At 68.1% G+C, this 56,294-nt stretch carries 53 protein-coding genes (2 of these 53 cut by a window edge); 35 read left to right on the top strand and 18 right to left on the bottom strand.

Annotated features, from left to right (window positions below; translation table 11 throughout):
- The 6 genes in view from AC3ENO_RS03945 to AC3ENO_RS03920 are tightly spaced (at most 7 nt apart) and all read right to left on the bottom strand, a layout consistent with a single transcriptional unit that may run on beyond the window.
- A protein-coding gene (locus AC3ENO_RS03945; protein ID WP_434969306.1) for a hypothetical protein crosses the window boundary here: on the bottom strand, nucleotides 1–611 show its 5' portion. Its footprint begins 61 nt before the window's first position; 611 of the gene's 672 nt are visible here — the first part of the coding sequence; its start codon is at nucleotides 609–611; its stop codon lies beyond the left edge, outside the window.
- Nucleotides 611–1,600 carry a ParB N-terminal domain-containing protein gene (locus AC3ENO_RS03940; protein WP_434969305.1) on the bottom strand — a complete coding sequence of 330 codons (990 nt, stop codon included), beginning with the start codon at nucleotides 1,598–1,600 and terminating at the stop codon, nucleotides 611–613. The genes AC3ENO_RS03945 and AC3ENO_RS03940 overlap by 1 nt, the downstream gene beginning before the upstream one ends.
- Before the next feature lie 4 nt (nucleotides 1,601–1,604).
- Nucleotides 1,605–2,435, bottom strand: coding sequence for a hypothetical protein (locus tag AC3ENO_RS03935; RefSeq protein ID WP_434969304.1), 831 nt, complete (start codon nucleotides 2,433–2,435; stop codon nucleotides 1,605–1,607).
- A gap of 7 nt (nucleotides 2,436–2,442) precedes the next feature.
- The gene (locus AC3ENO_RS03930) at nucleotides 2,443–2,883 is read right to left on the bottom strand and encodes a hypothetical protein (RefSeq protein WP_434969303.1); all 441 of its coding nucleotides are present in this window, start codon (nucleotides 2,881–2,883) and stop codon (nucleotides 2,443–2,445) included.
- On the bottom strand, nucleotides 2,880–3,521 hold the full coding sequence (locus AC3ENO_RS03925) for a DUF2637 domain-containing protein (RefSeq protein WP_434969302.1): 642 nt from the start codon (nucleotides 3,519–3,521) through the stop codon (nucleotides 2,880–2,882). Before AC3ENO_RS03925 ends, AC3ENO_RS03930 begins: the two co-directional genes overlap by 4 nt.
- The gene (locus AC3ENO_RS03920; protein WP_434969301.1) at nucleotides 3,518–4,453 is read right to left on the bottom strand and encodes a bifunctional DNA primase/polymerase; all 936 of its coding nucleotides are present in this window, start codon (nucleotides 4,451–4,453) and stop codon (nucleotides 3,518–3,520) included. The genes AC3ENO_RS03925 and AC3ENO_RS03920 overlap by 4 nt, the downstream gene beginning before the upstream one ends.
- Before the next feature lie 328 nt (nucleotides 4,454–4,781).
- Here AC3ENO_RS03920 and AC3ENO_RS03915 point away from each other — a divergent pair, with 328 nt between their 5' ends.
- The 21 genes from AC3ENO_RS03915 (at nucleotide 4,782) to AC3ENO_RS03815 (ending at nucleotide 23,495) form a co-directional block, all read left to right on the top strand.
- On the top strand, nucleotides 4,782–5,213 hold the full coding sequence (locus AC3ENO_RS03915; RefSeq protein ID WP_434969300.1) for a hypothetical protein: 432 nt from the start codon (nucleotides 4,782–4,784) through the stop codon (nucleotides 5,211–5,213).
- A 58-nt stretch (nucleotides 5,214–5,271) separates the two neighbouring features.
- The gene (locus AC3ENO_RS03910) at nucleotides 5,272–5,736 is read left to right on the top strand and encodes a hypothetical protein (protein ID WP_125131942.1); all 465 of its coding nucleotides are present in this window, start codon (nucleotides 5,272–5,274) and stop codon (nucleotides 5,734–5,736) included.
- Nucleotides 5,733–6,752 carry a DUF6545 domain-containing protein gene (locus AC3ENO_RS03905; RefSeq protein WP_434969299.1) on the top strand — a complete coding sequence of 340 codons (1,020 nt, stop codon included), beginning with the start codon at nucleotides 5,733–5,735 and terminating at the stop codon, nucleotides 6,750–6,752. The genes AC3ENO_RS03910 and AC3ENO_RS03905 overlap by 4 nt, the downstream gene beginning before the upstream one ends.
- Nucleotides 6,752–7,888, top strand: coding sequence for an alpha/beta hydrolase (locus tag AC3ENO_RS03900; RefSeq protein ID WP_434969413.1), 1,137 nt, complete (start codon nucleotides 6,752–6,754; stop codon nucleotides 7,886–7,888). The genes AC3ENO_RS03905 and AC3ENO_RS03900 overlap by 1 nt, the downstream gene beginning before the upstream one ends.
- 68 nt (nucleotides 7,889–7,956) lie before the next feature.
- A complete protein-coding gene (locus AC3ENO_RS03895) occupies nucleotides 7,957–8,403 on the top strand; it encodes a hypothetical protein (RefSeq protein WP_434969298.1) in 447 nt (148 codons plus the stop codon).
- 87 nt (nucleotides 8,404–8,490) lie between these two features.
- The gene (locus AC3ENO_RS03890) at nucleotides 8,491–9,159 is read left to right on the top strand and encodes a DsbA family protein (protein ID WP_434969297.1); all 669 of its coding nucleotides are present in this window, start codon (nucleotides 8,491–8,493) and stop codon (nucleotides 9,157–9,159) included.
- Nucleotides 9,159–10,178: a flavin-containing monooxygenase gene (locus tag AC3ENO_RS03885; RefSeq protein ID WP_488185760.1), complete on the top strand. Its 1,020-nt coding sequence runs from the start codon at nucleotides 9,159–9,161 to the stop codon at nucleotides 10,176–10,178. Before AC3ENO_RS03890 ends, AC3ENO_RS03885 begins: the two co-directional genes overlap by 1 nt.
- A gap of 13 nt (nucleotides 10,179–10,191) precedes the next feature.
- Nucleotides 10,192–10,914: a copper resistance CopC family protein gene (locus AC3ENO_RS03880; protein WP_434969295.1), complete on the top strand. Its 723-nt coding sequence runs from the start codon at nucleotides 10,192–10,194 to the stop codon at nucleotides 10,912–10,914.
- Between the two features lie 45 nt (nucleotides 10,915–10,959).
- On the top strand, nucleotides 10,960–11,235 hold the full coding sequence (locus tag AC3ENO_RS03875) for a TFIIB-type zinc ribbon-containing protein (RefSeq protein ID WP_434969294.1): 276 nt from the start codon (nucleotides 10,960–10,962) through the stop codon (nucleotides 11,233–11,235).
- Nucleotides 11,216–11,782: a signal peptidase II gene (locus tag AC3ENO_RS03870; protein ID WP_434969293.1), complete on the top strand. Its 567-nt coding sequence runs from the start codon at nucleotides 11,216–11,218 to the stop codon at nucleotides 11,780–11,782. The genes AC3ENO_RS03875 and AC3ENO_RS03870 overlap by 20 nt, the downstream gene beginning before the upstream one ends.
- Nucleotides 11,782–12,114 (top strand): DUF6804 family protein, encoded by a 333-nt coding sequence (locus AC3ENO_RS03865; protein ID WP_434969292.1) that lies wholly within the window; start codon nucleotides 11,782–11,784, stop codon nucleotides 12,112–12,114. Before AC3ENO_RS03870 ends, AC3ENO_RS03865 begins: the two co-directional genes overlap by 1 nt.
- A complete protein-coding gene (locus tag AC3ENO_RS03860) occupies nucleotides 12,111–12,707 on the top strand; it encodes a TlpA family protein disulfide reductase (protein WP_434969291.1) in 597 nt (198 codons plus the stop codon). Before AC3ENO_RS03865 ends, AC3ENO_RS03860 begins: the two co-directional genes overlap by 4 nt.
- Nucleotides 12,704–13,477, top strand: a complete 774-nt coding sequence (locus AC3ENO_RS03855) for a cytochrome c biogenesis CcdA family protein (protein WP_434969290.1) — start codon at nucleotides 12,704–12,706, stop codon at nucleotides 13,475–13,477. The genes AC3ENO_RS03860 and AC3ENO_RS03855 overlap by 4 nt, the downstream gene beginning before the upstream one ends.
- Entirely contained in the window at nucleotides 13,458–15,140 is a 1,683-nt protein-coding gene (gene resB / locus AC3ENO_RS03850; RefSeq protein ID WP_434969289.1) for a cytochrome c biogenesis protein ResB, read from the top strand. Before AC3ENO_RS03855 ends, resB begins: the two co-directional genes overlap by 20 nt.
- Nucleotides 15,137–16,075, top strand: coding sequence for a cytochrome c oxidase assembly protein (locus AC3ENO_RS03845; protein WP_434969288.1), 939 nt, complete (start codon nucleotides 15,137–15,139; stop codon nucleotides 16,073–16,075). The genes resB and AC3ENO_RS03845 overlap by 4 nt, the downstream gene beginning before the upstream one ends.
- Before the next feature lie 3 nt (nucleotides 16,076–16,078).
- Nucleotides 16,079–17,737 carry an apolipoprotein N-acyltransferase gene (lnt, locus tag AC3ENO_RS03840; protein WP_434969287.1) on the top strand — a complete coding sequence of 553 codons (1,659 nt, stop codon included), beginning with the start codon at nucleotides 16,079–16,081 and terminating at the stop codon, nucleotides 17,735–17,737.
- Between the two features lie 94 nt (nucleotides 17,738–17,831).
- Nucleotides 17,832–19,082 (top strand): M23 family metallopeptidase, encoded by a 1,251-nt coding sequence (locus tag AC3ENO_RS03835; RefSeq protein ID WP_434969286.1) that lies wholly within the window; start codon nucleotides 17,832–17,834, stop codon nucleotides 19,080–19,082.
- Between the two features lie 21 nt (nucleotides 19,083–19,103).
- Entirely contained in the window at nucleotides 19,104–19,973 is an 870-nt protein-coding gene (locus AC3ENO_RS03830; protein ID WP_434969285.1) for a M23 family metallopeptidase, read from the top strand.
- A gap of 37 nt (nucleotides 19,974–20,010) precedes the next feature.
- Nucleotides 20,011–21,030, top strand: coding sequence for a c-type cytochrome biogenesis protein CcsB (gene ccsB, locus AC3ENO_RS03825; RefSeq protein WP_434969284.1), 1,020 nt, complete (start codon nucleotides 20,011–20,013; stop codon nucleotides 21,028–21,030).
- 46 nt (nucleotides 21,031–21,076) lie between these two features.
- Nucleotides 21,077–23,065, top strand: a complete 1,989-nt coding sequence (locus AC3ENO_RS03820; RefSeq protein ID WP_434969412.1) for a bifunctional copper resistance protein CopD/cytochrome c oxidase assembly protein — start codon at nucleotides 21,077–21,079, stop codon at nucleotides 23,063–23,065.
- A 34-nt stretch (nucleotides 23,066–23,099) separates the two neighbouring features.
- A complete protein-coding gene (locus AC3ENO_RS03815; RefSeq protein ID WP_434969283.1) occupies nucleotides 23,100–23,495 on the top strand; it encodes a DUF4307 domain-containing protein in 396 nt (131 codons plus the stop codon).
- Nucleotides 23,496–23,565: 70 nt separating this feature from the next.
- On the opposite strand, the gene AC3ENO_RS03810 is transcribed toward AC3ENO_RS03815, so the two are convergent.
- Nucleotides 23,566–25,599 carry a heavy metal translocating P-type ATPase gene (locus AC3ENO_RS03810; protein WP_434969282.1) on the bottom strand — a complete coding sequence of 678 codons (2,034 nt, stop codon included), beginning with the start codon at nucleotides 25,597–25,599 and terminating at the stop codon, nucleotides 23,566–23,568.
- 77 nt (nucleotides 25,600–25,676) lie between these two features.
- Between AC3ENO_RS03810 and AC3ENO_RS03805 the strand changes: the two genes are divergently transcribed.
- Complete coding sequence (locus tag AC3ENO_RS03805) at nucleotides 25,677–26,000, top strand: ArsR/SmtB family transcription factor (protein ID WP_434969281.1); 324 nt, start codon at nucleotides 25,677–25,679, stop codon at nucleotides 25,998–26,000.
- Here the strand turns inward: AC3ENO_RS03805 and AC3ENO_RS03800 are convergent.
- Nucleotides 25,919–26,443 (bottom strand): MFS transporter, encoded by a 525-nt coding sequence (locus AC3ENO_RS03800; RefSeq protein ID WP_434969280.1) that lies wholly within the window; start codon nucleotides 26,441–26,443, stop codon nucleotides 25,919–25,921. The genes AC3ENO_RS03805 and AC3ENO_RS03800 overlap by 82 nt on opposite strands.
- Nucleotides 26,444–26,684: 241 nt before the next feature.
- Here AC3ENO_RS03800 and mobF point away from each other — a divergent pair, with 241 nt between their 5' ends.
- The 3 genes from mobF to AC3ENO_RS03785 all read left to right on the top strand — a co-directional run bounded on the left by mobF (nucleotide 26,685) and on the right by AC3ENO_RS03785 (nucleotide 33,671).
- The gene (gene mobF, locus AC3ENO_RS03795; RefSeq protein ID WP_434969279.1) at nucleotides 26,685–30,230 is read left to right on the top strand and encodes a MobF family relaxase; all 3,546 of its coding nucleotides are present in this window, start codon (nucleotides 26,685–26,687) and stop codon (nucleotides 30,228–30,230) included.
- 149 nt (nucleotides 30,231–30,379) lie between these two features.
- Nucleotides 30,380–30,763, top strand: coding sequence for a sulfate permease (locus tag AC3ENO_RS03790; RefSeq protein ID WP_434969278.1), 384 nt, complete (start codon nucleotides 30,380–30,382; stop codon nucleotides 30,761–30,763).
- 187 nt (nucleotides 30,764–30,950) lie between these two features.
- Entirely contained in the window at nucleotides 30,951–33,671 is a 2,721-nt protein-coding gene (locus tag AC3ENO_RS03785) for an NACHT domain-containing protein (RefSeq protein ID WP_488185759.1), read from the top strand.
- Between the two features lie 199 nt (nucleotides 33,672–33,870).
- Here AC3ENO_RS03785 and glnA read toward each other — a convergent pair whose 3' ends face one another.
- Nucleotides 33,871–35,295 (bottom strand): type I glutamate--ammonia ligase, encoded by a 1,425-nt coding sequence (gene glnA / locus AC3ENO_RS03780; protein ID WP_434969276.1) that lies wholly within the window; start codon nucleotides 35,293–35,295, stop codon nucleotides 33,871–33,873.
- A gap of 127 nt (nucleotides 35,296–35,422) precedes the next feature.
- On the opposite strand from glnA, the gene AC3ENO_RS03775 reads away from it, so the two are divergent.
- A complete protein-coding gene (locus tag AC3ENO_RS03775) occupies nucleotides 35,423–35,818 on the top strand; it encodes an RDD family protein (RefSeq protein ID WP_434969275.1) in 396 nt (131 codons plus the stop codon).
- A 25-nt stretch (nucleotides 35,819–35,843) separates the two neighbouring features.
- Here AC3ENO_RS03775 and AC3ENO_RS03770 read toward each other — a convergent pair whose 3' ends face one another.
- Nucleotides 35,844–36,554, bottom strand: coding sequence for a DUF4191 domain-containing protein (locus AC3ENO_RS03770; RefSeq protein WP_434969274.1), 711 nt, complete (start codon nucleotides 36,552–36,554; stop codon nucleotides 35,844–35,846).
- Nucleotides 36,555–36,712: 158 nt separating this feature from the next.
- Here AC3ENO_RS03770 and AC3ENO_RS03765 point away from each other — a divergent pair, with 158 nt between their 5' ends.
- A complete protein-coding gene (locus tag AC3ENO_RS03765; RefSeq protein ID WP_434969273.1) occupies nucleotides 36,713–38,071 on the top strand; it encodes a hypothetical protein in 1,359 nt (452 codons plus the stop codon).
- A gap of 35 nt (nucleotides 38,072–38,106) precedes the next feature.
- Here the strand turns inward: AC3ENO_RS03765 and sucB are convergent, their stop codons facing one another.
- From sucB to AC3ENO_RS03750, 3 genes are all read right to left on the bottom strand, one after another.
- Nucleotides 38,107–39,822, bottom strand: a complete 1,716-nt coding sequence (gene sucB / locus AC3ENO_RS03760) for a 2-oxoglutarate dehydrogenase, E2 component, dihydrolipoamide succinyltransferase (protein WP_434969272.1) — start codon at nucleotides 39,820–39,822, stop codon at nucleotides 38,107–38,109.
- A gap of 62 nt (nucleotides 39,823–39,884) precedes the next feature.
- The gene (lpdA, locus tag AC3ENO_RS03755) at nucleotides 39,885–41,258 is read right to left on the bottom strand and encodes a dihydrolipoyl dehydrogenase (protein WP_434969271.1); all 1,374 of its coding nucleotides are present in this window, start codon (nucleotides 41,256–41,258) and stop codon (nucleotides 39,885–39,887) included.
- Nucleotides 41,255–42,739, bottom strand: a complete 1,485-nt coding sequence (locus AC3ENO_RS03750) for a leucyl aminopeptidase (protein WP_434969270.1) — start codon at nucleotides 42,737–42,739, stop codon at nucleotides 41,255–41,257. The genes lpdA and AC3ENO_RS03750 overlap by 4 nt, the downstream gene beginning before the upstream one ends.
- Nucleotides 42,740–42,822: 83 nt before the next feature.
- On the opposite strand from AC3ENO_RS03750, the gene AC3ENO_RS03745 reads away from it, so the two are divergent.
- The 3 genes from AC3ENO_RS03745 to AC3ENO_RS03735 all read left to right on the top strand — a co-directional run bounded on the left by AC3ENO_RS03745 (nucleotide 42,823) and on the right by AC3ENO_RS03735 (nucleotide 46,075).
- The gene (locus tag AC3ENO_RS03745; RefSeq protein WP_434969269.1) at nucleotides 42,823–43,740 is read left to right on the top strand and encodes a proteasome assembly chaperone family protein; all 918 of its coding nucleotides are present in this window, start codon (nucleotides 42,823–42,825) and stop codon (nucleotides 43,738–43,740) included.
- A gap of 257 nt (nucleotides 43,741–43,997) precedes the next feature.
- Complete coding sequence (locus tag AC3ENO_RS03740) at nucleotides 43,998–45,380, top strand: RNA polymerase sigma factor (RefSeq protein WP_434969267.1); 1,383 nt, start codon at nucleotides 43,998–44,000, stop codon at nucleotides 45,378–45,380.
- Entirely contained in the window at nucleotides 45,377–46,075 is a 699-nt protein-coding gene (locus AC3ENO_RS03735; protein ID WP_434969266.1) for a coenzyme F420-0:L-glutamate ligase, read from the top strand. Before AC3ENO_RS03740 ends, AC3ENO_RS03735 begins: the two co-directional genes overlap by 4 nt.
- Before the next feature lie 3 nt (nucleotides 46,076–46,078).
- On the opposite strand, the gene AC3ENO_RS03730 is transcribed toward AC3ENO_RS03735, so the two are convergent.
- Entirely contained in the window at nucleotides 46,079–47,095 is a 1,017-nt protein-coding gene (locus AC3ENO_RS03730) for a sugar-transfer associated ATP-grasp domain-containing protein (protein WP_434969265.1), read from the bottom strand.
- The gene (locus AC3ENO_RS03725) at nucleotides 47,096–47,311 is read right to left on the bottom strand and encodes a DUF7455 domain-containing protein (RefSeq protein ID WP_434969264.1); all 216 of its coding nucleotides are present in this window, start codon (nucleotides 47,309–47,311) and stop codon (nucleotides 47,096–47,098) included.
- A 165-nt stretch (nucleotides 47,312–47,476) separates the two neighbouring features.
- On the opposite strand from AC3ENO_RS03725, the gene AC3ENO_RS03720 reads away from it, so the two are divergent.
- A complete protein-coding gene (locus AC3ENO_RS03720; RefSeq protein WP_434969263.1) occupies nucleotides 47,477–49,549 on the top strand; it encodes a DNA gyrase/topoisomerase IV subunit B in 2,073 nt (690 codons plus the stop codon).
- Between the two features lie 87 nt (nucleotides 49,550–49,636).
- On the opposite strand, the gene AC3ENO_RS03715 is transcribed toward AC3ENO_RS03720, so the two are convergent.
- Nucleotides 49,637–52,096 carry a DNA gyrase/topoisomerase IV subunit A gene (locus AC3ENO_RS03715; protein WP_434969262.1) on the bottom strand — a complete coding sequence of 820 codons (2,460 nt, stop codon included), beginning with the start codon at nucleotides 52,094–52,096 and terminating at the stop codon, nucleotides 49,637–49,639.
- A gap of 72 nt (nucleotides 52,097–52,168) precedes the next feature.
- Here AC3ENO_RS03715 and AC3ENO_RS03710 point away from each other — a divergent pair, with 72 nt between their 5' ends.
- A complete protein-coding gene (locus tag AC3ENO_RS03710; RefSeq protein WP_434969261.1) occupies nucleotides 52,169–53,290 on the top strand; it encodes an alkaline phosphatase family protein in 1,122 nt (373 codons plus the stop codon).
- 3 nt (nucleotides 53,291–53,293) lie between these two features.
- Here the strand turns inward: AC3ENO_RS03710 and sepH are convergent, their stop codons facing one another.
- Nucleotides 53,294–54,340 carry a septation protein SepH gene (gene sepH / locus AC3ENO_RS03705; RefSeq protein ID WP_434969260.1) on the bottom strand — a complete coding sequence of 349 codons (1,047 nt, stop codon included), beginning with the start codon at nucleotides 54,338–54,340 and terminating at the stop codon, nucleotides 53,294–53,296.
- Nucleotides 54,341–54,559: 219 nt separating this feature from the next.
- Here sepH and AC3ENO_RS03700 point away from each other — a divergent pair, with 219 nt between their 5' ends.
- The gene (locus AC3ENO_RS03700; protein WP_228178831.1) at nucleotides 54,560–54,853 is read left to right on the top strand and encodes a DUF4193 domain-containing protein; all 294 of its coding nucleotides are present in this window, start codon (nucleotides 54,560–54,562) and stop codon (nucleotides 54,851–54,853) included.
- Nucleotides 54,854–54,881: 28 nt separating this feature from the next.
- Here AC3ENO_RS03700 and AC3ENO_RS03695 read toward each other — a convergent pair whose 3' ends face one another.
- On the bottom strand, nucleotides 54,882–55,352 hold the full coding sequence (locus AC3ENO_RS03695; protein ID WP_434969259.1) for a DUF3093 family protein: 471 nt from the start codon (nucleotides 55,350–55,352) through the stop codon (nucleotides 54,882–54,884).
- A 24-nt stretch (nucleotides 55,353–55,376) separates the two neighbouring features.
- Between AC3ENO_RS03695 and dut the strand changes: the two genes are divergently transcribed.
- Nucleotides 55,377–55,847 (top strand): dUTP diphosphatase, encoded by a 471-nt coding sequence (gene dut / locus AC3ENO_RS03690; protein WP_434969258.1) that lies wholly within the window; start codon nucleotides 55,377–55,379, stop codon nucleotides 55,845–55,847.
- Nucleotides 55,844–56,294 carry the 5' portion of a DUF3710 domain-containing protein gene (locus tag AC3ENO_RS03685; protein WP_434969257.1) on the top strand. The gene runs 179 nt beyond the window's last position, so only the first 451 of its 630 coding nucleotides appear in the window; its start codon is at nucleotides 55,844–55,846; the stop codon falls past the right edge of the window. Before dut ends, AC3ENO_RS03685 begins: the two co-directional genes overlap by 4 nt.

Raw genomic sequence — 56,294 nt, 5'->3', positions numbered from 1 at the left:
TCGCAGGTGATGAAGACGGTGAACGCGACCTCGTGGGAGCTGGTCACGGGCTCGGTGCCGTGGATGCCCTCGCGTTGTCGAATGCCGGTGATCGTGTAGGCGACGGTGCCCGGAAGGATCTGTCCCTCGGCTGCCTGCTCCAGCGCAGTCGCCCACTCGTCCGGCACGAGCACGTCGTTGATGTCGAGCCATTGGCGGGTCTGCATCGTGCGGAGCTGCGCCCAGGCGTCCGCGGTCGGGAGATATGTGCGCACGTCAGAGGCGAGCCCGGCAGTCTCATTGCCGGAGGGGTCGCCCACATCCACGATGACCTGCGCATAATCGGTCGGCCCGAACTCGGTCGCGGTGTCCCAGGCGAACAGCGCGGTGGCGAGGGCGCGCGCGAACGTCTCGGGATCGTCGGACTCACGGACGACGCGCGGCGTGCTCGATGTCGGCGACGGCGTGCTGGTCGACGCGCCGGGAGGATCGCCCGCGGTGTTTCCGGGCGAGGGGTCGGAGCGAGGCGCGAGCAACAGCCCGTAGAGCCCGACTCCGACGAGGACGGCGAGCACGGCGGCACCGACGATCAGGAGGATCATGAGGCGACGGGGGAAGCGAGTCTGCGGCATCAGGCACTCTCCTTGGCGAGACGTTGGCGGGCGGCGCGGGCGGCTCGGGCCGCGTCGAAGAAGCGGACGGTGGCGTCGAGGATCGTCTCGACGTGCTCCCACTGTTCGTCGCTCAGTGCGGTGCCGACCTCGGCGGGGTCGTAGTGCGACCACCACTGATCGAGGTCGTTCCAGGTGAGCGTGAACGCCCGCACCGGGTAGCGAACCGGCACGGGGCTTGTCGCTGGCGCGGGAGTCGGGCCGCGCTTGCGTCCTTGCTTCGCGCGCTCCAGCGCCTCTTGAGCGAGCAGCTCCAGCTCGCCGGGCGGCTCGGGCTCATCCTGCGGGATCGCGAGCATGGCGATGGTGCGGGCGTGCGCCGTGGTGATCGACGCGCCCCGGTCGATGGCGTCGAGTTCGGAGCGGGCGAAGCTGCGCACATCCTCCGGCTGGCGGGGGTCGTTCGCGATCCGCTGGAGATCGTTGATCTGCTCCAGGCTCGTGTACGACTTGCGCCCGGTGACCATGATCGCGGCCTGCGCACGGGACTTGCCAGGGGCACCGATCAGCGGTGGTGCCGTGACGGCACCACCGGTCGTTCCGGCGATATTCCCGCCCGCACCGAACTGCGTCGCCGCCTGACGACGGGCGGCATCCTCGGCCATGAGCGTCTTCAGCTCGCGGTACAGCGCCGCGGCCTCGGTCTGTGTGAACGGCTTGTGCAGCACGTTGTCGGCCTGCTCAGCCATGAGCCTCTGGAGCCGGTCGCTGATCCCGGAGCGCACGAACACGTTGACCTTCTTGTAGCCGAGCTTGCGCAGGGCGGCAATGCGGCGAGCGCCGCACACGAGCACCCCCTCCGGCGTCACGGTCGGGGGCTGGAGCAGTCCGTCACGTTCGATGGATGCTGCGAGTGCGTCGATGTCGCCCAGCTCCACGCGATGACGGCTGCCGACGACAATGGAGTCGATGGTGCGCTCCAGCTCGATGTGCCCGGTGCTCGCCGCCATGCGCTCACCTCGCCCCCGCCGGAGTGGGCGCGTTCAGGCCGAGCAGCAGCACGAGGTCGTCATCGGTGAGCAGCGCGCGCAGGGGTTCGCCGACAAGAAGGCGGTACAGCACGCCGCGGCCGACGGCGGTGCGGGCCTGATCGGGATCGGGGTTGCCGAGGATCGCACGGAGCAGCGCGTTCCAGCTCGTCGACGACAGATCGAGCACGGCCCGAGCGTGTGGGTCTCGCCGAAGCGACTCCGCTGCGCTCGCCCGCGACGGCGCTTCGCCGAGTCGAGTGCAGATGTGCTCGATGGCCGCGCGCGCCGTCTGCTCCGGCCAGTCGAGCAGCGTCAGTAGCTTGATCGCGTCCTCGACTGCACGGACGACGGCAAATGCCTCGTCGTCCGATTCGTTCTCGTCCTCACCCGCGGGCGCGACCTGCAACGCTTCGTGGTAGTCGGTGAGCGGGTTCTCCCGGTCGCTGAACCGCTCCGGGTCGTGGAAACCGCTGTATTGCGGCCTGCGTGCCTGATGCGTCGAGCACAGCAGTCCGTTGCCTCGTTCCTCGGCGATCAGTGTGACCTGCACAGCACGGGTGACGACTGCCCACGGATCTTCCGCGTTGCGCACGGCCGGGGTGAGCATCGCGTCGAACGCGGCGCTCGCCGCCTCCCACGGGTCGAGGCCGTGCTTTCGCGCGAGGCTCGCGTACCGACCCGCCGTGTACTCCATGAGCGCCGCGACATCCACGTCGCGCTGCCACGCGCCTTTCCCATCGTCGTGCAGACGCTCCAGGAGCGCGCGCAGTCCCTCCGGAGTGCGGAACGACGTGGGAGCGGCCTGGGCAGACATGGCGCGCTCACAGGCGGCGGAGCGGGTCGCGGCTGACAGAGGACTGGTGCGCGGGCGACTGCCCGAACGCGGAGAGCGGCGCGATGCCCTGGGCACGCGCCCGGATGCCTGGCCGGGTCACCGGAGTTGCCTGCGGCGAGGTCTGCCGACGCTCCTCGACGCGGCGTGCCAGCTCGGTGCGCAGGTCGATGCCGCGTCCGATCATGCGGGCCGAGGCGGACGGGAGCAACTCGGTCGGGCGCACCCACACCACCTGGCTGCGGTCGTGCTCTGCGCTCAGGCGCTTCAGGAGTGGGTGGCCGTCGCGCCACGTCTGTGCGGCGAGCCACGGGTCGGTGTGGCGCGCCAGTTCCGAGATCTCAGCAGCCTCGCTCGGAGTCGGCTTCAGCGTGTGGAGGACATCGGCAAGCCGACGGGCGTGCTCGTCTTCCGGCAGCTCATCGTTCACAGCGCCCCTCCTTCCGATGCAGAGGCGCGCGCGGGCGTCGCCAGCCAACGGCCGACCGTGGACGGATGCACCCCGGTCGCACGAGCGATGGCGGTGTTCGTCATGCCGTCCTCCTTCATCCGCAGAGCGAGTTCTCTAGGAGCAAGGTGCGCAGGCGCTTCCGGCGACAGGTACTCGACCGCGCTCGACACCAACTCGGCCGTCTGCGTCGGCGGCTCTCCACGGAACCGTCGAGTGAGCACCACCGTCAGGTGCGTGATCGCCAGTAGCACGAGCGGCGGAACTGCGGCGACCGATCCCGCGAGCGCAGAAGGAACGTCGGCGTCAGCGGCGACGACCGCGTGGATCGCGTTGGCTGCGACCGAGACCGCGGCACCGGCCATGAGCAGCAGCCACGGATACCAGGCGGCACGCTGCCCCGCGAGCGCGACGACGGACACCGTGGCGACGACGATGATGCCGTCCACGATGAGCGGCCACGCCCACGCCTGGCTCTCATCGACGCCGGAGCGTCGCGCGAGGTCGGCGAGCGCCGTGAACGACAGCCAGAAGGCGGCCGCGGCGATGAATACGGTCCCAGCTACCGCCGTCCACACGGCGATCCGCCCGCGCGGCTGTTGCGTGCTGCCGGGAATCACGAGAGCACCTGACCCGATGAAGGCTGAGCTGCATGGCTGGGCACGGAACTGGCGGCGGGCGCGGACGGTGCGCCCCTCGCTACGCGGTGCGCCGAGCGGATCGTCGTCTCGATCTCCGGCGCGGGCAAGCCTGCGCGCTCGGCAGCCGGCCCCAGCGCGGCACGCACGCGGTCGGGCGGGATGCCCGCCTCGATGAGTCGACACGAGGCCCAGAACAGGCCGCGGTTGCGCTCGCCCTCGCCGCGCATCTCGACCCAGCGGGCGATCCGCTCCACGTCAACGCCGTCCGTTCGCTCGACAGGCATGACGGGCATCGGGCGCGCCGGTCGCGGATCGAGGAACTGCCGCAGCGCGCGGGCATCGACGGGAACCGCATCGCCTCGCCCGGAGCCGATGAGGGCATACGCACTCGGCCCCGCATCGGTGGCGATGATCGAGGGCGGCACGATGACGTAGCCGCCCGATCCCCGGAAGTCGATGCCAGCACGCGCCACCTGCCAGGACGGCTGCATCAGCTCGGGATCGGCCGGGTAGTAGGCATGGACTCCACCCGAGGGCGTGCGGATGAACGCGGCCCAGCGATCCGTCAGCCCCTCGCGCCGGGCCAGCTCGAACGCTGCGAAGCCGCGGATCGCCCCGTGCACGTCGACATCCACGACCTCCAGCCCGGAGATCTGGCCCGTCGGCATCCCGATGTTGGCGCGCGGCCACCGCGCCCACCAGCGAGCGACCTGGCGCGGTTCGGTGCTCGCCTCGTGGAATCCCCGCTGGGTCAGCGGGCGCTTGCCTCCTGTGACGCAGGGAAAGACCGGGATGCCTGCCTCGGCGTAGCGACACGCTGCGGCGCTCGGCGACAGGCCGGTGAGCGAGGCGAGCAGGGCGGCGGCATCCATCGGCTGGCGCTCTCCACGCGAGACTTCCGGCATCGTCATCTCGGCACCTCCTCTGACCTGGTCGTGAGCCGTGGGGCTCTTGTCGATCAGGTGCGCCGGGGTTCCCAAGAGACGGTCGCCGTCCGACGGGCAACGCAGTCAGGCTCCGGGGTCGCGCCGTGCTCATGGAATCGTCCCCTCCCGCTCACCGGGAAGCCGTGTTGAGCATGCTCAAACTCTCCCGCGATTCCGTTCTAACACCGCACGTTGAGCATGCGCAACGGTTGATTTGCGCATGCTCAACGGGTAGATTGAGCATGCACAACTACCCTTGGGCCTGGGCTACGTCGATGCCTTGGCCCTCCCGAAGGGAAGGGGGTCAGCGACGATGACTGAAGACGAAAGTCAGGCTGCGGCTCACGACCTCGCCAAACGCCTGCGACTTCTGATGGATGTCGCTGTCGCCGAGTCCGGTTCCGAACCGACCTACTCGCAGATCGCGGAGCATCTGAGACAACGTGGCATCAGCCTGTCTCGATCACGATGGACGTACATGGTCAACGGCCATCGATACGTTCAAGACACCGCAATCTTCGAGGGACTCGCGGACTTCTTCGGCGTTGATGCTGCCTTTCTTGCCGGGGAGAGCGGCGTGGCTATCCCGGAGAAGGTCTCCGCCCAACTCGACCTCGTGCGTTCGATGCGTGCAGCGAAGGTGAAGTCCTACGCTGCTCGCACGCTCGGCGACATCTCGCCGAAGGCGCTCCAAGCCATCAGCAAGTTCTTGGATGAGGAAATGATGCGAACACCCGAGCACTGACGGGTGTCGCGCACCACGGAGCCGAGACCAGTAGCTGCTCGGCCGAGAGGGGGTAAACGTGAACACCGAAGAGACCGTAACGGCCGCCGTCTCCGATCTGCGGCTCGGCAGCAGATTCACGCTTGCGCACCTTCTCCAGGCCATACAGGAACGGCGCCATCGTAGGCTGCGCGTCGTCGAACTCGCCGACCTCGACACCCGCGACGGCATCTGTGCGCTCTGGCTGGTCACCGACACCGAGGACTTCGTGCTCCACGCACGCAGCGACTCTGCACTGCACCGCCAGCAGTTCGTCCTTCACGAGCTAGCCCACATGATCCTCGGTCACACGGAGGGCGACGATTGCACAGCCGGGGACGTCTTGCTGCCCAACATCCCTCCTCACACGCGCGGACGCCTGCTCAAGCGACAGGACATTGACAGTGAGACGGAGATCGCCGCCGAGTCGCTCGCAGATCGGCTGGCCGCGGGCATCCGAGGATCGGTGTTCGCCGAGTCCCGCTATTCGGAGATTTTCGGGTGATCCAGGCGCTCGTGGCGACGCTCATGTGGGCGCTCGTGGCGAGCCTGCTCATCTTCCGCCGCAAACGGGCGGATCGAAGCATCACCTACGCCTCCTTCACGATTGCCGTCGCGATGACCCTGAACGTCGACGCCATCTACCTCGCCACCGATCCGCTTCTTGGCGGCATGAACGTCACGACCCTCGTTTCGGATGGGCTGCTGATGACCGGGATCTTCTTTCTCGGTCGAGGCGTCATGAAGGCCGACGAGTACCGCCCCAGGCTCGTGCGGGTCGCCGTGGGCATCCCGGTACTCCTCACCTCGCTTCTTGCGATCACCACGACGTTCGTGTTCATCGACCGAGGCACAACCACGACTCGGTTCATGATCGACCTCGGCGCGCAACCCGCAGCAGCGGCCTACTCGATCATCAACTTCAGCTACTTCTTCCTCGTAATCACGACGATGATGATCCTCGCCGCGCGGCAATATCTGCGCAGCTCCGGCATCCAGCGTCTCCCCGCGGCTCTGCTGAGCCTGGGATCGGCGTTCGGCGGCGCACTGTGCCTGGCCGTGCTCATCATGGATGTCGCACACGTCACAGGACATCTCGATCTCATGCGCGCCGTCCAACACGCCTACGAACCGCTCTCTCTACTCGCGTTCCTCTTCCTGTGCGCGGGCTTCGCCGCGCAGCCGGCCGTCCGCCGCGCACAGCACGACATGCGCCGGAAGCGCACCGTCGGCCTCGCGACACAGTTGGAGCCTCTCTGGAAGCGGGCGTCCCTCGTGCGGCCTGGGCTGAGCCAAGCAGACCCGCTCGCTGCGAGCGCGGATGACCTGGAGAGCCGTCTACACCGAGAGATCGTTGAGATCCGCGACGCGATGATCGACCCGCGCGTCACCTTCGACATCAGCGCAGCCGAGCGCGCCCTGCTGAATCGCGCCGAGAGTCACCTCCTCGGACTCGACACGAGAGCGACACGGACCACCGCTTCGCCAGGAGGCCGGGTCGACCAGGGCGGCAGTTCGTGATGCGCCGGGTCGCGCTAGGTGCCGGGCTCGTCGCAGCAGGTGCATTGGGTGTCGGATGGGCGATCGCGCGGCGGTTGACAGCCCCCAGCACGCGGCGATACGACCTGACCGTCCGCGAGGTTGAGCGCGACGGCGACCGCCCTCTCATCGTGCTCGACCGAACTTGCCTGACCGCAGCCGAAGGCGCGTACAACATCTGGTTCGAGAACGGAGGCTGGGCGCAACTCTCTGAAGACGTGCTCGACCGTGGACCGACTCAGATCGCGCGACGGGTGACGAGCACGGCATCGGGGCTCACTCTCAGGGCTGGCGATCATGTCTCCTGGAGCGGCATCTACTACGCGACCCCGAACGACGCCAGCCTTCACGCGCACGACGTCACCATCGACACCCCTGCGGGGGCTGCCCCCGCCTGGCGCATCGACGGCGACGGTGCCAAGTCGACGTGGGCGATCCACCTACATGGCCTCGGCAGCGTCCGAGCCGGAACACTTCGCGGCGTGCTCGCCGCCACCGAGCGCGGCTACACCTCGCTCGTTATCAGCTACCGAGCCGACGGTGAAGGTCCGGGAGTCGGCAACGGTCGCTCAACACTCGGCTACACCGAGGCCGAGGACGCCGCAGCCGCTATCGAGTACGCGATGCGGCACGGAGCCCGGCAGATCGTGCTGTTCGGGTGGTCGATGGGTGCGGCCATCGCGCTCCAGCTCGCTCACCACCCGTTATATCGACGCAGCATCGCAGGTCTCGTGCTCGACTCACCCGTGCTCGACTGGACCGAAGTCATCAAAGCGAACTGCACACGCAGCGGACTCCCCGCAGCCGCGGGCAGCCTCGCGATCCCGTGGCTGACGCTCCGCCCGCTGACCCGCATGGTCGGCCTGCCCGAGCGCATCCCGCTCCGATCCTTCGATTGGACGGTTCGTGCCGAGGAACTCACCGCGCCCACGCTCATCCTTCACGGCACCCACGACGACTCCGTACCGATACGGCTCTCACGAGCACTCCGAGATGCTCGGCCTGGCCTTGTCTCACTGGAGGTCTTCGAAGCAGGACACACGCTGTCGTGGAACTCCGACCCCGACCGATGGCAGAGCGCGGTGATCACTTGGCTTACCGCGCACGTCCCGTATTGAACGCACTCAGGCCTTCCTCCGGGGGCGAGTTGAGCTGCTGAACGTGGCTTCACGGTATAATGCGGGGGATGGTCTCTTTGGCCCGGACTCCGCGTTCCGTGGTGCTGAATGAGCGTCTGTTGATAATGCGGCTCATTACCAGCATCGGTTTGGCGTTGTTGCTGATGCTCGGGATCTCCGTCGCTGGTCACGTCGAGGGCGAAGGTTCCGCCCCGGTTCCGCTGGTGGTCAGCGCCCTGATCGACCCGCACGTCGATTCTGTCGCGTCCGACTCTGAGCCCCAGACAGTCGCCGAGGGAGCGTTCCAATCGGATACTTTGGCGAGCGTCGCGCTGTGTGTGCTGGGTGTGCTGTGTGGCCTAGTCTTCTTCGTACTCACCCGACTGCTGCGGCAACGTCGTCCTCCGTCGACACCTGAGCGGCAGCCGCGCCATTCGTTGTTGCTTCCTGCACCGTTCGCGCGTCCGCGGGTGAGTGTTTTGTCTCTTCCGCAGTTGGGTCTTTCCCGAACCTGATATCCGGCACGCCGCCTGTTGGGCGGTGTTCACCCTGGGCTGTGCCCGGGTTCTGTCCTGTGCCGTGTGAAGTGTTTGGAGTACCCGATGAAAACCCCTGTGAAGGCGACGTTGATCGCCGTCGCGGTCGCCGTTGTGCTGGTGCTGGCCGCAGTCGTCTATGCCCTGGTCAACCGGAGTCCAGTCCCACCGCCCGAGGGGGGAGCCAGTCCGGGGGCCGCGTCGGTTGTGCGGGAGAACTCGCACGTTCTCGACGACGGCGGCCCGGAGGCGGTGACGGTGGTGGAGTTCCTCGACTTCGAGTGCGAGGCGTGTGGCGCGTTCTACCCGATCGTTGAAGACCTGCGGGAGCAGTTCGCGGGGGAGATCACGTATGTGGTCCGGTACTTCCCGCTACCGGGGCACTTCAACTCGAAGAACGCGGCGATCGCCGCGGAGGCCGCTGCAGGGCAGGACCGGTTCGAGGACATGTATCACCGGCTGTTCGAGACGCAGGCGGAGTGGGGCGAGGCGCAGGAGTCCCGTGCTGATCTGTTCCGCGGCTTCGCGGAGGAGCTCGGGCTGGATATGGCTGCCTATGACGCCGCGGTCGCGGACCCGGCCACGGCGGAGCGGGTGGAGCTGGACTTCAACGAGGGCCGAGCACTCGGCGTGGGCAGCACGCCGACGTTCTTCGTGGACGGCGAGCTGCAGGAGCTGCAGGAGTGGGATGACCTTGAGACCGCGATCCAGGCCGCGGTGAACGGTGAATCCTGATGCGGGCGGGGTTGTCGCACCGACGGGCGATCATCGTCGGCGCCGGGCAAGCCGGTCTCGCCGTGGCAGCCGCGCTGAGCGCGGAAGGGTTGCGGCCGCAACAGGAGTTCGTGGTGATCGACGCCGCTCCGAAAGGTCAGCGTCCGTGGGCGTCCCGGTGGCATTCGATGACGCTACTCAGCGATGCCCGGCACAGCAGCCTCCCGGTGCGCCGCCTCCCCGGTGACCAGCGCCGGCATCCCCGGGTCGACGAGATGGTCGACTACCTCACCTTCGTCGAGGCAGGGCTGCGTGTCGAGACGGTCTGGGGCATCCGCGCGATAGGAGTGGAGCACCGCGGCAACGGCTCCACACTGCTGTTGTCGACGACGGCGGGGGAGGTGCAGACCCGCAACGTGGTGTGCGCGACCGGCGCCGCCGCCCATCCGCGGATCCCGGAGTGGGCACCCGCGCTGACCGTGCCCGGTGTCGTGCTACACAGCAGCGACTACCTGTACCCCCGGCAGATCCCCACCGGGGATGTACTGATCGTCGGCGGCGGCAACAGCGGCGTGCAGCTGGCCCGAGAGCTGTCCGCCTCGCACACGGTAACGCTCGCGACCCGAACACCTCGCCGGCATCGCCCCGCAGCCGGCTACGCGACGGGTGCGGGGGAGGGTGCGTCATGGTTGTCCCGGAAGCGGCGCCCCGAACCGTTGTTCGGCGACAGCTACGAGCAGCTGCGCCGCGCCGGGGTCACCCTCCGCCCCGCGGCCACCGCCGCGGACGGAACGACGGTGAGCTTCGCCGATGGCAGCCAGGCCCAACCGGCCTCGGTGATTCTCGCGACCGGCTACCTGCCCGGCGACGATTGGCTCCCCGACGAGGCACGGGAGGACCGGGCGCGGCGCACGATGACCGGGGTACCGGGATTGTTCGTCGCGGGGATGCCGCAGTACGGCGGCCGCGGCTCCGACACCATCGCCGGCGTGTGGCGCGACGCCACCGCGATCGCTCACCACATCATCAACCGCCCCTGAAAGAGCACCATCCATGAACATCACACACCCCCACCCGACACGCAGAACCGCGTCAACCCTTCTCGGCGGACTGACGGTGCTGCTGCTGGCCGGCGGATTACTGCTGGCTAGCACCGCACCCGCCGCCGCGCACGACAACCTGATCTCATCAACCCCCGAGGCCGGCTCCACGGTCGACGTGTCCCCGGCGGAGATCTCCCTCACGTTCAGCGGAGAGCTGCTCACCGCGACCAGCGCCGTGGTGATCGAGGTGACCTCCCCGGACGGGCAGAACGTCGCCGAAGGGGAGCCAGCCGTGGACGGGACCACCGTGACGCAGACGCTGGCGGCGAGCCAGAGCGCGGGCGTGTTCACCGTGCTCTGGCGAGTGGTTTCCAGTGACGGGCACCCGATCAGCGACCAGTACACGTACACGGTCGAAGCCGTCACGACACCCACCAGCAGCCCCACCCCCGGAGAGACGTCGGAGCAGACCCCCGAACCGTCTCCGACCGCCACCGCCACCGCCACCGAGGCCGCGGGCTCGGACGTGCACAGCGGCCCCTCCGGGGGTGGGGCGTTCCTGCCGATCCTGGCCGTGGTCAGCGGCGTTGTCATCGTCGGCGGCGCGCTGGTGGTCGTCCTGATGGTGGCGCGGGAACGTCGCCGCCGTGACCGAGTCGCAGCCGCTGCGGCCTCCGGCAGGGAGACGCCGGAGGCGTCCGGACAGGCGCAGAACCGTGCCACCGATACGTGAACTCCACCCGGTCGGCCCGAGCCGTCACACCCGAAGGAGACCATCATGAAGTGCCCCGTCGACGCCACGGACCTGCTCATCTCCGAGCGATCCGGCGTGGAGATCGACTACTGCCCGCGGTGTCGCGGCGTCTGGCTGGACCGTGGCGAGCTCGACAAGATCATCGACCGCGCCTCCGGTGATCCGCGCACCAGCGGATACGACACCCGCGACTACACCCACAGTCGGGACCGGGACGATCACCGTCGGGACAGGGATCAGCATGGCCGCTCGGGCCGCCGCAAGCGGGAGGGATTCCTCGGTGAGCTCTTCGACTTCTGACACGGCACTTCCGACGAAACCCGCCCGGGCACGCCTGTTCGCGATCGCCTGTGTGGTCGCGGGAGGGGTGGTGCTGATCGACCAGGCCAGCAAGGCGGCGGCACTGTCCGGGCTGAGCGAGACAGAACGTATCCCGCTGCTGGGCGAGGTGTTCGGCCTGCAGCTGGCCTTCAACCCCGGTGCAATCCTCGGCCTCGGGTCCGGCTTCACATGGCTGCTCACTCTGCTCGGCGTGGCCGCGATCGTGGTGCTGTTCATCGCCGCGCTGCGAGCCCGCTCCGTGTGGTGGTCGGCCGGCATTGGGTTCATCTTGGGCGGCGCCCTGGGGAACGTGATCGACCGGCTGTTCGCCCCGCCGGGCTTCGGCCGCGGATACGTGACCGACTTCCTCGCCTACGGAAACTGGTTCATCGGCAACCTCGCCGACGTCGCCCTCGGAATCGGCGTGTTGATCCTGGCGATCGTGCTCTGGATCCGCCGCCGGGCCGCGACCGGCGGCGCCGCTAGCGCGCAGCTGAGCTCGAACTCATCGGTAGGCGGGCTGTGATGGCGAACAAGCGTGCCCCGTCGACGTACCAGCGCAACGCGCTCGCCCCGAGCCTCCTCGCCGCGGCCGTGCTGTTCCTTGCGCCAGTGCTGCAGGGCGGGGACTGGTACCTGGTGCCGCTGTTCGTCGCGTCGATTCTGGCCGTCATCGTCGGCTGGTTCGGAATCCAGGCGCGGCAGTGGTGGTGGGCGCCGGTGTTCGCGGTGATCGCGGTGCTGTGGAACCCGGTGTTCCCGTTCCCGTTTGCGGGGTCGGGTTGGATGGCTGCGCAGCCGGTCGCCGCGATCGTGTTCCTGGTCGCCGGGGCGATGATCAAGGTCAGACGCGCATGAGACGCTCCACCCCGTTCATCGCCGCGCTGGCCCTCGTCGCCGTCGCCCTCACCGGCTGCACCAGTAGCGACAGCCTGGCTCAGCAGTACCGCGACGGGAACGAGAAGGGCTACATTGCCGGTGACTTCCAGGTCGTGGAGATCCCGGCCGCCGACCGAGGCGACCCGGTGGTGTTCGAGGGCGTCACCGAGACCGGCGAGACGGTGTCCAGCGACGACTACCGGGGCGGGGTGCTGGTGGTGAACTTCTGGTACGCCGCCTGCGGACCATGCATCGTCGAGGCACCCCTGCTCGAACAGGTGTGGCAGGAGTACCAGGACCAGGGCGTCGCGTTCCTGGGCGTGAACACCTACGACCAGCCCGCCACCGCCCTGTCGTTCGCTCAGGACAACAACGTCACCTACCCGAGCGTGATCGACGTCAACGACGGGCAAGTCAAGCTCGCCTTCGCGCAGGTCACCCCCATCCAGGCCACCCCCACCACCCTCGTCCTGGACCGCGACGGGAGGGTCGCCGCCCGGGTCATCGGACAGCTGGCCAGCGCATCCATCCTGTCCACCCTCGTCGACGACACCCTGGTCGAGTCCTCGTGAACCCGGGCGCGGTGGTCGTGGACGGTGCCCTGTGGGTGGCGCTCCCGCTCGCCGTGCTCGCCGGGCTGGTCTCCTTCGTCTCCCCGTGCGTGCTGCCGCTGGTGCCCGGATACCTCGGCTACCTCGGCGGCGCCACCGACGCCCACAGCTCCACGTCGACGTCGACGGCCGGAGCGAGCACCGCCGCGGGGGAACGGAGGCGGCTGCTGGTGGGGGTGGCGTTGTTCATCGCCGGGTTCACGGTCGTGTTCGTCACCGTCACGATCCTCGGCGGCACGTTCGGGATCCTGCTGCTGCAATACGCGAACACCCTCACCCGCATCTTCGGGGTCGTGATCATCCTGCTCGGGCTGGTATTCATCGGGTTCTTCGGCATCGCCCAGCGCACCCTCCGCCCCCGCATCCAGGGCCGCGCCGGCCTGATCGGCGCGCCCCTGCTCGGGTTCGCGCTCGGCGTCGGCTGGACCCCCTGCATCGGCCCCACGCTCGCGGCGATCCTGTCGATGTCGTGGAACCTCGGCGACCCCGCCCGCGCCGGGCTGCTCGGCCTGGCGTACTCGCTCGGCCTCGGCATCCCGTTCCTGCTGCTCGCCCTCGGCTGGGGGTGGGCATCCCGCTCGGTCGGGTTCCTCCGCCGCCACATCCGCGCCCTGAACATCATCGGCGGCAGCCTGCTCGTCCTCCTCGGACTCCTCATGGTGACCGGGCTATGGACGGCGCTGATGTCCGCCCTGCAACAGGTGGTGATCAATGTCCCCCTCCCGCTCTGACACCACCACCGAGAACTCGCTCGACCCGCTGCGGCCGGGCGACCACGCCGACTCTGACGCCCCCGAGATCACCCAGCCCGCGCTCAGTGTGACCGGGTGGCTGCGGTGGGCGTGGCGGCAGCTGACCAGCATGCGCACCGCCCTGGTGCTGCTGCTCCTCCTCGCGATCGCCGCCGTCCCCGGCTCCCTATTCCCGCAGCGCAGCGCCGACCCCAACGGCGTCATCCAGTGGGAACGCAACAACCCAGACGTCTTCCCCCTCGCGGACGCGGTCGGCCTGTTCGACGTGTACCTGTCGCCGTGGTTCTCCGCGATCTACCTGCTGCTGTTCACCTCCCTCATCGGCTGCGTCATCCCTCGCGCCCGCCACCACTACAAAGCGCTCCGCTCCCAGCCTCCACGGACCCCCGCCCGCCTGTCCCGGCTCTCGGAATTCCAGGAAGCGAACCTTCCCGCCGACGGATCTCCCGATCCTGTTGAACACGCGATCGGGGTGGCCGAGCGGCAGCTGCGCCGCGCCGGCTACCGGGTACAGCGGTACGACGGCCGCGGGTGGGTGTCGGTGTCGGCCGAGCGCGGCTACCTGCGCGAGACCGGCAACCTGCTCTTCCACGTCGCCCTGGTCGGCGTGCTCGTCTCCGTCGCGATCGGCGGGTCGTTCGCATACACCGGGCAGCGGGTCGTGGTGGAGGGCACCACGTTCGTCAACGCGCTCAGCGACTACTCCTCGTTCAACCCCGGCCGGTTCATCGACGGCACCGGCCTTGCTCCCTACTCGCTCACGCTCGACGACTTCCAGGTCTCCTACCGGCTGCCCGGCACCCCCGGCGCAGGGCAGGCCGGTGACTTCGCCGCCGACGTCACCATCCGCCAGCCCGGACAAGACGACCAGGCGCAGAGCGTGGTGGTGAACTATCCGATCACCGTCCAAGGCGACCGCATCTATCTGCTCGGCAACGGGTACGCACCCACCCTCACCGTCCGCGACGCGGCGGGGGAGGTGGTGTTCAGCGAGTCGCAGCCGTTCCTGCCGCAGGACTCCAACATGACCTCGCTAGGGATCGTCAAGATCCCGGACGGGCTGCCCGAGCAGCTCGGCCTGGTCGGGTTTTTCTACCCCACCCAGGGTGTGTTGCCATCCGGGGCGTTCACGTCGGTCTACCCCGACGTGGTCAACCCAGTCATCACCTTCAACGTGTTCAGCGGGGATCTCGGCATCGACGACGGCACACCCCGGTCGGTGTACACGCTCGATGTCAACGGGCTCACCCAGCACACCGGCGGCGACACCGGCCTCGACTCCCTGGAACTGACCCTCGGCGACACGGTGGACCTGCCCAACGGGTGGGGAACGGTCACGTGGGAGATCGCAGGCGACACCGATCCGGTGAAGCGGTTCGCGTCGCTGCAGATCCAGCGCGACCCCAGCAGCGGCTGGGTGCTCGCGTTCTCGATCCTCGCCACCCTCGGGCTGTTCGCCGGCCTCTTCGTCCCGCGCCGCCGGTTCTGGGTCAAAGCCCGGCCCAGCACGGAGGGTGTGCAGGTCGAGTACGCCGGACTTGCCCGCGGTGAGGATCCCGCCCTCGCCCGAGCCGTCGCCGACTTCGCCGCGCAGCACGCGACCGCCTACACGGCCGAGACTGCGGAGGGGGAGCGGCGGTGAACGAGTGGATCCCTGACACCCCGCCGACCTTGCTCGGGTTCCTCACCCCCGTGCCGCTGCCGTTCCCGGTCCTGCCCACCCTGGCCGCGCTCCTGGCCGCCGGGTATCTGACCGGCGCGATCCGGCTGTGGACGCGGGGGCGCCGCTGGCCGGTATGGCGCACCGTCAGCTTCCTGTTGGGCTGCCTCCTCCTGGCGGCGGTCACCGGGCTCGGCGTCGAAGCGTACGGGTATGCGCTGCTGTCGGTGTTCATGTTCCAGCAACTTTCCCTGATGATGGCGATCCCGCCGCTGCTCGTACTCGGTTCCCCCGGCACCCTGCTGCTGCGCGCCACCCCCCACCACGGCGTCGGGCGGCTCGTCCTCCGCGCCGCCCACGCCGGCCTGCGAAGCCGGGCCGCGCGGTGGGCGTTGAGTCCCTGGGTCGCGCTGCCGCTGTACCTGTTCGCGTTCTACGGGCTCTACCTCGCCGACCTCGCCGACCTCATCCTCGCCGCCCCCGGAGGGCACATCACCCTCGAGGTCGCGTTCCTGGTGGCGGGGATCCTGTTCACCATCCCGGTGCTTTCCGCCGACCCGCTGCCGGTCCGCCTCAGCCACGGCGGCCGCGCCCTGGACGTGTTCGCCGAAGCCGCGCTACACGCGTTCTTCGGCGTGTTCCTGATGATGGCCACCACCCTGCTGGTCGACCACTTCGCCGCACCCACGCTGGCTCTCGGAATCGACCCGATCGAGAATCAGTGGCTCGCCGGAGGCCTGGCCTGGTCCTACGGTGAGGCGCCCACCCTGCTGATGCTGATGTTCGTCATGCACAGGTGGTTCCGCCACGACACTGCCCGCGACGCCGCCGACGCCCGGTACGCCGACACCCACGGCGACCCCGAACTGGACGCCTACAACGCCTACCTCGACACCCTCCGCCAGAAGGACACCTGACGGATGCACACCACCACACCCCTTCTCGCCGCAGGGCCTGCCGCCCGTGGGAGGACGGACGCCCGTGACCTGAGTCCCGTGCTGCCGCTGTGGGCAGCGGTGCCGGTCGCCGCGGCCGGCGGAGTCGCGCTGGATCTCGCGTCGCCGCCGCTGGGGTGGTGGCCGCTCGCCCTCGTCAGCGTCACCCTCGCCCTCGCCACCCTGATCGGCCGCAGCATCGGCGGGGCGCTGCTGGCCGGCACGGTGTTCGGGGGAGCGTTCTACTTCACCCACCTGGTCTGGGTGGGGGAGTTCCTCGGCCCGGTACCGTGGATCGCGCTGGCAGGCCTGGAAACGGTGCTGTTCGGCCTCGGAGCCCTCCCGATCACCCTCGCCTACCGGTGGACCGCACGGTTCCGCCCCCAAGGGCCGGGGCAGCTGGTCGGAGTGCCGCTGCTGGTCGCCGGGCTCTGGGCGACCCGCGAGGTCGCGATGGGGGCATGGCCGTACTCGGGATTCCCGTGGGCGCGGCTGGGCATGACCCAAGTCGACGGCCCCCTGCCCCAGCTCGCGTCCTGGACCGGCGTCACCGGGCTGTCCTTCCTCCTCGCGGCCGTCTGCGCCGCGCTCCTGCAGTGGCTCCGCTCCGGCGGCATCCGCTTCTCGCGCGGTCTCCTCCCCGCCGCGACCGGTCTGCTGCTGCTGGTCGCGGTCCCGCAGTTCCCCACCACGGGCGCCGGCACGTTCACCGTCGGGTGGGTGCAGGGCAACGGCCCCGCCGGCTACTTCGACGCCCGGAACCCCGGCGACATGCTCGCCGCGCAGACCGCCGCCACCGAGCCGCTGCTCCGGCAGCCGATGGACCTGCTGGTATGGCCCGAGGGCTCGGTCGACTCCGACCCCCTCGCCACCCCAGCCACCGCCGCAACCCTGGACCGGGTAGTCCGTGACGCTGGCGCACCGCTGCTCCTGAACGCCGCCACGACACGCGGCGCGGATGTGTTCAACACCTCGCTGCTGTGGACCGGAGACCGCGCGCAGCCGCAGTGGCACGACAAGGTCAACCCGGTCCCGTTCGGCGAGTACGTGCCCGACCGGTGGTTGTACGAGCTCCTCGCCCCCGACCTGGTCAGCCTCATCCAACGCGAATACACCCCCGGTACCAACCCGCCCTTAGTGACTGTCGGTGACGTCGGGGTCGGGTTGGCGATCTGCTTCGACGTGATCTACGACACCGTCATCTGGGACGGCGCCCGCGCCGGCGCTCAGCTGTACGTGTTCCAGACCAACAACGCCGACTTCCGCGGCACCGACGAGAACATGCAGCAACTCGCGTTCGCACGGATGCGGGCGATCGAGACCGGACGCACCGTGGTCAACGTCTCCACCGTCGGCACCAGCCAGGTCATCGCACCAGACGGCACCACGATCGACACCGTCGACGTCAACACCGCCGCCGGCCGAGTCACCACCGTGCCGCTGCGCACCGGGCTCACCCCGGCAGTGATGGTCGGCCCGTGGGTCACGGGGATTCTCCCTCTCGCGGCCGTCATGGTTCTGGTCGCGCTCGGCGTCCTCCACCGCCGCCGGATGCGAGGGGCTGCCGGCGAGGGGGATCGTCGCGTCAGGAGCAGCTCCGGTGGTCGGGTCGGACGAGTGAGGGGAGATCGAGATGCGACATAGGCAGCAGGTTCAACCAGGCGCCTCCCGTCTGAGCATGGGGGAGGAGTGCGGTTGCGCTCCGTCACCGGTCGAGCGCCGCGCCCTGTGGCCGGGAATGACCCGTCGCGGGGCGCTCGGGCTGGGGGTTCTCGGCATCGTCGCCGCGGGCATCCTCACAGATCCGTACCTGCCCGTTGCGGTTGCGGCGGCGTACCCGTCGTGGGACGACGTGCAGGCGGCGAAAGCGAACGAAGCGGCCAAGGCCGCGGAGATCGCCCGGATCCAAGAGCTGATCCAGAGCCTCACAGGTGAGGTCGAACGCACCCGCGCTCTCGCCGAGCAGGCCGCCGACGCGCTCTACACCGCCCAACAGGACTACTTCGCCGCCGCATCCCGTGCGGATTCCCTGCAATCTCAAGCCGACGAGGAAGCGGCCGCCGCGGCCGCCGCGTCGGATCGGGCGGGACGGGTGGCTGCGCAACTGTACCGCAACGGCGGCGACACCGCAGCGGTGGAGCTGTTCCTGTCGGGCTCCGCGGCGACCGCTGACGACCTGCTCGCCCGCCTGGGTCTCATGGACAAGCTCCTCGAACGCAACCAGACCGTCTACGCCACGGCGCTCACCGCACGCAATGCAGCCCAGGGCCTGAGCGATCAGGCGATGGTCGCTCGCGATGAGCGCGACCGGCTGCAGCAGATCGCCGAGCAAAAAAGGCTCGAGTCGCAGCAGGCCGCCGACGCCGCGCAGACCGCGCTGGATGAGCAGACCCTCCGACTGGGCGAGCTGCAGGCGCAGCTCGCCGCCCTGCAGGACACCACCACGAAAACCGTGGCCGACTACCAGGCCGGTGTCGAGGCCGCCCGCATCGCCGAGGAGAACCGCCGCGCCGCCGAACGAGCCGAATCGCAACGTCAGGCCGCGGCATCCGGAGGGGGCGGTGTGGTCAGCTCCGGGTGGGCGCGCCCCACTTCCGGGCCGCGCACCTCCGGGTTCGGTCCCCGCAGCTCGCAATGCGGCAACGGGTACTGCTCGACCAGCTACCACTACGGCGTCGACCTGAGCGGTGGCTGCGGCGCGGGGATCTACGCGGCCGCGGCGGGCACCGTCGTCTACGCCGGATACAACGGCGGCTACGGCAACTACATCAAGATCGACCACGGCGGCGGGATCGGCACCGGATACGCCCACATCCGCCCCGGCGGGTTCTTCGTCGGCTACGGCCAACGGGTGAACGCCGGCGACCTGATCGGCAGCGAGGGCAACACCGGAAACGCGTTCGGCTGCAACCTGCACTTCGAGGCCTACGTGGGCGGCTCCCCAGTCAACCCGATCGACTTCCTCGCCGCCCGCGGCATCTCCATCTGACCCGACACGAAGGAGGACATCATGACGGAACAGCTCCCCGCACCCGACGCCGACCAGCCCCAGACGCCCCCCACACGCCGCAGCCTCCGCAAGGCCACCGCCTCGCACCGCACGGCCACCACCCGCACCCAGCAACTCTCTGCCTCCAGCGTGCCGCCGCGCGACTCGAGGATGCTGCGCCCGGTGCGGAGCTTGGCGGTCCTCACGATGGTCAGCGGCCTGATCGCGACCGTCGCCCTACCTGCCTACGGCGCTTGGCAGACGACGGCCCCCGAGCCGCTGACCCTGCAGCAGGTTGCCTCCGACGATGCCCAGTCCCTCGTCGTCGCCTCCGACGCGACCAGGACACAGCTGGCCCGGGAGAGCTACTCGGCCACCACTCAGGAGGAGATCGACCGGAAGAAGGCGGCGGAGGCCGCCGCCGCCCGCGCACGCGCCTCAGCTAGCGTCGCGTCCGTCCCGTTCGACTACAGCATGGTGCCGTCGGGCAGTGGACTGGTGCGCTGGCCGGTGGGCGGCCCCTTCACCGTGACGGACCGGTTCGGTGCGCGAGGCGGCGCACACATGGGCACCGACATGGTCGCCGCCGGCGGCACCCCCGTCTACGCCTCCCTCGACGGCGTGGTGAGGATCTCGCAGGACAGCTACGGCGGCTACGGCGTCACCGTCGTCGTGGAATCCGTCCTGAACGGCCAGCGGGTGAGCACGGTCTACCCGCACATGCAGACCGGAAGCCGACAGGTCGCTGCCGGTGACACCGTCACCGCCGGGCAGCTGGTCGGCCTCGTCGGCAGCACCGGACGCTCCACCGCCAACCACCTGCACTTCGAGGTCTACATCGACGGCACCGCCGTGGACTCGCTGGTCTGGTTGCAGACCAACGCAGGCTGAACCCGCCACCCCCACTGATGAAGAGGACACCCCCGCCATGACCGGAACTGACCCGCTCTCCCTCGACGGCATCTCGCTGCTGCTGGTGTGGACGGCGATCGCCACCTACCTGCTCGCGTTCATCGCCTACACCATCGACCTCGCCCAACGCTCCGTCCCCGCCAGCGTGCCCCGCCGTGAGCCCGCACTGGTCGGCGCAGCGGCAGCCGCGGACTCCGGGGGAGGGGAACCTCCCCCCGCCCCGCCCGGGGACATGCGGGTGCCGCCGGCGCAGCGTTCACGACTCGTGTGGGCGCGGATCGGGACGGCGCTGACAGTTCTCGCGTTCCTGTTCCACTTGGGCGGCACTATCCTGCGGGGGATCTCCGCAGAGCGGGTGCCTTGGGCGAACATGTACGAGTTCGCCCTGACCGGCACGGTCCTGATCGTCGCCGTCTACCTTGCCGTCCTGCGCCGCTATGACCTCCGCTTCCTCGGCGCGTTCCTGATCGGCATGGTGGTGCTGCTGCTGGGCGGCGCGACGATCACGTTCTACGTCGAGGTCGTCCCGCTGATGGACCCGCTCAAGAGCGTCTGGCTGGTCATCCACGTCTTCGTTGCCTCGCTGGCCACCGCCCTGTTCGCGATCGCCTGCGGCCTCGCCGTCACCCAGCTCCTGCAGGCCCGCCGCGAACGCCGCACCACGGCCATAACCGGGGATGACGTGCGGCGCAGCGGTCCCCGTTTCCTGGCCACCTTGCCGCCCGCGGACGCGCTCGAGTCGCTCGCGTACCGGTTTGTGATCGTCGGGTTCGTGTTCTGGACCTTCACGCTGATCGCGGGCGCGATCTGGGCCAACGACTCCTGGGGAAGGTACTGGGGGTTCGACACGAAGGAGGTGTGGACCTTCGTGATCTGGGTGCTCTACGCCGGCTACATCCACGCCCGCGCGACCCGGGGATGGCGCGGCACCCGTTCCGCCTGGCTGTGCATCATCGGGTTCATCACGGTCCTGTTCAATTTCACCATTGTCAACATGTTCTTCAAAGGACTCCACGCCTACTCCGGCCTCAGCTGACGTGACCCCGGCCACCACCCGCCACCCCTCCGCGCAGGGTGCAACCGTGCTGCGGCTCACTCCGCGCGCCCTCCGCGCTGCAGGCCCCGCGATCCTTGTCGGGACCGCGCTCGTCGCGCTGCTCGCAGGGCTGGCGTTCGGCGGGGGAGCAGCCGGGCTGCAGCTTGGAGATGCCGGCCCCTTCGTGCGGTGGGGTCTCCCGATCGCGAAGCTGATCGTGAACCTTTCCGCCGCAGGCATGGTGGGCGTGCTCGTGACGGCCCTGTTCACCCTGCGGGCGGGTGAGCGGGAGTTCGACGTCGTCCTGGACACCGCCTCGATCGCCGCCGCCGTGTTCACCGTGGCCGCCGGCGTCACGGGGTTTCTCACCTTCGTCAACGTGTTCAACCCCACGCTGGACGCAGGGCCGGTGTTCGGCGCGCAGATCGGCCGGTTCCTCGTGGAGACCGAGGTGGGCCGCACCTGGCTGATCACGACGGTCGCGGGCGCGGCGCTCACTGTCCTCACCTTCGCGGTGCGGTCCTGGCCGGCCACACTCGTGGTGACGGCCCTCGCGGTCGCTGCCCTGGTGCCGATGGGCACTCAGGGGCACTCCGGCGACGACGCGTTCCACCACGAGGCGATGATGGCGCTCATCCTGCACATCATCGGCGCCGCGGTCTGGGTCGGCGGGCTCCTGCTGCTCGTCGTGGTCCGCCCGCTGCTTTCGCGGGGCCGCCTCGCCGACGTCGTCGCCCGCTACTCGAGCATCGCGCTGGCCACGTTCGTGCTCGTAGCGGTGTCGGGCACGGTGCGCGCCGCGATCGGGCTGCAGGACTGGACCGCGTTGCTTTCCCCGTACGGGATGATCCTCGCCGTGAAGGTGGTCGCGCTGGTCGCGCTCGGCTTCTTCGGCGTCTGGTATCGCGCCCGCCTGATCGGCACGATGCGCACTTCCGACCGTGTCGGCCGGTCCTTCTGGACCCTCGTCGTGTTTGAGTTGGCGGTCATAGGTCTGGCCAGCGGCGCCGCCGCCGCGCTGGCCCGCACGCCTCCGCCGAACCCGACCCCGCTTCCGGTGACCCCGTCGCCGGCGGAACGGCTCACCGGGGCGCCGCTGCCGGCGGAGCTCACCATCGACCGGTGGCTCACCGCCTGGAACATCGACCTGCTCTGGGCGGTCGTGGCCGGGTTCGCGGTGTTCTTCTACCTCGCCGGGGTGTGGCGTCTGCAACGTCGCGGCGATGCGTGGCCGGTGCACCGGACGATCATGTGGGTCGTCGGGATGGTCCTGCTGGTGTGGGTCACCGGCGGCGTCGTCAACGTCTATCAGGACTACCTGTTCAGCATGCACATGGTCGGGCACATGCTGCTCACGATGGCGATCCCCGTCCTGCTGGTCGCCGGCGCTCCAGTCACGCTCGCCGCGAGGACGATCCGCAAGCGTGAGGACGGCACCCGCGGCGGCCGCGAGTGGATCCTGTGGGCCGTGCACTCCCCGGTTGCCCGTATCCTCACCAACCCGTTCGTCGCCGCCGGGCTGTTCATCGGGTCGCTGTGGATCTTCTGCTACACCGACTTGTTCCGCTGGTCGCTGTACGACCACCTCGGACACCAGTGGATGGTGGCGCATTTTCTCATCACCGGCTACCTGTTCGTGCTCTCCCTGATCGGCGTCGACCCGGTGCCGTACCGGCTGCCCTACGCGGGCCGGCTGCTGCTGCTGATCGGCATCATGGCGATGCACGCCTTCTTCGGGATCGCCATCATGATGCAGTCGGGGCTCTTGGTCGCCGAGTGGTTCGGCTCGATGGGTCGCACCTGGGGTGCGACACCGCTGGAGGACCAGTACACCGGCGGCGGAATCGCGTGGTCGATCGGCGAGATCCCCACGCTGATCCTCGCGATCACGGTCGCCATCCAGTGGAGCCGCAGCGATGACCGCGAGACCAGGCGCCGCGACCGGCACGCCGACCGCACCGCCGAGGCAGAGCTGCAGGAGTACAACGCGCGCCTGCTCGAGCTCGCCGAGCGCGACGCCCGCCACCGCGGCTGACCCCGGCCGTGAACTCGCGGGAGAAGAGACCCAGATGACGACGGAGCAGGAGCTCGCAGAACGCTACGGCCGCGGCGCGCGACCCCTGCGGGGTCGCGCGTTCTGGGTCAGCGTCGTTGTCTTGGCCGTGGCGTCCGTCGTGGCGCTGTCGTGGTTGACCGTTTCCAACTCGCTCGACGACGTCGGATACGACGAGACCGGCTTCGAGCTCGTCGACGAACGCAGCGTGACGGTGTCCTTCCAAGCCACCCCACCCTCCGGCTCCGGTTTCGCGTGCGCGCTGCAAGCGCTCGACGAGGACTTCGGCGTCGTGGGGTGGCGAGTCATCGAATACGCGGCCGCCGAGACGATCACGCGCACGTTCGTCGAGACCATCCCCACCGTCGCGCAGGCCACGACCGGCACCGTGCACTCCTGCTGGGCGATGTAGCCAGGGCACCGGCGAGTCGCTCACCGATGCCCTTCGCGTCCTAAGACTGGCGCAGGAGCTGCTCCGTCGCTCAGGCTGTGGGCTTGTCTTCGTGGTCGATGCCGTGGTGCTCCTTGCCGCGCTCGAAGTTCAGCAGGCGGAGAGCGTTGGCGACGACGATGAGGGTGGAACCTTCGTGGATGAGGACGACGGCGCCGATGTTGAGCCCGATGAAGGTCGCGATGACGAGGAGCGCGACGATGGCGAGGCTGGCGATGAGGTTCTGCCGGATGATGCGGCTGGTGGCGCGGCTGAGCCTGACCGCGAACGGAACACGGCCCAGGTCGTCGCTCATCAGCGCGATGTCACAGGTCTCCAGGGCGACGGTGGAGCCGGCGGCGCCCATCGCGATGCCGATGTCGGCACGCGCCATCGCAGGAGCGTCGTTGACACCGTCGCCGACCATCGCGATCGGCCGGTGCGTTCCGGCGAGCCGAGTGATTTGAGCGACCTTGTCCTCGGGCAGCAGCTCTCCGACCGCAGTGTCGACGCCGACCTCGCGACCGACCGCATCGGCGACACGCTGGTTGTCCCCGGAGATCATCACCAGCTGCCCCACGTTCGCGCCGCGCAGAGCCTGCAGCACCTGGGCGGACTCCGCACGGGAGGCGTCCATCACCCCGACGAGGCCGAGGAACCGACCCGCGCGGCGGACGATCATCAGCGTCTGCCCCGAGTCCCTCGCTCGCTCGTAGGCGTCCTCGAGCTCGACCGGCAGGGTCAGCTGCTGGTCGGTGAACATCCGCAGGTTGCCGACCTCGACCGGCTCCCCGCCGATCGTGGCGCGCACGCCTCGGCCGACGACCGCGTTCAGATCGGTCGCCTCCAGCCTCGCGCTGTCGGGCACCTGGTCCCCGAGGTCGCGGACGATCGCGGACGCGAGCGGGTGATCGCTGAGCGACTCCACGGCCACCAGGGTGGGGACCAGTGCCGCGCCGGCCTCGCCGGCGGCAGGAGTGGCCGAGGTGACGCGGGGCAGACCCCAGGTGAGGGTGCCGGTCTTGTCGAACGCCATCGCTTTCACCCTGCCGAGCGTCTCCAACGGGGCACCGCCCTTGACCAGCACACCGGCACGGGCCGCGCGGGCGACCCCGGCGAGGACCGCGGCGGGGGTTGCGATCGCAAGGGCGCAGGGGGAGGCGGCGACCAGCACCGTCATGGCGAGGTAGAACGTATCCGGGAACGCCTGACCGAACGCGAACATCGACACCAGCAGCGTGGCGGCGACGCCGAGGATCACGGCGGGCACGTACCAGCGCTGGAACCGGTCGATGAACTGCTGAGTGGGGGAGGCCGCCTGGTCGGCGGTGCGGACCAGCTCGACGACCTTGCTCAGCGTCGAGTCCGCGGCGGTGGCGGTCACTTCGACCTCCAGCACCCCGGACCCGTTCACCGTGCCAGCGAACACCCGGTTCGCCGCAGGGAGCGTGTCGACGGTGCGCATCGCCCGCTCCGGGTCGGAGACGGCCTCCTTCTCGACCGGGATCGACTCGCCGGTCACCGCGGACTGGTCCACGGCAGATACCCCGGAGATCACAAACCCGTCCGAGGGGATACGCGAGTTCGGACGGATCACCACGATGTCGCCCACCGCGATCTGCTCCACCGGCACCTCGACCGGCTCGCCGTCACCGCGTCGCACCAACGCGGTGCGGGGCGCGAGCTCAGCGAGGGCCTCGATGGACTTGCTGGCCCGGCTGAGCGCGTACTCCTCGAGCGCGTGCCCGAGGCTGAACAGAAACAGCAGCACCGCGCCCTCGGCCCAGCGTCCGATCAGGGCGGCACCAACGGCTGCGACCAGCATGAGGAAGTCGACCTCGAACCGTCCGCGCAACGTGGAAGCGATCGCGGCGCGCACGGTGAAGAAGCCGCCGAAGAAGTACGTGGCGAGGAAGAACGCCAGCGGCCAGCCGAGCATCGGCAGCCCCAGCGCGAACTCCGCGATCATCCCGGCCCCGTAGGTGACGCCGGACGCGATTGCGAACCACAGCTCCCACCGTGCGGAGCCGTGCGCGTGCTCCTGCGTATCCGCGGTGGAAGGGGCGGTGGTCGGAGAAGCGTTCATGTCAACGACAATACATCACAACATTGTGATATGTTGTAGTTGTGAATGATTATCGCGATCGGGGCACAATGATGACCGTGAGCCAGAAGCAGGAATCGGAGCCGCTGTCGGTTGCGGATGCGGAGCAGTTGGCGGAGATCATGCAGGGACTGGCGTCGCCGGTGCGCCTGCGCATCCTGAGTGTGCTCCGAGAGCGGCCGAGCACCGTCACCGAACTCAGCGTGCGACTCGCCGTCGGCCAGACAACTGTGTCGAACCACCTACGGCTGCTGCGGCACCTCGACCTGGTCACCGGCGACCGCGACGGCCGCCACATCCACTACACGCTTTTCGATGACCACGTGACCGAACTCCTCGACGAAGCCATCGGACACCTCGAGCACCTGCCACGCGGAACGTGACGATCTGGGCGTCTAGCCAGAGGCGACGTGATCGCTGCGGCGTGCAGCCCTGAGATCATGGCCAGGGCGACTGCGGCAACAGCGCCAGTCACTCCCACACCAGCAGGAGTGGCCGCAGCAAAGGTGAGGCTGATCGCCCCCGCCCAACCCGCGATCGGGTAAGTAATGAGGAACAAGGCGTGCGAGAGTGCGAACTGCGCGGTGTAAGCGAGGTTGCGGTTTTGCGGCGTGGACGCGTCAGCGAGCAGTCGCGACGACGGGGTGTTCACGAGCGACGTCGCTGCTCCGTGCACTGCCCAGAGAATCAGCAGCGCGATCCACCCGGCTCCCGTCGTCACCGGGACGACAGTCACGACGAGGGCGCCTGCCAGGCTGACGGCGATGACGACGACGCCGGCGATCATCGTGCGGATCACGCCAATCCGCTCGACGATGCTTGGCATGGTGAGCGCCACGAGCAGCGATCCGACGCCGTAGCAGGCGACGCCAGCGCGAGCGCCGTGTCGCCGAGCTCGAAAATACTGCGGGCGTGCACCACCGAGTTGACCAGCACGATGGCCGTGCCGGCCGCGACCACGACCTCGGGCGCTCTCCAGAGACCAGTACACGTCTGGCACATCGAGGCTGACCCCGCCTGACGGCGGGCTCAGTGGCTCACCTCTTTGACGAGAGAGGCGGTGCCGGGTGTCGGTTTCGATGCGGGTCATGGGTGCGGGGGACGGCTACAAGTACCTGCTGCGCACCGTGGCATCCGCCGACGGCGAGCGGGCGCTCTCGACACCGCTGACCCACTACTACGCCGAGGCGGGCACTCCAACCGGCCGCTGGATGGGCGGCGGCCTTGCCGCGCTCGGGAACGGCGAGATCCACGAAGGTGCGCAGGTGTCCGAGGCGCAGCTCCAGCTCCTGCTGGGCATGGGCCTTGACCCGGTGACGGGCGATCCGCTGGGGAAGGCGTACCCGGTGTTCCCGGCCGTTGAGGATCGGATCGCCACGCGGCTCTCCTGGCTCGATCCGGCGCTGGGCGCGGCGGAGCGCGCCGAGGCAGTCGCGGTGATCGAGGCGGAGGAATCGGCGCGCAGGTCGCGGCGGGCGGTCGCGGGGTTTGACTTCACGTTCTCACTGCCGAAGTCCGCGTCGGTGGTGTGGGGTCTTGCGGACGCAGCGACTCAGGCGCAGATCGCAGGGGCGCACCATGCGGCCGTTGCAGAGGTCGTTGCGTTCATGGAGCGGGCGGTTGCGGCGACGCGCTCGGGCGCAACCACCCGCGACGGCGCGGTTGCGCAGGTCGAAGTGACGGGGCTGATCGCCACGGCGTTCGATCATTTCGATTCGCGGGCGGGCGATCCGCAGTTGCACACGCATGTAGTGATGAGCAACAAGGTGCGCACCGTGTTCGACGGCAAGTGGCGGTCGCTGGACAGCCGGCCGCTGCACGCGGCGACCGTGGCGCTGAGCGAGCTGCACAACGCGGTCTTCGCCGACCACCTCAGTCGCGCGCTCGGCGTCGGCTGGGAGCAGCGGGAGCGGGGAGCCGACCGCAACCCGGTGTGGGCGGTCGCCACGGTGCCGGAGGAACTGGTCGCGGAGTTCTCGTCCCGGTCCCGGCACATCGACATCGAGAAGGACCGACTGATCGCCGAGTACGAGATGGCGCACGGGCACGCGCCGTCGCGGGAGACGATCATCCGGCTTCGACAGCAGGCGACGCTGGCAACCCGGCCCGACAAGGAAGTCCACCCGCTCGCCGACCTCGCCCAGGAGTGGCGCACCCGCGCGAGCCGACTGCTGGGCCGGGACGCAACCGAATGGACGCGAGAAGCCGTCGCGGTCGAGCCCGCGAAGCTCCTGCGCGCGGAGGATGTGCCGCTGGAGCGGATCGCAAGGCTCGGCGCGTCGGTGGTCGCCGCGGTTGCCGAGAAGCGCACGACGTGGAATCTTTGGAACCTCTACGCCGAGGCAGCACGGCAGACGATGGGCTGGCGCTTCACCGGCACGGAGGACCGCGAGGCGATCACTGGCATGATCGTCGATGCCGCAGAGCAGGCGTCCATCCGGCTCACCCCGCCCGAGCTTGCCTCCAGTCCGGCCGCGTTCCAGCGCGCGGACGGGACGAGCGTGTTCCGGCCTCGCAACGCCGCCCGCTATAGCGGTGCCGCGGTGCTCGCTGCTGAGGATCGGCTGCTTGCACGTTCCCGCGAGCAGGTTGCACCGCGCCTGGCCGACGCAACCATCGCGCACGCGCTGCAACCTCACGGTGGGCGCGCGCTCGGGGACGACCAGCGCACCGCACTCGCAGCGATTGCGTCGTCTGGCCGGATGCTCGACCTGCTCGTCGGCCCCGCGGGGGCGGGCAAGACCACCGCGCTGCGCGCATTGCGGCGCGCGTGGGAGGCCGAGCGCGGGCTCGGCTCAGTCGTCGGCCTGGCACCGTCCGCGGTCGCGGCCGAAGTGCTGGCCGGTGACCTCGGCATCCCGACGGAGAACACCGCGAAGTGGTGGCAGACCTACCGCGACCACGGGACCGGGTTTACCGCTGGGCAGCTCCTGATCGTGGACGAGGCATCCCTTGCCGGGACGCTCGCGCTCGACCGGCTCGTGCGCATCGCGGCCGACGCCGGAGCGAAGGTGCTGCTCGTAGGCGACCCCGCGCAACTCCAGTCCGTCGACGCCGGGGGAGCGTTCGGGATGCTCGTCGCCGACCGCGCCGATGTGCCCGAGCTGACGGACGTGCGCCGCATCGCCGCAGCCTGGGAAAAGGAAGCCACCCTCGAACTGCGCCACGGGCGCATCGAAGCCATCGACACCTACCAGGCCCACGGGCGCATCCACGCAGGGGAGGCCGAGCGCATGGCTGATGCCGCCTACGCTGCGTGGCAACGCGACCGCGCCGCTGGACTGGCAAGCATCCTCATCGCCGAGTCGAGTGCGATGGTCACCACCCTGAACCAGCGCGCCCGCGCCGATCTCGTCCTCGCCGGGCAGGTCGACGCGCGCGCCGAGGTGCGGCTGCATGACGATACCGAGGCATCCGTCGGGGACGCGATCATCACCCGCCGCAATGACCGCGAGCTGCGCATCGGCCGCGGCTGGGTGCGCAACGGCAGTCGATGGACGATCACCGCCATTGGCGCCGACGGATCGCTACGGGTACGTCTCGCCGGACGGCGCTGGGGCGCGACCGTGCGCCTCCCCGCTGAGTACGTCGCTGAGCACGTCGAACTCGGCTACGCGGTCACCGCGTATAGGGCGCAAGGGGTTACCGTCGATACCGGGCACACGCTCGTCGAACCCGGCGCGACGCGCCAGAACTTCTACGTCGCCATGACCCGCGGAAGGGTCGGGAACACCGCCTACGTCTCGATCAACCGTCCCGACGACGACCACATCCACCCTCCCACTCAGGACACCGCCGCAGTCGCGGCCCGCAAGGTGCTCGCCGGGGTACTCCAGCACGTTGGAGCGGAACTCTCCGCCCGTCAGATGATCGCCGCCGAGCAGGACGCCTGGTGCTCGGTTGGCCAGCTCGCCGCCGAGTACGAGACCATCGCCGCCGCCGCACAGCAACCACGTTGGGAAGCCCTCGTGCGCGCCACCCGACTCACCGCGGCCGAAGCCGACGCCGCCATTGGATCGACCGCGTTCGGTGTGCTCGGTGCCGAGCTGCGCCGCGCCGAGGCGGACGGGTACGACACGGAGCGCCTGCTTCGCGCGCTCGTCGCTTCGCGCCCGCTCGATGACGCGGGCGACGTGGCCGCGGTGCTCCACGAACGGGTGATCCGTGCCCTCGGCCGAGCGGACGGTGCCGGGCGCGTGCGCCAGGCCGCCCTACCTATCGCCGGACTCATCACCCCGGCTCTCGGCACGATGGACGACGACATGCGCGCCGCGCTCCGCGAACGCGCCGTACTCATCGAGCAGCGCGCCGATGCACTCGTCGCCGAAGCGGTTGGGGCATCCGAGGCATGGGCCGCGGAACTCGGCCCAAAGCCCGCCGATCCGCAACTTGCCGCGATTTGGCGACGCGAGGGGCGCACCGTCGCGGCCTACCGCGACACCTACGGCATCACCGAGACCAGCGCGCTCGGACTCATCGGCGACGACGCCCGGCAGCGCACAGACGCCGCGCGAGCACGCGCCGCGATCCTGCGCGCACAACAGCTCGCGGCACGCGCAGCAGAACCGGAGTCCACGGTCAGCGCAGTCGGGGTATCCGCGCCACGCCTGTAGTGCCCTTCCGTGTGTCCGAGGTCGGGCGTACCCTGGGTGTCGAGGTAGTAGCCACGATTTCTAGGTCGCTTGCGACGGTCCCCTCGGGACGCTCACCACATGATCTACCTCCTCGGCGGAGCTACGCACCCTCTCAGGAGGCGGACATCATGCTCCGACTGCTCTGGAATCTCAGCATCCGGGTTCGGCTGTTCCTGCGGACGTACATGCCGACGAACATCCTGCTCAACGCGGTGCGGACGCGCCGCGGACTGAAGTGGGGCGTGCCCGCCATGCTCATCGCCGCGCCGTACCTGCTCGGCGCGTGGCTCCTGACCGTCTGGATCGCCGACGGCGGGCCGGGCTGGCTGAACCTGCTCGTGCTGCTCTTCATCTGGAACGCGCTGAAGTTCCTCGTCAACGGGCCGATTACGCTCGTCGTCCTGATCCGGGCGCGCGTCGCCGAACGGCGTGACCGTCGACTCGCCGAGCGTGAGTCGGCGGGGTACGCAATCAGCGAGGACGCCCCGCTGCTCACCTCGTCGCGCGCCTGACGAGCACACGACAGGGTGCCCTCTGCTCGTCTGAGGTGACAGGGAGTTCGACAAGCCCGCGCGCCAAGGATCGTTGTCCTTGCAAGGTGCGAAGATCGGAAGACGGCAACTTTGCAGGGGGCTCTCACCTATGGCGCAGGACTATCCGCTCGAGGAGTTGAGTCCCCGTGCCTTCGAGCAACTCACCGTGGCGCTCGTGCTGAAGGTGCTGGGTAACGGCGTAGAGGCATTCGGTTCAGGCCCCGACGGAGGGCGAGAAGCGACCTACAGAGGCCAAGTCAACTGGTCCGCGACGGCCGGGTTCGGTGCCGAGTCGTGGGACGGATACGTCGTGATCCAGGCGAAACAGAAGGAGACGCTGGGGACTCCTGCGCAGAATGCCGCGTGGTTGCGCAAGGAGATCTCGGACGAGTTCGACGCATGGATGAGCGACGACAGCCGGCGGGGGCAGCTGCCGCAGTATGTCGTCTTCGTCACGAACGCCCGCCTAAGTAGCGTTTCCGGGACCGGCGGCATCGACCAGATCAACTCGTTCATCTCGCAACGTATCGCAGACTCGAGGATCGGCAGCGACGGCAAACCCGACTCACTTCGCGCGCGTGGGATGAGGGCCGGGAAGGTCTGGCATCGTGACCAGCTCAATGGATTGCTCACCGCATTCGACGGAGTTCGAACCGCCTTCAAGGGACTGCTGACGGTCGGCGATATTCTTGCCCGGCTCAACTCGCTGAATGGTCTGCTGACGCCTGACGAGTTTGAGCCTGTCCTCAAAGCTCATGCGCTGAACACGATCGGTACTGAACGTTGGGTCAACTTCAGAGAGGCGGGCGGGACGAGTCGGCAGTCAGTCGAGCAGGTCTTCATCGATCTGAAAGCCGAAGGCACAGAGGACTCGGACGCGTCGCTGCTCAAGGAGGTGATCCTGCACGCTGAGTCCGTTCTCAAGCCGTCATTCGCACATGATGCCAGGCACCTCGTGATAACGGGTCAGCCAGGGAGCGGGAAGAGCACCATCACGCTGTTCCTCACCCAGATGTATCGAGTGGCATTCTTATCCGACGAATTGCTGACGCCGACTGCGGCTGACGTGCGTGACGGTACTGCCGACGCACTCCGACGTGTTCAGGTCGAGTCACCTCGGAACCATCGTTGGCCTATTCGCGTGAACCTTGCCGAGTATGCGGACGCTATCGGGCCTAGTGGTGACAAGAGTCTGTTGCGTTGGCTCAGCGAGCGGGTCGCTGCCCGTGCTGAGATCGAGATCAAGCCGCACACGCTTCGGCGATGGATGGTGAACTGGCCGAGTCTCGTCATCTTGGATGGCCTGGATGAAGTGACAGCGCCTGAAGTCCGTCCTCGCGTGCTCGATGAGATTCGAGCTTTCGTGGAGGACGCCGATCAAGGCGATGCGGACCTCCTTGTCATCATCACGACACGTCCCACCAGCGATGACGAGCAGATCATGCCTGAGAGGTTCCGGCAGTTGAGCTTGCGGTACCTCGATGCCGATACCGCGCTCTCATACGGCCGTCATGTCACGACGAGGCGACTTGCGGATGACCTGGATCGGCGAGACCAAGTCATCTCGCGATTTGAACGCCACGCCGCGGACGCAACGATGCTGCGATTGATGAAGACGCCGCTCCAGGTGCTCATCATGACGCTCATCTTGGAGCGGTTCGGCGTACTTCCCGCTGACCGATACCAACTGTTCTGGCGCTACTTCGAGACGATCTACGAGCGCGAGTCCGCAAAGACAACCACACTCGCCCCTCTGCTCGCAGAGCAGCGACGAGCAATCACCGAGTTGCACGAGACTGTCGGACTTGCGCTCCAGGTGCACGCCGAAACCGCGACCGATTCGCGGGCCATCATGAGCAAGCCTGAGCTGCGCGGGCTCGCTATGCAGCGACTCGTCGAGGTCGGCTACCAGCCGGGCGAAGGGATCGAACGCATCGCTGATCGGATCGTGCAGGCCGCGACAGAGCGCCTTGTTCTCTTGGTCCCTGCGGAGGACGATGGTGTGTCATTCGAGATCCGTAGCCTCCAGGAAGTCATGGCTGCACGCGCGTTGAGCAGCGGCACCGACGAGCAGGTGCGTGTGCGCATGATGGCCATTGCATCGAGCCCGCATTGGCGGAACACTTTCGTGTTCATCGCCGGCCGATTGTTCGCAGAGGGACCAGACCATCGCCGTGATCTCGTGGCCGAGGTCGTCGAGCGAGTCGACCAGCGAGAGGGCTGGCCGGGGTGGCTCTGTTCTGTCGGCCCGGAAGTCGCTGCTTTCCTGCTCGATGATGGTCTCGCCGCCACTACCCCGCGGTGGCAGCGCAGGCTCATCGACGTCGCGCTGCGCTGCCTTACCGGGACCGTCCCAATCGATGACCGTGCGCTAGCAGTTGGGCTCTCCGCGGCGGGATCAGCAAGCAAGAACGACCTCATGTACATCCGCAACGCCCTGAAAACCGCGCTTGCGGGAACTCCCGCCGCACGACATGTGGCGCAGAGCCTGATCCGGCAAGCGGCGTTTGGTGGAGCCATCCCCGACACCCATGCTGCAAAGCAGCCTGTTGCTCCCGGTGAGCCGTTGCTCGTCGCCGACCTCATCGCGCCCCACTCAGGAGAGTTGGGCGTCTCGGCTGAAGTGCAGGGTGTGCTCGACGGGATTCTTGAAGAGCTTCGCGCTAACGCACTGACGGATGCCTCGGCGCGAAACCTCCAATCGCGCAGCGCGCTCGCGTCGATTTCGTTGCCGCTCACCTTGCAGGGGCTTCTCAATACTGAAGTCGGGCTCGCGCTGGAGCTGATGTTCGGCGCGTTGCCACCGGAACGATGGGCTGCGGCGCCAGCGGTCAGCTATGCCGTCGCGTCTGAACTCACCCGGGCTCCTGTCGGTGGACTGCTGTAGTAGCGACCCGTTGAGTCAGCGCGCTGTTCGGGTGCGCAGAAGCGGGCACACACGCTGTCCGAAAACCTGTCCGTTTACTACCCGTAGCCGTCCGTAAACGTCCAGAGATAGACTGAGCCCCAGACGGCAACTGCCGCCTGGGGCTCAGTAAATTGCTGGTCTCAAGAACCGGAAGTGTGGCTCTGAGGGCCTCCCGGAATCAGACCCCGAAGTACAGCTCGTACTCGAAGGGGTGAGGACGGGCGTTGATCGGCTGGATCTCGTTCTCGAACTTGTACTCGATCCAGGTCTCGATGAGTTCGGGCGTGAACACGTTGCCCCGCAGCAGGAACTCGTGGTCGGCGCGCAGGGCCTCAAGCGAGTCCAGCAGCGAGTTCGGCACCTGAGGGATGAGCTTCGCCTCCTCGGGAGGAAGCTCGTAGAGGTCCTTGTCGACGGGCTCGTGCGGCTCGATGCGGTTCAGGATGCCGTCGATACCGGCCATGAGCTGCGCAGCGAACGCGAGGTAGGGGTTTCCTGACGAGTCGGGAGCACGGAACTCGAGACGCTTGGCCTTCGGGTTCGACCCCGTGATCGGGATGCGGACCGCCGCCGAACGGTTACCGGCCGAGTAGACCAGGTTGACCGGTGCCTCGTAGCCCTTCACCAGACGCTTGTAAGAGTTCAGCGTCGGGTTGGTGAATGCCAGAACCGACGGCGCGTGTGCCAGCAGACCGCCGATGTACCAGCGGGCGGTGTCGGAGAGCTGAGCGTAGCCGGCCTCGTCGTAGAACAGCGGCTTGCCCTCGAGCCAGAGGGACTGGTGGGTGTGCATACCCGAGCCGTTGTCACCGAACAGGGGCTTCGGCATGAAGGTCGCGACCTTCCCCCACTGCTCAGCGACATTCTTGACGATGTACTTGAACTTCAAGATGTCGTCGGCCGCGTGGACCATCGTGTCGAACTTGTAGTTGATCTCCTGCTGACCGCCGGTGCCGACCTCGTGGTGGGCGCGCTCGAGCTGGAGGCCCGCCTCGATGAGCTTCAGCGAGATGTCATCGCGGAGGTCGGCCGTCTTGTCGACGGGGGAGACCGGGAAGTATCCGCCCTTGTAGGGAGTCTTGTTGCCGAGGTTGCCGCCCTCTTCTTCGCGGCCGGTGTTCCAGGCGCCTTCGGACGAGTCCACCGAGTAGAAGCTCGAGTTCTGCGTCACCTCATAGCGCACGTCGTCGAAGATGTAGAACTCCGCCTCGGGCGCGAAGTAGGCGGTGTCGGCGATGCCGGTGGAGGCGAGGAACTTCTCCGCCTTCTTCGCGACCTGGCGCGGGTCCTTGTGGTAGATCTCGCCCGTGCGAGGGTTGTAGATGTCGAAGACCATGATGAGCGTCTTCGCCTCACGGAACGGGTCGAGGTACGCCGTCGTCACGTCCGGAATCAGCTGCATGTCCGACTCGTGGATGTTCGCGAACCCCCGGATCGAGGAGCCGTCGAACAACTGGCCGACGGTGAAGAAGTCCTCGTCGACGGTGGATGCCGGAATGTTGAAGTGCTGCTGCACACCGGGGAGGTCCGTGAAACGGATGTCGAGGAACTTGACGTCCTCGTCCTTGATGAACTTCAGCACCTCGGATGAATCTTTGAACATGAAGACTCCAGAGGTAGGGCGTGGTGATACCCGTGTCGGGTTTCCCAGAACGCTAGTGGGTGGGGATTGCCCTGCCGTGTCCCTATTGTTTCGAGCATGTTACGAGGGCCCCGGATAGGCTCATGCAGTGACGTCAGATTCGCAGAGTTATCCCGGCGAGCGGCTCGGCGTGCCCGAGTCTGGTCCGGGGTCGATCGGGCGCCTCGGCCGTCGGGTCGGTGCCCTCTTCGTCGATTACGGCGCGGCCTACCTCATCTCGGGGTTTTTCGCGTGGGATCCGCTGGCGATCCTCGCCATCTTCGCGTTGATCCAGATCGCGTTTCTCCCGACACTGCAGGGCAGCCCGGGTCATCGCATCTTCGGTCTGACCCTCCAGCGCGTCGGAGGCGGCTGGGTGGGTGTGTGGCGGCCCATCATCCGTACGCTTCTGCTGATCATCGTCATCCCCGCCGTCATCTGGGATGCCGACCAACGGGGACTGCACGACAAGGCGGCGGGAACCGTTCTGCTCCGCAGCCGCTGAGAGCCAGCGAAGCGACCGGGCGGGTTCAGCGAGGGCGCGGTGCCCGAACCTTCGTGGGGTCGATACCCTTCGGAATCGGCAGCGAGGTGAGCGACTGGGACACCGAGTCGACACGCTTGATGACTGCGGCCATCGTGGCGCGGTCGATCTTCTTGGGAAGCTTCTTGATCGTCGTCGCGAGCTTCGAGATGGGCACCTCGTCCTCTCCGTGCCCAACGTAGAGCACGGTCAGCGGGACGCCCGACGCGACTCGAGCCACCTTCTGGCGCTCGTCGTTGACCAGGCGGGTCAGGCGACCCCGTGCGCCCTCGCCGATGATCACGACGCCGCCTCGGCCGATGACGCGGTAGACCGCTTCCTGGGTCTTCGGGTTCACGCCCACGGGGGTCTCGTTTGCCTGCCAAGCGCGTCCGAGCGACGTGGAGATGACATGTCCCGTGGCACCGGGAACACCATCGATCCGCTTGTACATGGCACGTGTCGAGAGTCGGGTGGTGAGCGTGAGGCCCATCAGGATGCCGAAGAGCAGACCCGTGACACCCCAGAGGATGACACTCCAGACAGCCACCGGCGGGATCAAGAATCCGAGACCGACACCCAGCGCTGTGCCGGCGAGTACGACGCCGACGAGCATCCAGGGAAGACCGCGGTAGGTCTGCTGCGTGAACGTGTAGAGGGTTCGGAGCTGGGAGAAGAATCCCGGTCTCCGGCTCGAGGAGGACGCGCGTGCTGCCATCCCTCCAGACTACCCGGGCGCGACGGTCGTCACTGGTCGACGGCCGGCGGGTAGGCGCAGAACCCTCAGCGTTCCTCCCCAGCACGCGTGGTTCTGTCCTTGTCCGCATCCGCGCTGCCGGCGCCGCGTAGCCCCTCGCCCCCGACCAGGCTGAACACATGAGCGAGACAACGCCCGCGTGGACCGAGGATCCTCTCCTGATCGCGTTCACACCGCTGCGGCGCGTGACTGTCCGCGAGTCGCCGTACGCGGGGACGCTCGTTCGCAGCCCGACCGGCGTTCATCTGCTCGTTGACCCGGATCAGATACCCGTCGGGGAGCTGTTCTGGACCCCTCGGGAGGACACCCATGTGCTTCGGGCGATCGACGCCGTGCACATGGGGGCCTCAGGCTCGGATGCGGCGACCGGAGCGCTGGTCGAAGCCTGTCGGGAGCCCCTCGAGGTGTACATCGACGCGAGGGAGGCCGCGCGTGCGCCGCTGACGCCTGCCGAGTGCGCCACCATCATGATCAGTCTTCTGCGGGGAGTATCTGAGCTGCGCACCGCCGGGGGTCACGAAGCGTGCGGCGCCTGGTGGCTGTCGTCGACCGCCCGACCCGTCTTCGCGATCCTCCCCGGTGGAGAACGGGCGGATGCGGGTGCGTGCCGCATCCTGCGTCGCCTCCGCGTCGATGATGCTCACGGCGGCGCCGCACTGGAGGCGATCATCGCACTCGTGCTCGCGGACGATGCACGCAGCGGCGGGATCGACGCCTGTGAACGTGCCGTCTTCGAGTGGGCCGAGCCCGGGCCGTTGCGTCCCTGCTCTGATGCGGACGCGCCGATGCGGCTCCCACCCTCCGCGGGCGCGGCGGATGGTGATGCCGCGTGGCGATCCTCACCGGTCGCATCGCGGGACATCGAGCCGGGGGCCTTCGATCGTCTCGTGCGCGGCGGGGATGGCGGCTGGCAGGAAACACTCTCCGACGTGGCCGCGTCAGCGCGCGGCGCACTGCGCGCATTGCGCCGGACACCGGTGACCAATCGCCCACGGCGCCGTGGGCGAATCCTGGCCGCGGCGGCAGTCGTCGGGGCGGTGCTCGCGGGAGCGTTCACGGTCTTCGTCCCCGGATCGGAGAGTCCGCTGGAGGAGGTCGCGGTCGCCGACCCACGCGGCACAGCGAGCCCGGACGCGTCGCTGGCGAGCGCTCCGGACAGCGCCGGCGAACAGGCGGAAGCGGCCGCGACGGATCTGCCGCGCGTCACCGCGCAGATGCTGGATGCCGTGACCACGTGTGGGGGCGATGCCGCCTGCATCCAGACGATTGCCGAGCGTGCGGATCTGACCGTCTCGGCGGGAGCCGCTACGGCGCCCGCCATCGAGCGTTCACTGCACCTCGTCGATGAATACGGCGATGTCGCCGTGATCCGCGCGGAGGCTGACGGCTACGCGCCGCAACTGATCGTCGTGGCCCGACATGATGACAGATGGCTGCTGCGGGAGGTACTCGACCTCGCGCAGCAGCCATCGTCGTAGTCGCACGACGCGACCCTGAACTACTCCGTCAGTTGTCAGATCCCCAGGTCGCCAGTGAAGTCCGCTTCTTCCAGACGCGACTTCACCGCGCCGAGGAAGCGTGCCGCATCGGCGCCGTCGATGATCCGGTGGTCGTAGGACAGCGCGAGATAGACGTACGAGCGCACCGAGATCGCATCCTTGCCGTCGACCTGGACGACACCGGGTCGCTTGACGACGGTTCCCGTGCCCAGGATCGCCGACTGCGGCAGGAAGACGACAGGCGTGTCAAAGAGCGCGCCGCGTGAGCCTGTGTTGGTAAGGGTGAACGTTCCTCCCGCGAGCTCGTCAGGCTTGAGCTTGTTCTCGCGGGTGCGCGCGGCCAGGTCGGCGATCTCGTGTGCGATCTGCGCGAGGTTCTTCGTCGCGGCATCCCGCAGCACCGGAGTGAGAAGCCCTCGTTCGGTGTCCACGGCGATCGAGAGGTTCTCCGTCGCGGGGTACACGATCGATCCCTCGTCCACCGTGGCGTTGATCACGGGGTAGGCCTGGAGAGCCTCCGCGGCGGCAAGCGCGAAGAAGGGCAGGAACGACAGCTTGTCGCCGGTCTTCTTCTGGAAATCGCCCTTGACGGCATCGCGGAACGACGCGAGCTTGGTCACGTCGACCTCGACGACGGTGGTCAGCTGCGCCGTCGACTGCATCGACGCGACCGCGCGCTCCGACAGCACCTTCCGCAGGCGCGACATCGGCTGCGTCGTGCCGCGAAGCTCGGAGACCTCGCGCGCGGCACGGGCAGGGGCCTGCGAGGCGGATGCAGGAGCAGTCGCCGACTCGGCGGCCGCGAGCACGTCCTCCTTCCGGATGCGTCCTCCTACGCCGGAGCCCTTCACCCTCGACAGATCCACACCCTTTTCCTGGGCGAGCTTCCGTACCAGCGGCGTGACGTAGGTCTTGCCCTCACCCTCACCCTCAGTCCCGGCGTCGGCGGCGGCCGCTTCGGTGACCTCGGAAGAGGTCGCCGGCGTCTCGGCCGTGCGGCTGGGTGCGGCGGGCTTCTCCGGCTCCGGCTGGGGCGTGCTCGCCTCGGGGGCGGGCTCGGCCTTCGGTGCGGGGGCCTCGGCGGGGGCCGGCGTCGACGCAGCCGCATCACCGATCCGGGCGAGGGTCGCGCCGACCGCGACGGTCTCGTCCTCCTGCACGAGGATCTCCTGGATGGTCCCGGCGACGGGGGAGGGGATCTCGGTGTCGACCTTGTCGGTCGAGATCTCCAGCAGCGGTTCATCCACCTCGACAGCGTCGCCGACGGACTTGAGCCAGCGGGTCACGGTGCCTTCGGTCACGCTTTCGCCGAGTTCGGGAAGCACGACGTCCTTGCCCTCACCCGAGGGTGCAGCATCCGCAGCCGGTGCCGCGGCGGGCGCGGGCTCTGCTGCGGGCGCAGTGGCCTCTGGCTCCGGAGCCGCAGGCTGCTCAGGCGCCGCCGCTTCCGCGGGCGCCTCCTGCGCAGGGGCATCCGAGGACGGCGCGGACGAACCGTCGCCGATCTTGGCCAGAATCGCCCCGACCTCGACGGTCTCGTCTTCGTCTACGAGAATCTCTTCGATCACGCCCGAGACGGGCGACGGGATCTCGGTGTCGACCTTGTCGGTCGAGATCTCGAGAAGCCCCTCATCGGCCTGAACCGTGTCTCCGACCTTCTTGAGCCAGCGGGTGACCGTTCCCTCGGTGACACTCTCGCCGAGTGCGGGGAGGACCACGGAAGTGCTCATCAGTTTGTCTCCTTCAGCATGCCGATGTCGTTTCCAGCTTAGTGATTCCCGTGGCAGCGTCGTCAGAGCGCGTGCAGCGGTTTGCCCGAGAGCATGAGGAGCGCTTCACCGAGCGCCTCGCTCTGGGTCGGGTGGGCGTGGATGAAGGGCGCAACGTCTTCGGGATGGGCGTCCCACCCGACGAGCAACTGGCCCTCCGTGATCAGCTCGCCGACCCGGTCACCCACCATGTGCACGCCCAGCACAGGGCCGTCGCGGCGGCGCACCACCCTCGCGAACCCGGACGTTCCGAGGATCTCGCTCTTCGCGTTGGCAGCTAGCGGAATCTCGGCGACCTGCACCGCGTCCTTGCCGAATCGTTCGATCGCCGCGGCCACCGTCAGGCCGACGGACGCGACCTCCGGGCTGGAGTAGGCGATGCGGGGAACCGTCGTGTCATCGAGGGGAGCCACCGACTGACCCGCAATGCGCTCTGCCACAGCAATGCCGTGGGCGAACCCACGGTGCGCCAGCTGAGGGCCGCGGACGATGTCCCCGACCGCCCACACATGCGGGGCGGTCGTGCGTAGCTCGGCATCCGTCACCACGAATCCGTCGCTCAGCTCGACGCCGGCATCCTCGAAGCCCAGACCGGACGTGCGAGGCATACGGCCCGCGGCGACGAGCACGACGTCGGCGGTGAGACTCGAGCCGTTCGAAAGGGCCACCGTCACCTCATCGGACCCGGCGATCACCTCGGTGGATGACACCCCGAGTGTCGCTTCGATCCCGCGCTTGCGGTAGGCACGCAGAAGCGCCGCACTACTGGCTTCGTCCTCTGCGGGCAGGAGGCGCGAGAGGGGCTCGACGATCGTGACCTCTGCCCCGAACGACCGCCAAAGGCTGGCGAACTCGACTCCGATCACTCCGCCGCCGAGAATCACGACCGAGTGCGGAACCTCTGCGAGTTCGAGCGCGGTATCACTACTGAGCACTCGCCCTCCCACAGGGACCTGGGGAAGCTCCCGGGATCGGCCCCCGGTCGCGAGGACGATGTCTGATCCGGTGAGAACACGTTCTCCGACACGGACGCGGCGATCGGGCTCGAGACGACCTTCGCCCGGCACTGTCACGACTCCGCGCGAAGAGAGCAGGCTCGTCAGTCCGGCGTGTTTCTTGCTCACGATGCGGCGTCGGTACTCGTGCACGGCAAGCATGTCGACGGACTCGAAGCTCGCCCGCACGCCATGGTGGTCCGCATGCCGAACGACATCCGCGACTTCACCGGCATGCAGGAGCGCCTTGGTGGGGATGCAGCCACGGTGCAGGCAGGTTCCGCCCACCTGGTCACGTTCGACGAGGGCGACCGTGCGACCGAGCTCTCGCGCGCGAAGTGCGGCGGCGTAGCCACCGGATCCGCCGCCGAGAACGACGACGTCGAATGCGTCCTCGCTCATCGCTGCGCCTCGCTGAGCACGAACTCGATGAGACTGCGGGTGGTGGCCGCGGTGGGGCCTTTGTCGGTGAATCCGAACGGGCCTCCTTTGTTCATGCCCACGCCGGCGATGTCGAGATGAACCCACGGGATGCGAGTGCCCGTGCCATCCGCGCTCTCCTGCGTTCCGACGAAGTGGCGCAGGAACAGGCCTGCGAACAGGGATCCGCCGGCGGGATCCCCGACCTTGGCGTTGCGCAGATCAGCGATGGGAGAGTCAAGTTCGTCGACCATGTGGTCGGGCAGCGGCATCTGCCAGGCCAGTTCGTCGACGCGGCCTGCTGCCGCCAGGTATCGAGCCACAGCATCGTCATCGCCCATCACTCCGGCGTGCCGTGTTCCCAGCGCGGTGGTGATCGCGCCCGTGAGCGTTGCCACATCGACGATCAGATCCGGATTCTCGCGACGTGCGGCAACGAGACCGTCAGCGAGGACGAGCCGGCCTTCCGCATCCGTGTTAAGTACTTCCACCGTGGTGCCGTCAGCGATCCTCAGGACATCACCCGGGCGCGTGGCCGTCCCCGAGGGCATGTTCTCGGCAAGGCACAGCCAGGCCGACACCCGCACGGGCGCCCCGAGTGCCGCGACGGCGCGCAGCACGGCCAGAACCGTCGCGGCGCCGCACATGTCGTACTTCATGTCGACCATGCCGGCAGCGGGCTTGAGCGACAGTCCACCGGAGTCGAACGCGATGCCCTTGCCCACGAGCGCGATATGGCGGGTCGCGTTATCCGGGGCATACTCCGCGCGCACGAGCCGCGGCGGCCGCGTCGAGCCTCGGCCGACGCCGAGGATTCCGCCGAATCCGTCGTCGGCGAGGGCGTTTTCGTCCCACACGCGCACCGTCGCGGGCAGGCCCGCCAGGAGCTCTTGTGCCATCGCGGCCATGTCAGCCGGTCCGAGCGCGGCGGCGGGAGTCGTCACCAGATCCTTCACCAGAGCGACGGCCTCGATCGCGGCGCGGACCTGGGCTGCGTCCTCGTCGGTGACCGCATGGGCACTGTGAACGGTGACGCGGGTGGCGCGAGGCTTGGGCTGTTCCTTCTTGAAGCTCGCGAAGCTGTAGCCGCCGAGTCCGGCGCCCTCGGCCGCGGCGAGTGTCGCCTCGAGCGTCGGGTGGAAGGGCGTCGCGACGGCGACGGTAGCGAACCCGGTGAGAGTGCGGCATCCGACACCCACGGCGTTCCGAACCGATGCCGCGTCCCGCTCGGAACCGGATCCGACAACGGCGAGCGGGGCCGTGAACAGCTGAGGGGCAGCGACGCGCGCATAGCTTCCGGTAGAGCCCGTGAAGCCGATCGACTCGAGGGTCTCGCGCAGGCCCGGAAGGGACGCCCAGTCGTCCCCGCTCGTGGCGGAAAGGAGCGGGATGACGATCAACACCGCCTCTGCGTCGTGTTCGGTTACCGGGGCTTCGCTGAATTCGACGACAGGACAGGCCATGACCTCATCCTAGGTCGGGGCCTGTTCGCTATGAGCGGCACGCGACGGGGCAGTCGACGTGAGCGCGCGCCTAGCATGGTGGCATGACTCTGTCGGTACCCGTCTACCACCGCGTCGCCAGCGCTCCGCCGGTGCCCGCCGGTTTGCCGTTGGTGATTGCACTGACCGGTTTCACGGACGCGGGATCCGCGGTGAGCAGGGTGATCTCGTACGTGCGGGAAGAGCTGGAGCCGACGCCGATCGCCGTGTTCGAGAACGACATCCTGCTCGACTACCGCGCCCGTCGCCCCGTGATCTCCTTCGAGCACGACCACCTCACCGACTACCGGCCGCCGCGGCTGGAGCTCTCACTCGTGCACGATTCGCTCGGTCAACCGTTCATCACGCTCACCGGCTATGAGCCGGACTTCGCGTGGGACACCTTTACGGCGGCAGTCCTCGACCTCGCGGCCGAACTCGAGGTCTCGAGCGTGACGTGGGTGCATGCCATTCCGATGCCCGTGCCCCACACCCGCCCGCTGGGAACGACCGTCAGCGGCACGCGGACCGAGCTGACGGCTGCGCACTCGGTGTGGCAGCCCGAAACGCAGGTACCGGCGACCGTAGGGCACCTCGTGGAGTACCGGTTCGCTGAAACGGGCGCGGATGTCGCGGGTTTCGTTCTTCTCGTCCCTCACTACCTCGCAGATACACAGTTCCCCGCAGCGGCGCTGGCTGCACTGGACAGCATCACGATCGCGACGGGCCTCGTCTTCGCCGGTGAAGAGCTGCGCGACGAGAATCGGGAGTACCTCGAGAAGGTTCAGGAGCAGGTGAGCGGCAGCGATGAACTGCAGCGAATGATCGAGTCCCTCGAGGAGCGCTACGACGCATATATGGCCGGCGCGACCAACGCGACGCCGATCATCCACACCGGCGACCTTCCGACGGCGGATGAGATCGCCGCCGAGCTGGAGCGTTACCTGGCAACCCGCCCCGCCGGCGACGACGACAAGGGCTGAACACCGCTCCCGCCACGAGCCGGTCGGTTGCGAGATTCCGGCGTCTGGGAATACGGGGATCAACGCCGCGGTTCTCTTCACAAGACGTTCGCGCAGGCCGGGGGAGTGGGCCGGGGAGCGCGGGCGGAGTATGAGACAATGGTGGTTCGACCCATTGTCACCCTGGCCGTGAGACGCCGTGGGACTTGACAAGGGTCTTACTAGCGTCCGAAACCAACAGCGCGGCAACAAGATCGCCGTGCGCTGAGAGGCGAAACGTGACCGCAAGCACGACATCCACCCGCACGCGCGCCAAGAAGGCCGAAGCGGACGAGCTGGCTCCCGAGATCGAGCGCGACGACGAGGTCGCGACGACGCCGGCCCGCAAGCGTCCGGCCGCCGCCAAGAAGCGTAGCGGCGCCGCGGGAGGCAAGGCCAACCCGAAGAAGGCAGGCGCGAAGAACTCAGACGACGAGTCGGACGAGATCGATGACGACGTCGAACTCGACGAAGCCGACATCGATAGCGACGACGACAGCACGGACGACGAATCATCCGACGCCGCGCCGTCCGACGACGCGGTCGATGCGCCCGAATCGAAGAACACCGCGGACGGCGACGACGATTCGGACGACGACGAGACGCCCGGTAAGCCTGTCTTCACCGAGCCGCTCCCGAGTGGCGCCATCGTCATCACCTCGAACGACGAGGATGACGTCCCGATCTATTCCACGCAGATCACCGGGGCCACTGCCGACCCGGTCAAGGACTACCTGAAGCAGATCGGCAAGGTTCCGCTGCTGAACGCGGCCGAAGAAGTCGAGCTGGCGATGCGCATCGAGGCGGGCTTGTTCGCCGAAGAGAAGCTGTCGAACATGAGCCCGGCCGAGAAGTCGAGCCAGCTCGGTCTGGACCTGCAGTGGATCGCGCGCGATGGTCAGCGCGCCAAGAGCCACCTGCTCGGCGCGAACCTGCGCCTGGTCGTGTCTCTCGCCAAGCGCTACACGGGCCGCGGGATGCAGTTCCTCGACCTCATCCAGGAGGGCAACCTCGGCCTCATCCGTGCCGTCGAGAAGTTCGACTATACGAAGGGCTTCAAGTTCTCCACGTACGCCACGTGGTGGATCCGTCAGGCGATCACGCGCGCCATGGCCGACCAGGCGCGCACCATCCGCATCCCGGTGCACATGGTCGAGGTCATCAACAAGCTCGCCCGCGTGCAGCGCCAGATGCTGCAGGACCTCGGTCGGGAGCCCACCCCCGAAGAACTCAGCCGCGAGCTGGACATGACTCCCGAGAAGGTCATCGAGGTGCAGAAGTACGGCCGCGAGCCGATCTCGCTGCACACCCCGCTCGGTGAGGACGGCGACAGCGAGTTCGGTGATCTCATCGAAGACACCGAGGCGGTCGTGCCGGCGGATGCCGTCGGATTCACGATGCTGCAGCGTCAGCTCGAGTCGCTGCTGGATTCCCTGTCCGAGCGTGAGGCGGGTGTCATCCGCATGCGCTTCGGGCTCGGTGACGGTCAGCCCAAGACGCTCGACCAGATCGGCGACACGTTCGGCGTGACCCGGGAACGGATCCGACAAATCGAGTCCAAGACGATGGCCAAGCTTCGCCACCCGTCGCGGTCGCAGTCGCTGCGGGACTATCTGGAATGACCGGCGTCGCCAACGAGGGCAAAGCGCTCGAAGTCGAGATCGACGGCGCGCGCTATCGGCGGATTCCGATCCGCACGCGCGTGGTGATGCCCGGCGATGACCTGGATGACATCATCCGCGAGTACGCCCTCGAGTACGCCGCAACGGGCGACACCCTGTTCGTCACCGAGAAGATCGTCGCCATCACTCAGGGGCGTTCGTTCGCCGTCGAGGACATCGAGCCGCGCAAGCTTGCGCGATTCCTGTCGCGGTACGTGACGCGAACGCCCTACGGAATCGGCCTCGGCATGCCCGAGACCATGGAGATGGCCCTGCGCGAGTGCGGCACGCCGCGCATCCTGTTCGCCGCGGCGGTCTCGGCAGTGACGAAGGCGTTCGGGCGTTCCGGCGACTTCTACCGGATCGCCGGTGACCGGGCTCGCGCGATCGACGGTCCGACAAGCGGCACGATCCCCCCGTACAACAGCGCTGTCGTGCTCGGCCCGGAGCGCCCTCGAGACGTCGCGCACCACCTGAAGGGTCTGCTCCCCGAGGGCGTTGAGGTGGCCATCGTCGATATCAACGACCTCGGCGGGAACATCCTCGGCTCGACCCTGTCGAAGGCAGAGGAGAAGACGCTGCTCGCGGTGCTGCGCGATAACCCCCTGGGCCAGGGACACCAGTCCACGCCCCTCGGTATCGTTCGCTCCGCCTGAGGGTCAGAACCCGATCGCAGCGCGGTAGCGAGGTTTGTGCCCGGTGCGGATGCCGGTGACGCTCGGCTTGTTCTCGTACACCCCGGCGGCCCAATTGCCCTCCACCAGCACCGGACCTGTCGGTGACACGACGATGTCCCAGCCGACGTACCGCACGGTGGGGACGACCCGCGCGACCTCGTCGATGAAGGCGGTCACGTCGTCGAGCATCGGCAGGACGAAGTCCGCAATGCGCTCTCCGGTGTCGGGGTGGAACTCGTGCACGTGTCCGTGTGAGTCGTAGCCGGGGCCCAGTGCCCTTCCGTGGTCGTCGAGCATCGAGTAGAACCCTCCGAAGCTCATCTGGTCGCTGACGGCACCGCGCCCGAACTTCTGGGCCATGGCGAGGATGTGTGTCCGCTCGCCGTCGAAGAACGTTGTCACTCGCGTCGTGTTGACGGTGCCCGGGCAGAACGACGCCAGCGTCGGATGCTGCGTGATGACCTCCTCGGCCAAGAGTTCGCCGCGCTCGAGCAGGCCGCGGTGAAACATCGTCCAGTCCGTCACGTCTTCGGCGTGGTAGCGGTGCACGCCGGACCCGGCTTGACCGATCGGCTCCTTCACGACAACGGTTCCGTTGCGCTCGACGAAATCGCGCAGTTCCGCCGCGTTCTCCGGCGTGATGGTCATCCACTCACGGCGAAGGAACGGAGCGAACGTCCGGTTGAACGCGATCTTGTCGTGAAAGAGAGCGCGAAAGCGAGGATCGTCGTAGCGCTGCGAGAGCTCGTTGGACACCGGGTGCGTCATGTATGTCGCGCGTTCTTCGCGATTGAGAATCGCGAAGTCATAGTCGACGTAGTCCTGGAAACCGACCTGCCGCACGCCAGCTGACCAGAGCATGTCGGCGAGGATCGCCGGAGTCCATTTGTCATGCTCCTGGGCGGTTTCGCGCGCACGCTGCCACAGGGCCCGGATGTCTATGCGCCGGGCACGCGCAGCCCGATAGCGCATCCGCGTCCGCGGATCGAGCGAAGCCATTCAGTCAGCGCTGAGGCGGTGGGTCTCGTCGTGCCAGCTCGTGGCCACCTCGCGGAGCTTCTCTTCGTAGCGACGTCCGTGGTGTGCGCAGAACAGCAATTCGCTACCGTTGACCTCGGCGGCGATGTAGGCCTGAGCTCCGCACGAGTCGCAGCGGTCGGCGGCGGTCAGACGGCTCTCGATGACGTCGATTTCTGCGGGGGAAACGGTAGCCATGGTCATGCCTCCTCGGTGCGTCACTCCTGGCGGTGTCATGACATACAACCACGGGGATGTTTCGGGTATGCCGTGAACGGGTCACATTTCGCTGAGCGCGTACGACGCTCGGGGCCGCCGCGTGGCTCCCGGCGGTGGGGTGCGGGCGACGTAGTCTGAACGATTGTGACCGCCGAATACTCCGCCCATCACCTCCAGGTGCTCGAGGGACTGGAGGCCGTCCGCAAGCGCCCCGGGATGTACATCGGATCCACCGACTCTCGGGGCCTGATGCATTGCTTGTGGGAGATCATCGACAACTCGGTCGATGAGGCTCTCGCCGGTCACGGCTCGACGATCGAGATCGTGCTGCACGCCGACGGGAGCGTCGAGGTGCGCGATCGCGCGCGCGGCATCCCCGTTGACATCGAACCGCGCACCGGATTGTCGGGCGTCGAGGTCGTCTTCACGAAACTCCACGCGGGCGGGAAGTTCGGTTCCGGCTCGTACAGCGCATCCGGTGGCTTGCACGGCGTCGGGGCATCCGTCGTGAACGCATTGTCGGAGCGCCTCGATGTCGAGGTCGACCGGGGCGGCAAGACGTGGGCGATGTCCTTCCACCGCGGTGAACCGGGGGAGTTCGCGGGCCCGTCACCGGATGCGGCGTTCACGCCCTTCGAGAAGAGCTCGACGCTGCGCGTGGTCGGCAAGACCCCCAAGGGGGTGACCGGAACGCGCATCCGCTACTGGGCCGACCGTCAGATCTTCACTCGTGACGCCGCGTTCTCACTCGAGGATCTGCAACAGCGTGCCCGGCAGACCGCGTTCCTCGTTCCGGGGCTGGCCATCACGATCACCGACGAGCGTGATCCCGAGGCGCCCGTGACAACGGAGTACCGTTTCGACGGCGGCATCTCGGAGTTCGCGGAGTTCCTCGCCCCGGACGCGGCAGTGACCGATACGTGGCGACTGCAGGGCACCGGGACATTCACCGAGACCGTGCCGGTTCTGCAGTCATCCGGCGCCATGGTGCCGACCGAACTCGAACGGTCGTGCGAGGTCGACGTCGCGGTGCGTTGGGGCACCGGATACGAGACCACGATGCGCTCATTCGTGAACATCATCGCGACGCCGAAGGGCGGAACGCACCAGCAGGGTTTCGAGGCAGGCGTGATGAAGGTCATCCGCGCGCAGGTGGAGCAGAACGCGCGCCGCCTGAAAGTCGGCAATGACAAGCTCGACAAGGACGACATTCTCGCGGGCTTGACTGTCGTGCTCACCGTGCGGGTGCCCGAACCGCAGTTCGAGGGCCAGACCAAAGAGGTGCTCGGGACACCGGCAGTTCGCCAGATCGTCTCGAACGTCGTCGCACGCGAGTTGACCGCGAGGTTCACGTCGTCCAAGCGAGACGACAAGGCGCAGACCTCGCAGCTGCTGGAGAAGGTCGTCGCCGAGATGAAGGCGCGGATATCCGCTCGCGCCCACAAGGAGACGCAGCGGCGCAAGAACGCCCTGGAATCGTCGTCGCTTCCTGCCAAACTCGTGGACTGCCGCTCCAACGATGTCGGGGACTCAGAGCTGTTCATCGTCGAGGGCGACTCGGCGCTGGGCACCGCCAAGCTCGCGCGAAACAGCGAATATCAGGCGTTGCTCCCGATCCGCGGAAAGATCCTCAACGTGCAGAAGGCGTCGATCAGCGACATGCTCTCGAACGCGGAGTGCGCGTCGATCATCCAGGTGATCGGCGCCGGCTCAGGACGATCCTTCGACATCAGCACCGCGCGTTACGGCAAGGTCATTCTGATGAGTGATGCCGACGTGGACGGTGCCCACATCCGAACACTGCTGCTCACGCTGTTCTTCCGCTACATGCGCCCGCTCATCGAGGAAGGCCGGGTGTTTGCCGCGGTGCCGCCGCTTCACCGCGTGGTGGTGCGCCACCCGGGTGCGAAACCGAACGAGACGATCTACACCTACAGCGAGGCGGAGCTGCACGCGCTGCTGAGCCGACTGACGAAGGCCGGCCGTACCTGGCAGGAACCCATCCAGCGCTACAAGGGTCTCGGAGAGATGGACGCGGAGCAGCTGGCCACGACCACGATGGATCGCGCTGGCCGTACCCTGCGGCGCGTGCGGGTGCAGGATGCCGAGTCCGCCGCATCCGTGTTCGAACTGCTCATGGGCAACGACGTCGCGCCGCGGCGTGAGTTCCTGATCGATTCCGCCGATCGGCTTGCTCGCGAGCGCATCGACGCCTGAGCGCGGTTGCTGAGCGCGGTCGCTGAGCGCGTTGCTGAGTGTCTCTGATCGCCGTCACTGGTCGGGTCCTGAGCGCCAGCCCGGTCGTCATCGCACGACGGTGCCGATCGCGGTGACACCCGCCTCGAGCGCGACGCCGGATGCGTCACGCTTGGCGCCCGCGGGGGGAAGTGTTCGCGGAGCACCGTCTTGTGCCACCGCCCGCGGATCGGAGCCCGCCCATGCCAGCACCAATCGATCCTCGCCCTTGAGGAAGCGATGTGCCCGGACGCCGCCGGTCGCACGCCCCTTCGGAGGAAACTCTGTGAGCGCGGAGACCTTTCCGGAACTGGCGTCGGCACCTGCCAGAGCCCCGGCGCTTCCGGCCACGGTCACCACGACGGCATCACCTGTCTGCGACGCCGGGACCACCGAGAAGCCGATGACGCTGGCGCCGGAGGCGAGCCGGATGCCTGCCATGCCACCTGCGGCACGTCCCTGCGTCCGCACCGTGCCGGCGTCGAACCGCAGCAGCTGTGCGTCATCGGTGACGAACAGCAGTTCGGCGTCATCCGGTGCCAGCGCTCCGCCGACGACCACGTCACCGGGCTTGAGCGCGATGATCTCAATCTCATCGCGGGCAGCGATCTCGGTGGGCAGGACCCGCTTGACGACGCCTTGAGCGGTACCCAGGGCGAGCGGGATCGTGCCCTCGAGCGGGACGAGAGCGACGACGTGCTCGCCGCCTGACAGTCCGAGGTACTGATCTGCCCGGGTTCCGGCTGCCAGATGCACGGCGTTGCCCGGCACGGACGGGAGGTCGACGGGGGTGAACCGGACGAGCCGCCCGCGGGTGGTGAGCGCGCCGAGGTGTCCGCGGGTGGTGGCGTCTCCGACGCTTCGAATCGCGTCGTGCTTCGATCGGCGGGTGGGCGAGACGATTCCTTGGCCGGGCGCGCCCTCGTCCAGGTCAGCGCGGACCATACGCCCGGTTGCCGAGAGGAAGACACGGCATGGGGTGTCGGCGATCTGTAGATCGACCGGCTTCTTCGAACTCGACCGCGGTGTGACCGGACCGCCGTTGAGCAGGAGAGTGCGGCGCGGCGTCCCGAACGCTTCGGCGGCGGCATCCAGCTCCGTCGCCACCTGTGCGCGGATCAGGCGATCGCTCGCAAGCAACGCCTCGAGCTCGGCGATCTCCGCCTTGAGCGCGTCGCGCTCCTGCTCGAGTTCGATGCGGGAGAACCGCGTGAGTCGCCGCAGTCGCAGCTCGAGGATGTACTCCGCCTGGGGCTGCGAAAGGTCGAAGACCTCCATCAGGCGAGTACGCGCCTGCTCGCCGTCGTCGGAGCCGCGGATCACCTGGATGACCTCGTCGATGTCGACGATGGCGATCAGCAGGCCCTCGACCAGGTGCAGCCGCTCACGCCGCTTGCCGAGTCGGTGCCGACTGCGCCGCGTCACGACCTCGATTCGGTGACCGACGTAGACCTCGAGCATCTCCTTGAGCCCGAGCGTCTGCGGTTGCCCCTCGACGAGAGCGACGTTGTTGATGCCGAAGGAGTCTTCGAGCGGTGTGAGACGGTACAGCTGTTCGAGGACCGCATTCGGATCGAAGCCCGTCTTGATACCGATGACCAGCTGCAGACCGCGGTGACGATCCGTCAGGTCAGTGACGTCGGCGATTCCCTGCAGCTTCTTCGAAGTGACGGCATCCTTGATCTTCTCGATGACGCGCTCGGGCCCCACGAGGTAGGGCAGCTCGGTGACGACGAGCCCTGTCCGCCGTGGCCCGAGGGACTCGATCGACACCTTTGCGCGGGTGCGGACGGAGCCGCGGCCTTTCGTGTAGGCATCCTTGACGCCCTCGAGGCCGACGATGATGCCCCCGGACGGGAAGTCGGGCCCGGGGACGAACTCCATGAGGTCCTCGACGCTCGCGTCGGGGTGTTCGAGCAGATGCACGGCAGCCGCGACCACTTCGATGAGGTTGTGCGGTGCCATGTTGGTGGCCATGCCCACGGCGATCCCCGAGGCTCCGTTGACCAGGAGGTTCGGGAACGCGGCGGGAAGAACGGCGGGCTGTTGAAACTGCCCGTCGTAGTTCGGGATGAAGTCGACGACGTCCTCGTCGAGGTTCTCCGTCAGCGCGAGCGCCGGCGCAGCGAGCCGCGCCTCGGTGTATCGGGGCGCCGCCGGCCCGTCGTCGAGGGAGCCGAAGTTGCCGTGGCCGTCCACAAGGGGCACGCGCAGGGAGAACGGCTGTGCCAGACGCACAAGCGCGTCGTAGATCGCGGCGTCGCCGTGGGGGTGAAGCTTCCCCATCACCTCGCCGACCACGCGCGAGCTCTTGACATGGCCGCGATCGGGGCGAAGCCCCATGTCAGCCATTTGGAAGAGAATGCGGCGCTGCACGGGCTTCAGGCCGTCACGCGCATCCGGCAACGCGCGCGAGTAGATGACCGAGTAGGCGTACTCGAGGAACGAGCCCTGCATTTCGGCCGCGACGTCGACATCCTCGATCCGCTCGGTGACCTCGGCGGGTGTGGTGGGACGGGAAGACGGCATGACGAAACCTCGAGCGCTCGGATGGACGCACCTCGGCCCCCCGCGAAAGGGGCGCGTGGGAGACTGGCTTGGATGCCGATCACACTACCTGCGCACTCGCCGAGAACCCGGAGCCTCACCGGCGTCGTCCCTGAGATGTTCCGGTCACTGCAGGGCGCAGGCGACTGGCTCCGCCCCGCGCGAAGCGCCATCCTTGTGATGCTCGACGGGGTGGGAGCGGCGCAGCTGCGCGCGCGTGCGGGACACGCACGGTTCCTTGCGAGCCTTGCCGGTCCGCGTGAGATCGCCCGCACGACCTTTCCCTCGACGACGGCCAGTGCGCTCACGACGCTGCTGACCGGCACCGATCCCGGAGCGCATGGCATGGTCGGATACCGCGTCCGTGTGCCGGAAACGGGCCGCATCGCGAATCTGCTCCACGGGTGGGAGGACGGCGACCTGCCGGATGACTGGCAGCGCGCCGTGCCGCTCACCCGGTCGCCGTCCGGGACGGGGTCCGCGTACGTCGTTTCGAAGCCGGACTTCGCGACGACGGGCTTCACCCGCGGCACGACCGACGGCGCCGAGTTCATCGGGGTTTCCGACGTCGGGGAACGGATCGCGCGGGCTGGTGCCGTCGCCGCGCAGCATCCGGGGAGCTTCATCTACCTCTATGTCCCCGAGCTCGACGGAATCGGGCATCGCGTCGGCTGGGAGTCGGCGGCCTGGACCGATGAGCTGGAGCGCGTGGACGGGGCGCTGCGTGACCTCGTACGCGCAGCGCCTCAGGCGGGTGTCCTGATCACCGCGGATCACGGCATGGTCGATGTCTCGGCGCACCGTCACGTGCTCCTCGACGACGGAGACGCCCGGTTGGAGGGCGTCGCGCAGATCGCGGGGGAGCCCCGAATGCTGCACCTCTACACCCATCCCCAGTCTGCGGATGCGGTGGCGGGAGTGTGGCGTGCGGCCGAGGGGGAGCGAGCCTGGGTCATGACCCGCGGCGAAGCGATCGCGTCGGGCGTGTTCGGGACCGTCGACGAGAGCGTGGCGCCACGGATCGGCGATGTGCTCATCGCCGCCAGGGCGCGCGTCGCATACTACGACAACCGCCTCGCCGACACATCAGCGCAACGCATGGTTGGCCAGCACGGATCGCTGACCCTCGACGAAGCGGTCGTGCCGCTTCTTCGCGCGGGCGCCTACGCCGGCTGACGCCTACTCATCGGATCGGGCACCGAAGACGATCTCATCCCAGGTCGGAAGAGATGACCGACCACGTCGACGCGACGATGAAAGCTGAGTGGCCTCGAGGTCAGCAGGCTCTTCTTCCGCCACGGGTGCGGGCGGCGTCGTTGTCTCGTCATAGCCCGGCTCGAGCGCGTCGAACAGCGCAACTGGCGCGCGTTCGGCATCCTCGGCCGCGGCGTCCGGAGCCGCTTCCCGCTGTCCGCGCCGGCGACGCAGGGCTTCGAGAAGATCGGCGGTCTCGGGAGAGGTCGTCACGACGGGGTCTGCGGCGCGCTTTGTCGCAGCCTCCCGGACGGCGGCGCTCGCCCGTTCGGGTGTGCGCTCGGCGGGACGCTCGTTCTCCCGTGCCTGCTCGTCGTCCCGGCGCGGTCCGAACGCACCGGAATCGAAGCGCGAATCGTCTTTGGACGGCGACGGGTCCAGCGCGCGAAGCCGGGGGATGAGGCCCTCCGGCAGCGCTCCCTGCCTCGACAGCTGGGTCGCGTCCGCGTTGAGCGGAGACAGCGTCGTGCGGCGGGGGTCAAAGCTCCACCGCGCGTCGCGCTCGACCTCGCCGGTTCGGAATTCGAGCTTGATCACCCAGCCGGTCGTGTCCTTCCAGCTGCTCCACCGTTCGGCGACTGCGCCTGCCTCGGCGAGCTTGGCGCGAACGGCGGCGCCGAATGTGGACTCACCGTCGGGTTCCAGCTCCGCGGACACGAGCACGGGGACAGCGAGCGCCTGGGCGAGCACGTGCTCACGTTCAGCGAGCACGGGGCCCTCGAACCGGCGCACGTCCTCGACTCGCGCACCGAGAAGCTCGGCGACTTCCTCGGCGCTGAGGCCGGCGCGAATCTGGGTCTGGATGTCACGCGGACTGGGCCTGGCCGCGGTGGCGTCGGCATCGCGCGCACGGCGTGCCCGGCGCACCTCGAATGCCAGCGCGTCATCGAGCGCGAGCGTGAACCTGTCGCCCGACTCCGTGGCGAGGATGAGCTGATCGTCTTCCGTCGCGATGACTTTGAGCTGTTCCATCCCCCACTCCTTCCGTGCCGCTTCGGCGTGTCGGCCCCATGCTGACACACCGGCCGGCTGCCCAAGGGAATATCCGTCGCGCGCCGTCGGTTTCGTTCACGTCGGCGCACGGTGCGAGCATTTGCGAAATCCGCATCCGTCGTGCAAACTATCGCCGCCCACCGCGGCCCCGCAGCACCGCACCACAGCATCACGTAACGGAAGTAGAGATCCCCAGGAATGGCCACCGACTACGACGCCCCCCGCAAGAGCGACGACGACAGCGAGTCCATCGAGGCGCTCAAGGAGCGGGTCCCCGACAAGATGTCGGGTTCGGTCGACGTCGATGACTCGGACAACCCGTCCGGCTTCGAATTGCCCGGCGCGGATCTCTCCGACCTCGAACTCGACGTCGTCGTGCTGCCCCCGCAGCAGGACGAGTTCACCTGCGCGAGCTGCTTCCTGGTGAAGCACCGGTCACAGGTCGACCACGAAGAGGCCGTGGGGATCATCTGCAAGGAGTGCGCGGCCTGACCGAAGGTCGCGCCCCGGTACGGGCTCTCTAGTGGGGCGATCTCGCATATCGGATCGCGGCCGCGAGCCGGTCCGGCGTCCGACTTGAGATGACCCATGCGCGCGCGGGATCGTCGGGGTCGACAACGGGAACGACGACAACACCGTCGATGCCTCCGCGGATCAGGTGCCACGCCGTTGCATCCAAGCCGGGCCCGCGTGCCAGCCTCGCGTCTTCGCCCGTGAGGGCGACGGGTTCACCCAGGAAGTGTGCGGCGATCCACGCACGGCCCGCGCGCACGCGTCCGTCAGAAACGCGGACTACGGGACTCAGCCACACCAGAACGGCGATCGCCAGAATCCCGACCGCGGCCCCGACGATGAGCGCGACTGTCGTGTCGATGGGAGCCAGAACGAGCGCGGCCATCGGGGCGAGGACCGCCGCCGAGACGATCACCCACAATGACGGCCCCAACCGTTCCTGGTAGACAGCTGCGGTCTGGACTCTCGTGGTCGCCATCGTGTTCTGCACTACCCTCGTTGCGTGACCCCATCCGTGGACATCCCCATTATCGCCGCCCACCTGCCGACATACAGCCACCCCGGTGACGCGGGCGCGGATCTGATCGCCGCGGAGGCCGTTCGCCTTGAGCCGGGGGAGCGGGCGCTGGTGGGCACGGGCGTGCGTATCGCGCTGCCCGAGGGGTACGCGGCGTTCGTCGTACCGCGCAGCGGGCTCGCGGCCAAGCACGGCATCACAGTTGTCAACGCGCCCGGCACTGTCGATGCCGGTTACCGCGGTGAGATCAAGGTGTGTCTGCTCAACACTGACTCGCGTGACGCGTATGAGATCGCCGTCGGGGACCGCATCGCGCAGATGATCGTGATGCCCGTGACCGTCGCGCGGTTCGTCCCCGTGGAGCAGCTGCCCGAGAGTGTGCGCGGTGAGGGCGGTTTCGGCTCGACCGGTTACGTCGGCGGTACCGTTGACGGCATGGAACGGAGTGCGCAATGACGGAGCAGATCGACGGTCAGGCCGCCGAAGGGGCAGCAGACGGCGCCGAGAAGGATGCCAAGTCCGCTCCGGCCGACCGTGAGCAGTCGGGGCCTTTCGACGAAGCTGAGGCCCGCGCCGTTCGCCCCTACATCGACCTCGGCGCGGTCAAGATCCTGCCGCGGGAGGGGTTGAACCTGCGCCTGGAGGTGGAGGAACAGACCAAGCGCATCGTCGCTGTCGGTCTCGACTACGCCGGCTCGACCCTTCAGGTCCAGGCGTTCGCGGCTCCTCGGTCGACGGGCCTGTGGAACGAGACCCGGGAGCAGATCCGAGCTCAGATCCGCCAGCAGGGCGGGCGCGTCGAGGAGCGCCAGGGTGCGCTCGGACCGGAGCTGCTGGCCGAGGTGCCGGTCATCGCCGGCACGGATCCCTCGGCAGGAACGCGCATCGCGCGTTTCGTGGGTG

The sequence above is a fragment of the Microbacterium sp. bgisy207 genome, assembly GCF_057706855.1.
Note: the sequence above shows the minus strand (reverse complement) of the source record. Positions and strands in the feature narration are given on the sequence as shown.

What these genes read in the sequence shown, in the direction of transcription:
- ccsB (WP_434969284.1), top strand. Translation starts at nt 20,011, where the DNA reads ATGACCGGAACTGACCCGCTCTCCCTCGACGGCATCTCGCTGCTGCTG.
- glnA (WP_434969276.1), bottom strand. Translation starts at nt 35,295, where the DNA reads ATGTTCAAAGATTCATCCGAGGTGCTGAAGTTCATCAAGGACGAGGAC.
- AC3ENO_RS03735 (WP_434969266.1), top strand. Translation starts at nt 45,377, where the DNA reads ATGACCGGCGTCGCCAACGAGGGCAAAGCGCTCGAAGTCGAGATCGAC.
- AC3ENO_RS03890 (WP_434969297.1), top strand. Translation starts at nt 8,491, where the DNA reads ATGAAAACCCCTGTGAAGGCGACGTTGATCGCCGTCGCGGTCGCCGTT.
- AC3ENO_RS03935 (WP_434969304.1), bottom strand. Translation starts at nt 2,435, where the DNA reads ATGTCTGCCCAGGCCGCTCCCACGTCGTTCCGCACTCCGGAGGGACTG.
- AC3ENO_RS03920 (WP_434969301.1), bottom strand. Translation starts at nt 4,453, where the DNA reads ATGACGATGCCGGAAGTCTCGCGTGGAGAGCGCCAGCCGATGGATGCC.
- AC3ENO_RS03865 (WP_434969292.1), top strand. Translation starts at nt 11,782, where the DNA reads ATGGCGAACAAGCGTGCCCCGTCGACGTACCAGCGCAACGCGCTCGCC.
- AC3ENO_RS03830 (WP_434969285.1), top strand. Translation starts at nt 19,104, where the DNA reads ATGACGGAACAGCTCCCCGCACCCGACGCCGACCAGCCCCAGACGCCC.
- AC3ENO_RS03810 (WP_434969282.1), bottom strand. Translation starts at nt 25,599, where the DNA reads ATGAACGCTTCTCCGACCACCGCCCCTTCCACCGCGGATACGCAGGAG.
- AC3ENO_RS03710 (WP_434969261.1), top strand. Translation starts at nt 52,169, where the DNA reads ATGCCGATCACACTACCTGCGCACTCGCCGAGAACCCGGAGCCTCACC.
- AC3ENO_RS03815 (WP_434969283.1), top strand. Translation starts at nt 23,100, where the DNA reads ATGACGACGGAGCAGGAGCTCGCAGAACGCTACGGCCGCGGCGCGCGA.
- AC3ENO_RS03940 (WP_434969305.1), bottom strand. Translation starts at nt 1,600, where the DNA reads ATGGCGGCGAGCACCGGGCACATCGAGCTGGAGCGCACCATCGACTCC.
- AC3ENO_RS03730 (WP_434969265.1), bottom strand. Translation starts at nt 47,095, where the DNA reads ATGGCTTCGCTCGATCCGCGGACGCGGATGCGCTATCGGGCTGCGCGT.
- sucB (WP_434969272.1), bottom strand. Translation starts at nt 39,822, where the DNA reads ATGAGCACTTCCGTGGTCCTCCCCGCACTCGGCGAGAGTGTCACCGAG.
- AC3ENO_RS03860 (WP_434969291.1), top strand. Translation starts at nt 12,111, where the DNA reads ATGAGACGCTCCACCCCGTTCATCGCCGCGCTGGCCCTCGTCGCCGTC.
- AC3ENO_RS03750 (WP_434969270.1), bottom strand. Translation starts at nt 42,739, where the DNA reads ATGGCCTGTCCTGTCGTCGAATTCAGCGAAGCCCCGGTAACCGAACAC.
- lpdA (WP_434969271.1), bottom strand. Translation starts at nt 41,258, where the DNA reads ATGAGCGAGGACGCATTCGACGTCGTCGTTCTCGGCGGCGGATCCGGT.
- AC3ENO_RS03745 (WP_434969269.1), top strand. Translation starts at nt 42,823, where the DNA reads ATGACTCTGTCGGTACCCGTCTACCACCGCGTCGCCAGCGCTCCGCCG.
- lnt (WP_434969287.1), top strand. Translation starts at nt 16,079, where the DNA reads ATGCACACCACCACACCCCTTCTCGCCGCAGGGCCTGCCGCCCGTGGG.
- AC3ENO_RS03915 (WP_434969300.1), top strand. Translation starts at nt 4,782, where the DNA reads ATGACTGAAGACGAAAGTCAGGCTGCGGCTCACGACCTCGCCAAACGC.
- AC3ENO_RS03700 (WP_228178831.1), top strand. Translation starts at nt 54,560, where the DNA reads ATGGCCACCGACTACGACGCCCCCCGCAAGAGCGACGACGACAGCGAG.
- AC3ENO_RS03765 (WP_434969273.1), top strand. Translation starts at nt 36,713, where the DNA reads ATGAGCGAGACAACGCCCGCGTGGACCGAGGATCCTCTCCTGATCGCG.
- AC3ENO_RS03895 (WP_434969298.1), top strand. Translation starts at nt 7,957, where the DNA reads ATGGTCTCTTTGGCCCGGACTCCGCGTTCCGTGGTGCTGAATGAGCGT.
- AC3ENO_RS03725 (WP_434969264.1), bottom strand. Translation starts at nt 47,311, where the DNA reads ATGGCTACCGTTTCCCCCGCAGAAATCGACGTCATCGAGAGCCGTCTG.
- AC3ENO_RS03880 (WP_434969295.1), top strand. Translation starts at nt 10,192, where the DNA reads ATGAACATCACACACCCCCACCCGACACGCAGAACCGCGTCAACCCTT.
- sepH (WP_434969260.1), bottom strand. Translation starts at nt 54,340, where the DNA reads ATGGAACAGCTCAAAGTCATCGCGACGGAAGACGATCAGCTCATCCTC.
- AC3ENO_RS03900 (WP_434969413.1), top strand. Translation starts at nt 6,752, where the DNA reads ATGCGCCGGGTCGCGCTAGGTGCCGGGCTCGTCGCAGCAGGTGCATTG.
- AC3ENO_RS03770 (WP_434969274.1), bottom strand. Translation starts at nt 36,554, where the DNA reads ATGGCAGCACGCGCGTCCTCCTCGAGCCGGAGACCGGGATTCTTCTCC.
- resB (WP_434969289.1), top strand. Translation starts at nt 13,458, where the DNA reads ATGTCCCCCTCCCGCTCTGACACCACCACCGAGAACTCGCTCGACCCG.
- AC3ENO_RS03800 (WP_434969280.1), bottom strand. Translation starts at nt 26,443, where the DNA reads ATGCCAAGCATCGTCGAGCGGATTGGCGTGATCCGCACGATGATCGCC.
- AC3ENO_RS03835 (WP_434969286.1), top strand. Translation starts at nt 17,832, where the DNA reads ATGACCCGTCGCGGGGCGCTCGGGCTGGGGGTTCTCGGCATCGTCGCC.
- AC3ENO_RS03715 (WP_434969262.1), bottom strand. Translation starts at nt 52,096, where the DNA reads ATGCCGTCTTCCCGTCCCACCACACCCGCCGAGGTCACCGAGCGGATC.
- AC3ENO_RS03885 (WP_488185760.1), top strand. Translation starts at nt 9,159, where the DNA reads ATGCGGGCGGGGTTGTCGCACCGACGGGCGATCATCGTCGGCGCCGGG.
- AC3ENO_RS03695 (WP_434969259.1), bottom strand. Translation starts at nt 55,352, where the DNA reads ATGGCGACCACGAGAGTCCAGACCGCAGCTGTCTACCAGGAACGGTTG.
- AC3ENO_RS03790 (WP_434969278.1), top strand. Translation starts at nt 30,380, where the DNA reads ATGCTCCGACTGCTCTGGAATCTCAGCATCCGGGTTCGGCTGTTCCTG.
- AC3ENO_RS03875 (WP_434969294.1), top strand. Translation starts at nt 10,960, where the DNA reads ATGAAGTGCCCCGTCGACGCCACGGACCTGCTCATCTCCGAGCGATCC.